The organism is Streptomyces pilosus (assembly GCF_014649835.1).
Classification (GTDB): Bacteria; Actinomycetota; Actinomycetes; order Streptomycetales; family Streptomycetaceae; genus Streptomyces; species Streptomyces pilosus.
In genome coordinates this window covers 57672-113035 of the sequence record NZ_BMTU01000019.1, presented here as the reverse complement: position 1 = coordinate 113035, position 55364 = coordinate 57672, and the positions used below count along the sequence as shown (strand labels likewise).

Annotated in this window: 55 protein-coding genes and 3 pseudogenes (2 of these 58 cut by a window edge); 33 read left to right on the top strand and 25 right to left on the bottom strand. The window is 72.6% G+C overall.

All coding sequences use genetic code 11. The features are described 5' to 3' along the window. The 3 genes from IE118_RS31500 to IE118_RS31490 form a co-directional block, all read right to left on the bottom strand. Positions 1-576: the beginning of a DUF5667 domain-containing protein gene (locus IE118_RS31500; RefSeq protein WP_189561513.1), read on the bottom strand. Its footprint begins 666 nt before the window's first position; only the first 576 of its 1242 coding nucleotides appear in the window; the start codon lies at positions 574-576; the stop codon falls past the left edge of the window. Between the two features lie 253 nt (positions 577-829). Continuing rightward, positions 830-1603, bottom strand: a complete 774-nt coding sequence (locus tag IE118_RS31495) for an ECF subfamily RNA polymerase sigma factor, BldN family (RefSeq protein ID WP_189561512.1) — start codon at positions 1601-1603, stop codon at positions 830-832. 441 nt (positions 1604-2044) lie between these two features. Beyond that, positions 2045-2956: an HAD family hydrolase gene (locus IE118_RS31490; RefSeq protein ID WP_189561511.1), complete on the bottom strand. Its 912-nt coding sequence runs from the start codon at positions 2954-2956 to the stop codon at positions 2045-2047. Positions 2957-3060: 104 nt separating this feature from the next. On the opposite strand from IE118_RS31490, the gene IE118_RS31485 reads away from it, so the two are divergent. The 5 genes from IE118_RS31485 (at position 3061) to IE118_RS31465 (ending at position 8787) form a co-directional block, all read left to right on the top strand. Beyond that, on the top strand, positions 3061-3339 hold the full coding sequence (locus tag IE118_RS31485) for a glutaredoxin family protein (RefSeq protein WP_189561510.1): 279 nt from the start codon (positions 3061-3063) through the stop codon (positions 3337-3339). Positions 3340-3639: 300 nt separating this feature from the next. Further along, complete coding sequence (locus IE118_RS31480; protein WP_189561509.1) at positions 3640-4407, top strand: redox-sensing transcriptional repressor Rex; 768 nt, start codon at positions 3640-3642, stop codon at positions 4405-4407. Further along, positions 4404-6137 carry a glutamyl-tRNA reductase gene (locus IE118_RS31475; RefSeq protein WP_189561508.1) on the top strand — a complete coding sequence of 578 codons (1734 nt, stop codon included), beginning with the start codon at positions 4404-4406 and terminating at the stop codon, positions 6135-6137. Before IE118_RS31480 ends, IE118_RS31475 begins: the two co-directional genes overlap by 4 nt. After that, entirely contained in the window at positions 6134-7093 is a 960-nt protein-coding gene (gene hemC / locus IE118_RS31470; protein WP_189561507.1) for a hydroxymethylbilane synthase, read from the top strand. The genes IE118_RS31475 and hemC overlap by 4 nt, the downstream gene beginning before the upstream one ends. Then, positions 7090-8787 carry a bifunctional uroporphyrinogen-III C-methyltransferase/uroporphyrinogen-III synthase gene (locus IE118_RS31465; protein WP_189561506.1) on the top strand — a complete coding sequence of 566 codons (1698 nt, stop codon included), beginning with the start codon at positions 7090-7092 and terminating at the stop codon, positions 8785-8787. The genes hemC and IE118_RS31465 overlap by 4 nt, the downstream gene beginning before the upstream one ends. 269 nt (positions 8788-9056) lie before the next feature. Here IE118_RS31465 and IE118_RS31460 read toward each other — a convergent pair whose 3' ends face one another. Genes IE118_RS31460 through IE118_RS31445 form a run of 4 tightly spaced genes read right to left on the bottom strand, consistent with a single transcriptional unit; the run spans position 9057 to position 12469 of the window. Continuing rightward, the gene (locus IE118_RS31460) at positions 9057-9584 is read right to left on the bottom strand and encodes an SMI1/KNR4 family protein (RefSeq protein WP_189561505.1); all 528 of its coding nucleotides are present in this window, start codon (positions 9582-9584) and stop codon (positions 9057-9059) included. A 35-nt stretch (positions 9585-9619) separates the two neighbouring features. After that, entirely contained in the window at positions 9620-11119 is a 1500-nt protein-coding gene (gene pdxR / locus IE118_RS31455) for a MocR-like pyridoxine biosynthesis transcription factor PdxR (RefSeq protein WP_189561504.1), read from the bottom strand. A gap of 11 nt (positions 11120-11130) precedes the next feature. Continuing rightward, positions 11131-11862: a B3/B4 domain-containing protein gene (locus IE118_RS31450; RefSeq protein WP_189561503.1), complete on the bottom strand. Its 732-nt coding sequence runs from the start codon at positions 11860-11862 to the stop codon at positions 11131-11133. A 1-nt stretch (position 11863) separates the two neighbouring features. Next, on the bottom strand, positions 11864-12469 hold the full coding sequence (locus tag IE118_RS31445) for a LysE family translocator (RefSeq protein WP_189561502.1): 606 nt from the start codon (positions 12467-12469) through the stop codon (positions 11864-11866). Between the two features lie 116 nt (positions 12470-12585). Between IE118_RS31445 and IE118_RS31440 the strand changes: the two genes are divergently transcribed. Further along, entirely contained in the window at positions 12586-13080 is a 495-nt protein-coding gene (locus IE118_RS31440) for a hypothetical protein (RefSeq protein ID WP_189561501.1), read from the top strand. Between the two features lie 16 nt (positions 13081-13096). Here the strand turns inward: IE118_RS31440 and IE118_RS31435 are convergent, their stop codons facing one another. Continuing rightward, positions 13097-13861, bottom strand: coding sequence for an alpha/beta fold hydrolase (locus IE118_RS31435; protein WP_189561500.1), 765 nt, complete (start codon positions 13859-13861; stop codon positions 13097-13099). A gap of 117 nt (positions 13862-13978) precedes the next feature. Between IE118_RS31435 and hemB the strand changes: the two genes are divergently transcribed. Next, on the top strand, positions 13979-14980 hold the full coding sequence (gene hemB / locus IE118_RS31430; RefSeq protein WP_189561499.1) for a porphobilinogen synthase: 1002 nt from the start codon (positions 13979-13981) through the stop codon (positions 14978-14980). On the opposite strand, the gene IE118_RS31425 is transcribed toward hemB, so the two are convergent. Beyond that, complete coding sequence (locus IE118_RS31425; RefSeq protein WP_189561498.1) at positions 14974-15720, bottom strand: DUF4232 domain-containing protein; 747 nt, start codon at positions 15718-15720, stop codon at positions 14974-14976. The genes hemB and IE118_RS31425 overlap by 7 nt on opposite strands. Positions 15721-15932: 212 nt before the next feature. On the opposite strand from IE118_RS31425, the gene IE118_RS31420 reads away from it, so the two are divergent. Beyond that, complete coding sequence (locus IE118_RS31420; protein WP_189561497.1) at positions 15933-17591, top strand: helix-turn-helix domain-containing protein; 1659 nt, start codon at positions 15933-15935, stop codon at positions 17589-17591. A gap of 184 nt (positions 17592-17775) precedes the next feature. Then, a complete protein-coding gene (locus IE118_RS31415; protein ID WP_189561496.1) occupies positions 17776-18720 on the top strand; it encodes a hypothetical protein in 945 nt (314 codons plus the stop codon). Positions 18721-18791: 71 nt separating this feature from the next. On the opposite strand, the gene argS is transcribed toward IE118_RS31415, so the two are convergent. Then, positions 18792-20540 (bottom strand): arginine--tRNA ligase, encoded by a 1749-nt coding sequence (argS, locus tag IE118_RS31410; protein ID WP_189561495.1) that lies wholly within the window; start codon positions 20538-20540, stop codon positions 18792-18794. A 245-nt stretch (positions 20541-20785) separates the two neighbouring features. Between argS and lysS the strand changes: the two genes are divergently transcribed. Continuing rightward, positions 20786-22528: a lysine--tRNA ligase gene (gene lysS / locus IE118_RS31405; RefSeq protein WP_189561494.1), complete on the top strand. Its 1743-nt coding sequence runs from the start codon at positions 20786-20788 to the stop codon at positions 22526-22528. Positions 22529-22597: 69 nt separating this feature from the next. Here the strand turns inward: lysS and IE118_RS31400 are convergent, their stop codons facing one another. The 3 genes from IE118_RS31400 to IE118_RS31390 all read right to left on the bottom strand — a co-directional run bounded on the left by IE118_RS31400 (position 22598) and on the right by IE118_RS31390 (position 25851). After that, positions 22598-23968 (bottom strand): DUF2637 domain-containing protein, encoded by a 1371-nt coding sequence (locus IE118_RS31400; RefSeq protein ID WP_189561493.1) that lies wholly within the window; start codon positions 23966-23968, stop codon positions 22598-22600. Positions 23969-24056: 88 nt separating this feature from the next. Continuing rightward, entirely contained in the window at positions 24057-24899 is an 843-nt protein-coding gene (locus tag IE118_RS31395; RefSeq protein ID WP_189561492.1) for a DUF3558 family protein, read from the bottom strand. 118 nt (positions 24900-25017) lie between these two features. Then, on the bottom strand, positions 25018-25851 hold the full coding sequence (locus tag IE118_RS31390; protein ID WP_189561491.1) for a DUF3558 domain-containing protein: 834 nt from the start codon (positions 25849-25851) through the stop codon (positions 25018-25020). A 216-nt stretch (positions 25852-26067) separates the two neighbouring features. On the opposite strand from IE118_RS31390, the gene IE118_RS31385 reads away from it, so the two are divergent. Then, positions 26068-27261: an RtcB family protein gene (locus IE118_RS31385; protein WP_189561490.1), complete on the top strand. Its 1194-nt coding sequence runs from the start codon at positions 26068-26070 to the stop codon at positions 27259-27261. A 72-nt stretch (positions 27262-27333) separates the two neighbouring features. Here the strand turns inward: IE118_RS31385 and IE118_RS31380 are convergent, their stop codons facing one another. Both IE118_RS31380 and IE118_RS31375 read right to left on the bottom strand, forming a co-directional pair. Continuing rightward, complete coding sequence (locus tag IE118_RS31380) at positions 27334-28110, bottom strand: SDR family NAD(P)-dependent oxidoreductase (RefSeq protein WP_189561489.1); 777 nt, start codon at positions 28108-28110, stop codon at positions 27334-27336. Positions 28111-28176: 66 nt separating this feature from the next. Further along, positions 28177-28512, bottom strand: coding sequence for a YnfA family protein (locus tag IE118_RS31375; RefSeq protein ID WP_189561488.1), 336 nt, complete (start codon positions 28510-28512; stop codon positions 28177-28179). 105 nt (positions 28513-28617) lie between these two features. Here IE118_RS31375 and IE118_RS31370 point away from each other — a divergent pair, with 105 nt between their 5' ends. Further along, positions 28618-29094 (top strand): MarR family winged helix-turn-helix transcriptional regulator, encoded by a 477-nt coding sequence (locus IE118_RS31370; protein WP_189561487.1) that lies wholly within the window; start codon positions 28618-28620, stop codon positions 29092-29094. Between the two features lie 14 nt (positions 29095-29108). On the opposite strand, the gene IE118_RS31365 is transcribed toward IE118_RS31370, so the two are convergent. Beyond that, positions 29109-29510, bottom strand: a complete 402-nt coding sequence (locus tag IE118_RS31365; protein ID WP_189561486.1) for a winged helix-turn-helix transcriptional regulator — start codon at positions 29508-29510, stop codon at positions 29109-29111. A gap of 125 nt (positions 29511-29635) precedes the next feature. Here IE118_RS31365 and IE118_RS31360 point away from each other — a divergent pair, with 125 nt between their 5' ends. The 8 genes from IE118_RS31360 to IE118_RS31325 all read left to right on the top strand — a co-directional run bounded on the left by IE118_RS31360 (position 29636) and on the right by IE118_RS31325 (position 38892). Continuing rightward, positions 29636-30526, top strand: a complete 891-nt coding sequence (locus IE118_RS31360; RefSeq protein ID WP_189561485.1) for an NADP-dependent oxidoreductase — start codon at positions 29636-29638, stop codon at positions 30524-30526. Between the two features lie 146 nt (positions 30527-30672). After that, positions 30673-31767, top strand: a complete 1095-nt coding sequence (locus IE118_RS31355; protein WP_189561484.1) for an LLM class flavin-dependent oxidoreductase — start codon at positions 30673-30675, stop codon at positions 31765-31767. After that, complete coding sequence (locus IE118_RS31350) at positions 31764-32375, top strand: FMN reductase (RefSeq protein WP_189561483.1); 612 nt, start codon at positions 31764-31766, stop codon at positions 32373-32375. The genes IE118_RS31355 and IE118_RS31350 overlap by 4 nt, the downstream gene beginning before the upstream one ends. A 73-nt stretch (positions 32376-32448) precedes the next feature. Next, positions 32449-33174: a response regulator transcription factor gene (locus tag IE118_RS31345; RefSeq protein WP_189561482.1), complete on the top strand. Its 726-nt coding sequence runs from the start codon at positions 32449-32451 to the stop codon at positions 33172-33174. A 73-nt stretch (positions 33175-33247) separates the two neighbouring features. After that, a complete protein-coding gene (locus IE118_RS31340) occupies positions 33248-34669 on the top strand; it encodes a HAMP domain-containing sensor histidine kinase (RefSeq protein ID WP_189561526.1) in 1422 nt (473 codons plus the stop codon). A gap of 175 nt (positions 34670-34844) precedes the next feature. After that, positions 34845-36113, top strand: a complete 1269-nt coding sequence (locus tag IE118_RS31335; protein ID WP_189561481.1) for an ArgE/DapE family deacylase — start codon at positions 34845-34847, stop codon at positions 36111-36113. A gap of 71 nt (positions 36114-36184) precedes the next feature. Further along, complete coding sequence (locus IE118_RS31330; RefSeq protein WP_189561480.1) at positions 36185-36892, top strand: AAA family ATPase; 708 nt, start codon at positions 36185-36187, stop codon at positions 36890-36892. 113 nt (positions 36893-37005) lie between these two features. Further along, positions 37006-38892, top strand: a complete 1887-nt coding sequence (locus tag IE118_RS31325; RefSeq protein WP_434100250.1) for a sigma-70 family RNA polymerase sigma factor — start codon at positions 37006-37008, stop codon at positions 38890-38892. Between the two features lie 57 nt (positions 38893-38949). Here the strand turns inward: IE118_RS31325 and IE118_RS31320 are convergent, their stop codons facing one another. Both IE118_RS31320 and IE118_RS31315 read right to left on the bottom strand, forming a co-directional pair. After that, positions 38950-39567, bottom strand: a complete 618-nt coding sequence (locus IE118_RS31320) for a VOC family protein (protein WP_189561479.1) — start codon at positions 39565-39567, stop codon at positions 38950-38952. A 53-nt stretch (positions 39568-39620) separates the two neighbouring features. Beyond that, entirely contained in the window at positions 39621-41129 is a 1509-nt protein-coding gene (locus IE118_RS31315; RefSeq protein ID WP_229847034.1) for a SulP family inorganic anion transporter, read from the bottom strand. Between the two features lie 394 nt (positions 41130-41523). Between IE118_RS31315 and IE118_RS31310 the strand changes: the two genes are divergently transcribed. After that, positions 41524-41934 carry a MerR family transcriptional regulator gene (locus IE118_RS31310; RefSeq protein ID WP_229847033.1) on the top strand — a complete coding sequence of 137 codons (411 nt, stop codon included), beginning with the start codon at positions 41524-41526 and terminating at the stop codon, positions 41932-41934. A gap of 91 nt (positions 41935-42025) precedes the next feature. Here IE118_RS31310 and IE118_RS31305 read toward each other — a convergent pair whose 3' ends face one another. Further along, positions 42026-42907, bottom strand: coding sequence for an NAD(P)-dependent oxidoreductase (locus tag IE118_RS31305; RefSeq protein WP_189561478.1), 882 nt, complete (start codon positions 42905-42907; stop codon positions 42026-42028). A 96-nt stretch (positions 42908-43003) separates the two neighbouring features. On the opposite strand from IE118_RS31305, the gene IE118_RS31300 reads away from it, so the two are divergent. The 3 genes from IE118_RS31300 (at position 43004) to IE118_RS31290 (ending at position 45040) form a co-directional block, all read left to right on the top strand. Then, complete coding sequence (locus IE118_RS31300) at positions 43004-43363, top strand: winged helix-turn-helix transcriptional regulator (protein ID WP_189561477.1); 360 nt, start codon at positions 43004-43006, stop codon at positions 43361-43363. Between the two features lie 164 nt (positions 43364-43527). Beyond that, positions 43528-44208, top strand: a complete 681-nt coding sequence (locus IE118_RS31295) for a hypothetical protein (RefSeq protein WP_189561476.1) — start codon at positions 43528-43530, stop codon at positions 44206-44208. Between the two features lie 190 nt (positions 44209-44398). After that, positions 44399-45040: a sigma-70 family RNA polymerase sigma factor gene (locus tag IE118_RS31290; protein WP_189561475.1), complete on the top strand. Its 642-nt coding sequence runs from the start codon at positions 44399-44401 to the stop codon at positions 45038-45040. A gap of 143 nt (positions 45041-45183) precedes the next feature. Here the strand turns inward: IE118_RS31290 and IE118_RS31285 are convergent, their stop codons facing one another. Then, positions 45184-45933, bottom strand: coding sequence for a DUF1775 domain-containing protein (locus IE118_RS31285; RefSeq protein WP_189561474.1), 750 nt, complete (start codon positions 45931-45933; stop codon positions 45184-45186). A 179-nt stretch (positions 45934-46112) separates the two neighbouring features. Further along, positions 46113-46637, bottom strand: coding sequence for a DUF4396 domain-containing protein (locus tag IE118_RS31280; protein ID WP_189561473.1), 525 nt, complete (start codon positions 46635-46637; stop codon positions 46113-46115). 201 nt (positions 46638-46838) lie between these two features. Between IE118_RS31280 and IE118_RS31275 the strand changes: the two genes are divergently transcribed. After that, positions 46839-47522: a hemerythrin domain-containing protein gene (locus IE118_RS31275; protein ID WP_308431861.1), complete on the top strand. Its 684-nt coding sequence runs from the start codon at positions 46839-46841 to the stop codon at positions 47520-47522. Between the two features lie 61 nt (positions 47523-47583). Here the strand turns inward: IE118_RS31275 and IE118_RS31270 are convergent, their stop codons facing one another. The 3 genes from IE118_RS31270 to IE118_RS31260 are packed head-to-tail and all read right to left on the bottom strand — an operon-like array spanning position 47584 to position 49924. Continuing rightward, complete coding sequence (locus IE118_RS31270; RefSeq protein ID WP_189561471.1) at positions 47584-48279, bottom strand: catalase family protein; 696 nt, start codon at positions 48277-48279, stop codon at positions 47584-47586. Next, complete coding sequence (locus tag IE118_RS31265) at positions 48276-49463, bottom strand: zinc-dependent alcohol dehydrogenase (protein ID WP_189561470.1); 1188 nt, start codon at positions 49461-49463, stop codon at positions 48276-48278. The genes IE118_RS31270 and IE118_RS31265 overlap by 4 nt, the downstream gene beginning before the upstream one ends. Further along, a complete protein-coding gene (locus tag IE118_RS31260; RefSeq protein ID WP_189561469.1) occupies positions 49460-49924 on the bottom strand; it encodes a hypothetical protein in 465 nt (154 codons plus the stop codon). The genes IE118_RS31265 and IE118_RS31260 overlap by 4 nt, the downstream gene beginning before the upstream one ends. A gap of 471 nt (positions 49925-50395) precedes the next feature. Between IE118_RS31260 and IE118_RS31255 the strand changes: the two genes are divergently transcribed. From IE118_RS31255 to IE118_RS31225, 8 genes and pseudogenes are all read left to right on the top strand, one after another. Beyond that, on the top strand, positions 50396-50665 hold the full coding sequence (locus IE118_RS31255; protein ID WP_189561468.1) for a type II toxin-antitoxin system Phd/YefM family antitoxin: 270 nt from the start codon (positions 50396-50398) through the stop codon (positions 50663-50665). A gap of 149 nt (positions 50666-50814) precedes the next feature. Then, entirely contained in the window at positions 50815-51417 is a 603-nt protein-coding gene (locus IE118_RS31250; RefSeq protein WP_189561467.1) for a hypothetical protein, read from the top strand. 436 nt (positions 51418-51853) lie between these two features. Next, positions 51854-52223, top strand: a pseudogene (locus tag IE118_RS31245) (type II toxin-antitoxin system RelE/ParE family toxin). Then, a complete protein-coding gene (locus IE118_RS31240) occupies positions 52223-52546 on the top strand; it encodes a helix-turn-helix domain-containing protein (protein WP_189561466.1) in 324 nt (107 codons plus the stop codon). The pseudogene IE118_RS31245 and the gene IE118_RS31240 overlap by 1 nt, the downstream one beginning before the upstream one ends. Positions 52547-52957: 411 nt before the next feature. Further along, positions 52958-53230 carry a hypothetical protein gene (locus tag IE118_RS31235; protein ID WP_189561465.1) on the top strand — a complete coding sequence of 91 codons (273 nt, stop codon included), beginning with the start codon at positions 52958-52960 and terminating at the stop codon, positions 53228-53230. Beyond that, a complete protein-coding gene (locus IE118_RS34270; RefSeq protein WP_229847032.1) occupies positions 53227-53490 on the top strand; it encodes a PIN domain-containing protein in 264 nt (87 codons plus the stop codon). The genes IE118_RS31235 and IE118_RS34270 overlap by 4 nt, the downstream gene beginning before the upstream one ends. Continuing rightward, a pseudogene (locus tag IE118_RS34265) lies at positions 53439-53552 on the top strand (type II toxin-antitoxin system VapC family toxin); the annotation flags it as partial. The gene IE118_RS34270 and the pseudogene IE118_RS34265, both read left to right, overlap by 52 nt. A 265-nt stretch (positions 53553-53817) precedes the next feature. Further along, positions 53818-54578, top strand: a pseudogene (locus IE118_RS31225) (IS5 family transposase). Positions 54579-54734: 156 nt separating this feature from the next. Here IE118_RS31225 and IE118_RS31220 read toward each other — a convergent pair. Next, positions 54735-55364: the 3' portion of a hypothetical protein gene (locus IE118_RS31220; RefSeq protein WP_189561464.1), read on the bottom strand. Its footprint extends 75 nt past the window's final position; the window shows 630 of its 705 coding nt (coding positions 76-705); its start codon lies beyond the right edge, outside the window; the stop codon is at positions 54735-54737.

Genomic DNA, 55364 nt, shown 5'->3' with positions numbered 1-55364 from the left:
CTCGCCGAGCCGGGTGGAGGCGTGGTCGAGGTGGACCCGGCCGCGCTCGTCGCTGCCGTCGGCGAGAGTGAGCTTCACGTCCTCGATGCCGCGCTTGAGCCCGTAGAGGGAGTCGCCGGGCAGGGCGTCGGAGCTGGCGACGGCTACTCCGCCGAGGGCCCCGGCGGCGACGCCGACGGTGAGTCCGCCCGCGGTGAGTCCTTTGGCCAGCCGCGACCGTGGTCGCAGTGTGCCCAGGGGGGTCGCCCGGTGTGCGCCCCGGGCCCGGCGCGAACGCTGTTCGGGGACGGCCTGATCCGTCGCCTCGCCCGCCGCGGTGCCCTCCTGGAGCATGGCCTCGAACGCGGCCACCAGCTGGGCCCGCTGGACGACCTTGACCTCGGGGTCCAGCTCCGGTTTGGGCAGTGCGCCGAGGCCCGAGGTCAGCGCGAGCAGTCGTGCCTGCTCACCCTCCGCGGCGGCCGCTGCCGGTGCCGGTCCCTCGGACTGCTCGGCCGCCGCGCCCCGGTCGGACTGCTCCTCCAGGGCCTGGGCGAAGGCGTTCGCCCGCCGGTGCGCCGATACGTTCGCGATCACTGGCGGCACCTCCTCTCGTCATGACGGTCGACTCCCCAGGGGGTCCTGAGGGTTCCCCGCCCCGACCAGGGCCACTCGATCGGGTGATCGCAGTCGGTCGGCGGGTGACCACAGGGAGCCTGTATCCCGCACAACGAGCGGCACGGCACCTGGGTTACGGAGGTGGCGCGGCCTGATGGAGAAGTCAACCGACTTTCACTTTCCGTGAGTTGGGTATCGCGGATAGTGTCCGGCCTGGTGGGGGTCGGTCCGGTCAGCGGGCGTCGTCCGGGAGGAGTCGGGCGAGGGTGCGGACGGCACGGTACTGGAGGGTCTTGATGGCGCCCTCGTTCTTGCCCATCACCCGCGCGGTCTCGGCGACGGACAGGCCCTGGAGGAACCGGAGCGTGACGCACTCCCGCTGTTGGGGGTTGAGTCGTCGTACGGCATCGAGGAGGGCGGCGTTGGACAGGGACTCGAGAACGGAATCCTCGGGGGAGCGCTCGACCTCGTTGGCGTCGAGCATCTCCCCGGTGGTGACCTCGAGGCGGAAGCGGCTGGACTTGAAGTGGTCGGCGACGAGGTTGCGGGCGATGGTCACCAGCCAGGCACCGAAGTCGCGGCCCTGCCAGGTGAAGGTGCCGATGCGGCGCAGTGCCCGCAGAAAGGTCTCGCTGGTGAGGTCCTCGGCGGTCGCCTTCCCGCCGACGCGGTAGTAGATGTACCGGTACACGGTGTCGCTGTACTGGTCGTAGAGCCGCCCGAAGGCCTCGGCCTCACCGGCCTGGGCGCGCTCCACGAGGTCCATCATCCGGGCGCTGTCGCTGTCGGCGGCGGGGCGGCGGGTGGTGGTCGCACGCCCCCGTCTGCCGACGGCGGCGGCGCCCATGCCCTCGGCGAGGGCGTAGCACGGGCCGGCGGGGGCGGCGGCGAATGCCGGGACGGTGTGCGCGGTGGGGACGGCGGCGCGCAGCATGTCTCGGGCTGTCGCGACGGTCGCGCGCAGCGTAGCCAGGCCCGAGGCGTCAACCCCGACGTGTGGGTACACGGGACTCCCAGAGGCAGAGCTTTCGATCACGTGCAGTACATGCAGTGCGGGGCCGTTCACCCGTCGTAGCGACGGGTTGGTCCCGGATTGCGTCTGAGGAGAATAACGCTTCGTGCAGGCTCTGCTACACCGAGTTGCTCAAATCACCGATTACGTCGCTTCCGTAACCGGTTGACGTTCGTTCAGGCCCTGCGGGGTGACCGGTTGCTGACCGGAAGCTTTCGTATTGGGGCCACGAGCAGGGCGAGTTGTGGCCGTGTGCAGCCAACGTGACTGAACAGGGGGGTTGCGGGGTAAGGGAGTTGGATTCGGGGTGTTTGGGGGCGGAGCGGGAGATCTGGTCGGGGTCGGTCATGGGGGACCGTCAACCGAGCGTGTCGTCCCGGTGGGATTGCCCGCGGTGCCGTACGCGGTGCGCCCCGGGGCCGCGGGGTGAGGAGGTCAGCGGCGCTTGCGGTGGAGGGCGATGGCCGCCGCGGTGCCGCCGGCGACCGCGCCGACGCCCGCCGCCGCGGGGATGCCGACCTTGGCGGCCTTGCGTCCGGTGCGGTAGTCGCGCAGTCGCCAGTCCATGCGGCGGGCGTGCTTGCGGAGCTTGGAGTCGGGGTTGATCGCGTAGGGGTGGCCCACCAGCGACAGCATCGGGATGTCGTTGTGCGAGTCGCTGTACGCGGCGCAGCGGCCCAGGTCCAGCTCCTCGGCGAGCGCCAGGGCGCGCACCGCCTCCGCCTTGGCCGGGCCGTGCAGCGGTTCGCCCACCAGTTTGCCCGTGTACACGCCGTCGACCGATTCGGCGACCGTGCCCAGCGCGCCGGTCAGTCCCAGCCGGCGGGCGATCACCGTGGCGATCTCCACCGGTGCAGCCGTGACCAGCCACACCCGCTGGCCCGCGTCGAGGTGCGCCTGGGCCAGCGCCCGGGTGCCGGGCCAGATCCGCTCGGCCATGTACTCGTCGTAGATCTCCTCGCCGATGGACTGCAGCTCGGAGACGCGGTGGCCCTGGACGATGGAGAGCGCCGAGTCGCGGGCCTCCTGCATGTGCTCGGGGTCCTCGACGCCGGCGAGCCGGAACCACGCCTGCTGCCAGGCGAACCGGGCGAGCTCGCGGGTCTCGAAGAACTTCCGCTTGTACAGGCCGCGCCCGAAGTGGAACAGGGCCGCGCCCTGCATCACCGTGTTGTCCAGGTCGAAGAACGCGGCGGCCCGTTCGTCACCCGGCACGGGGAATTCGGGTTCGCGTTCGGAAATCTCCTGGGTGGACTTCCGTGCGGCCTCCGCCGAGGCCTCGCCTGCCAACACGCTCCGCGCCGTGGCGGAGCGCCTACGGGGGGTGAGCCATCCGAGAGCGGCCATGGCGTGAGCATAGCCAGTCGGCGGGCGTGTTCCGGAGCCGAGAGGTGGGAGCGTCGTGAACTCTCCGGGTCCGTGTCGTTAAGGAGGGCGCGACAATGGCCCGTATGAGCTCTCTCTTCCGCCGCACCCCCCCGGCCGCTCCGCGGGACCGGCTCGTCACCCTCGTCCGCAAGCCCGGCTGCCATCTCTGCGACGACGCGCAGGTGGTGGTCGAGAAGGTGTGCGAGGAGCTCGGTGTGCCGTGGGAGCGGAAGGACATCACCGAGGACCGGGAGCTGTACGACAGGTACTGGGAGCAGATCCCGGTCGTCCTCGTCGACGGCGAGCAGCACACCTTCTGGCGGGTGGACGAGAGGCGCCTGCGCAAGGCGCTCGGTGACTGACCGGCCAGTCCAAACTGGCGGAAAGTCGCTTAGGATCGATGGTGGCTTGGTCTCGGGGGCGGGATTCACAGAGGAGAGTGTGAGGTTTTGCCCCCGAAAGAAAAGGAACGGCGGTGCTCGTGTGCCGGTTCCGTACGAGTGTGCCGGGGTTGCGTGACCCCGGTCACGTTGGCCGGGCAAATCGGACACAATCTTTGTGCACGCGTTCACAAAGACATAGCCTGCATGCGACGGGGCGGTCCGGGGACGTATGACCTGACGTATGACCGCCTGAAGCCCCGCTCTACCCGCAGGAGCACCGTGGCAACTGGCCGAACTCACCGACCGGCGACCCGTAGCCGAGGGATTCCCGAGGCCACCGTCGCCAGGCTTCCGCTGTACCTCCGAGCCCTCACCGCGCTCTCCGAGCGTTCGGTGCCCACGGTCTCCTCGGAGGAGCTGGCGGCCGCCGCGGGCGTCAACTCCGCGAAGCTGCGCAAGGACTTCTCCTACCTGGGCTCGTACGGGACCAGGGGTGTCGGCTACGACGTCGAGTATCTCGTCTACCAGATCTCCCGTGAACTCGGCCTGACCCAGGACTGGCCGGTCGTGATCGTCGGTATCGGTAACCTCGGCGCCGCGCTCGCCAACTACGGCGGGTTCGCCTCCCGTGGTTTCCGGGTCGCCGCGCTGATCGACGCCGACCCGGCGATGGCCGGGAAGCCCGTCGCCGGCATCCCGGTGCAGCACACCGACGAACTCGAGTCGATCATCACCGACAACGGCGTGTCGATCGGCGTGATCGCGACCCCCGCCGGCGCAGCCCAGCAGGTCTGCGACCGGCTCGTGGCCGCCGGTGTCACCTCCATCCTGAACTTCGCGCCGACCGTGCTGTCCGTGCCGGACGGTGTCGACGTGCGCAAGGTCGACCTCTCCATCGAGCTGCAGATCCTCGCCTTCCACGAGCAGCGCAAGGCCGGTGAGGAGGCCGCGGCCGAGTCCGCCGCCGCCCCCGTCGCCGCCACCCGCAAGAACTCCGCCACCGACCAGGGGCCCGACGGGGACGTGCCCGCCGTGATGCCGGCATGAGTCTCCTCGTCGTCGGTCTGAGCCACCGCAGCGCGCCGGTCAGCGTGCTGGAGCGGGCCTCGCTGGGCGTGGACGCGCAGACCAAGCTGCTGCAGGACACCGTCGCCACGGAGCCCGCCACCGAGGGCGCGGTCCTGGCCACCTGCAACCGCATCGAGCTGTACGCCGACGTGGACAAGTTCCACGCCGGTGTCGCCGAGCTGTCCACGCTGCTCGCCCAGCACAGCGGGGTCGGCCTGGAGGAGCTCACTCCTTATCTTTATGTGCACTACGAGGACCGGGCCGTCCACCACCTGTTCTCGGTGGCCTGCGGGCTGGACTCGATGGTCGTGGGCGAGGGGCAGATCCTCGGGCAGATCAAGGACTCGCTCGCCCGCGCACAGGAGCTGCACACCGCCGGACGGCTGCTGAACGACCTGTTCCAGCAGGCGCTGCGGGTCGGCAAGCGGGCCCACTCCGAGACCGGGATCGACCGCGCCGGCCAGTCCCTGGTGACCTTCGGCCTGGAGCAGCTCGCCCTCGGGGCGCCCGTGGAGACCTGGGCGGACGGCAAGAAGGCCCTGGTCATCGGTGCCGGTTCGATGTCCTCGCTGGCCGCGGCGACGCTCGCGCGGGCCGGTGTGGCCGAGGTCGTCGTCGCCAACCGCACGCAGGACCGCGCCGAGCGGCTGGCACAGATCCTCACCGAGGGCGACGACACGAACGTGCTGGCCCGCGCGGTACCGATGACGTCGGTGCCGGCCGAGCTGACACGTGCAGACGTCGTCGTCTCCTGCACCGGCGCGACCGGGCTGGTCCTCACGGCCGACGCGGTCGCGGCGGGTGTCGAGGGCCGCACCGGTGAGCAGCGGATCGTCGTCGACCTCGACGAGGAGGCGGAGCGGGCCCCGGCAGCGCACCCGCCCGCGGCGCAGTCCCCGCTGCCGCCCGCCGCCGTCGCCACCGACGAGAACTGCCCGCTCGACCTGTCCCCCGTACCGCCCGGCTTCTCCGTGATGGGCGAGGCCGCCGTCGCCGGCATGGACGCGGCGACGCTGGAGCAGCACGCGGCGTGGGCCGCGGGCACGGCCGTCGACCGCCGCCCGGCGGGTCGCGGCGGCCCGGAGGCCGACGCCGACCTGATCGGCGCGCTCGCCGCGACCGCGTCCGTGGTCGGCCGGATCCCCGAGCGCCGCCGCCCGGAGCCGGCGGCCGAGCCGCCGCGCCCGGAACCGGTGCTGTTCCTGCTGGACCTGGCGATGCCGCGGGACATCGACGCGGCCGCGCACCGGCTGGCCGGAGTGCGGCTGGTCGACATCGAATCGCTCGCCGAGGCGTCCGCGGACGCTCCGATGGCTGCCGATGTGGACCAGGTGCGGCGTATCGTCTCCGACGAGGTCGCCGCGTTCGGGGCGGCACAGCGGGCGGCGCACATCACGCCGACCGTCGTGGCCCTGCGCACCATGGCGGCCGACGTGGTGGCCGGAGAGATCGCCCGCCTGGAGGGGCGGCTGCCCGGCCTGGACGACAAGCACCGCGCGGAGATCACCCAGACCGTGCGGCGGGTGGTCGACAAGCTGCTGCACGCACCGACGGTACGGGTCAAGCAACTCGCGGCCGAGCCCGGCGGAGCCGGGTACGCCGACGCGCTGCGCACCCTGTTCGACCTCGACCCCGAGACGGTGGCCTCCGTCTCCCGCGCCGAGGAAAGCACCGAGAAGCGAGACGCAAGGAACCGAGGGCCGGGATGACTGAGAAGGCACTGAGGCTGGGGACGCGGCGGAGCAAGCTCGCCATGGCCCAGTCCGGGCAGGTGGCGGATGCCGTGAGCCAGGTGACCGGACGGCCCGTCGAGCTCGTCGAGATCACCACGTACGGCGACGTCTCGCGCGAGCACCTCGCGCAGATCGGCGGCACGGGTGTGTTCGTGGCCGCGCTGCGGGAGGCGCTGGCGCGCGGCGAGGTGGACTTCGCGGTGCACTCGCTGAAGGACCTGCCGACCACGCAGCCCGACGAACTGGTCGTCGCGGCCATCCCGGTGCGCGAGGACCCGCGCGACGTGATGGTCACGCGCGACGCCCTGAAGCTCAACGACCTGCCGCGCGGCGCCCGCATCGGCACGGGTTCGCCGCGCCGCATGGCGCAGCTGAACGCGTACGCGCGCAGCCACGGCCTGGACTTCGAGACCGTCCCGATCCGGGGCAACGTCGACACCCGCATCGGGTACGTCCACCAGGGCGAACTGGATGCCGTGGTGCTGGCCGCCGCCGGGCTGAACCGGGTCGGCCGCAGCGACGAGGTGACCGACTTCCTGTCGGTCGACACGATTCTGCCCGCTCCCGGCCAGGGGGCACTGGCGGTCGAGACCACCGCGGACAACGCGGAGCTCATCGCCGCGCTCGCCGAGCTCGACGACCCGTTCACCCGGGTCGCCGTGACGGCCGAGCGGTCACTGCTCGCCGCCCTGGAGGCCGGCTGCAGCGCACCCGTGGGGGCGCTGGCCGATCTCCTGACCGACGGGCAGTCTGTCAAGGAAATGCGCCTGCGGGGCGTCGTCGGCTCGACCGACGGCGCGACGCTGGTGCAGCTGTCCACCACCGGTCCCGTGCCCGAGACGCACGAGGCGGCGATGGCGCTCGGTCGCGAACTCGCCACCGAGATGCTCGCGCAGGGCGCGGCCGGTCTTATGGGGGAGCGAGCACATTGAGCCCCACCACTCTTCCCGCCCCTCCCGAACACGGGCACGTCACCTTCCTCGGTGCCGGACCCGGGGATCCGGGACTGCTGACCCTGCGCGCCGTGGAGGCCCTGGCGAACGCGGACGTCCTCGTCGCCGAGCACGAGGTCCTCGACGTCGTGCGCCGGCACGCCAGGCAGGGCGTCGCCGAGGTGCACACGGAGGCCGATCCGTCGGTCCCGGGCACAGGCACGCCCCAACTGACGGTCGTTGACGGCGCGTCAACACCCGCCAGTGTCCCCGCGATGAGGGATGCCGCACATCTTGTCATGGAGGCCGCGCGGGGCGGCAGGCGGGTCGTGCGTGCGGTGTCCGGTGACCCCGGGCTCGACGCCTACGCCGCCGAGGAGATGCTGGCGTGCGCCTCGGCGGGGGTGCCGTTCGAGGTCGTGCCCGGTATCGCGACCGCGGTCGGCGTGCCCGCGTACGCCGGTGTGCCGCTGCGCGACGCCGAGGGCGCGGACGTGCGGTTCGTCGACGCGCGCACGGCGTCCGACCGGTGCTGGACGGAGGTCGGCGCGTCGGACGGCACGGTGGTCGTCTCCACCACGCTGGACTCCGTGGCGGCCACGGCGGGCGAACTGGTGTCCGCCGGACGCAAGCCCGATACGCCGATGACGGTGACGGTCGCCGGTACGACGACCCGGCAGCGCTCCTGGACGGCGACGCTCGGCACGATCGCGCAGACGCTGAAGCAGGCGAAGGTGCTGCCCTCCCCGGAGGGCGGCCGGCTGGTGATAGCCGTGGTCGGTGAGCGTTCCGCCCCCGCCCAGCGCGACCGGCTGGCGTGGTTCGAGTCCAAGCCGCTGTTCGGCTGGAAGGTGCTCGTGCCGCGCACGAAGGAGCAGGCGGCGTCGCTCTCCGACCAGCTGCGGTCCTACGGTGCCGTGCCGCACGAGGTGCCGACGATCGCCGTCGAGCCGCCGCGTACGCCCCAGCAGATGGAGCGCGCGGTCAAGGGCCTGGTGACGGGCCGCTACGAGTGGATCGCCTTCACCTCCGTCAACGCCGTGAAGGCGGTGCGCGAGAAGTTCGAGGAGTACGGGCTCGACGCGCGTGCCTTCGCGGGCATCAAGGTCGCCGCGGTGGGCGACCAGACCGCCCAGGCGCTGATCGACTTCGGTGTCCGTCCCGACCTGGTGCCGAGCGGTGAGCAGTCGGCCCGCGGTCTCGTCGAGGACTGGCCGCCCTACGACCCGGTCTTCGACCCGATCGACCGGGTGTTCCTGCCGCGCGCCGACATCGCCACGGAGACGCTGGTCGCCGGGCTGATCGAGCTCGGCTGGGAGGTGGACGACGTGACCGCCTACCGCACGGTCCGCGCGTCGCCGCCCCCGGCGGAGACCCGTGAGGCGATCAAGGGCGGTGGCTTCGACGCGGTGCTGTTCACGTCGTCGTCGACGGTCCGGAACCTGGTGGGCATCGCGGGCAAGCCGCACAACGTCACGGTGATCGCCTGCATCGGCCCGGCCACGGCGAAGACCGCCGAGGAGCACGGCCTGCGGGTGGACGTGATGGCTCCCGAGCCGTCGGTCCACAAGCTGGCGGAGGCCCTGGCCGACTTCGGCGCGCGGCGCCGGCTGGCGGCGATCGAGGCGGGCGACCCGGTGACGCGGCCGAGCGAGCGGCGGCCGGGGGCGCGGAGACGCCGGTCGACGACGTGACGGTCGTACGGTCGTAGGCGTGAGGTGGTGGCGGGGTGCGCCGTGAGGCGCACCCCGCCACCGCGCGTTGTGCCCCCGGGCGGTGCCGGCGGGCCGCCGTCGCCCCCTGGACGGCGATCGGCCCCGAGGACCGGATCGGGGGCGCACGGGCCGGAACACGGCGGACAGCCCGTGCGGCGCGCAGCGCGCCACCGGCGCCGGTCTCCAGCCGCCCACCCGCGCACCGCCTCCCACGACAGGTCGCGGTCGTCGAAGGGGAGAGATGTGGGTCAGCGGCAGAGGGCCTCGATGTCCTCGGCGAAGGTCGGGAACTCGGCGCGGGCCTCGGCGACGACGGTGCGGGCCGGGCGGCGGGGCGTGGTGGCGTGGCGTTCCGCCAGGGCGGTGAGGACCGCGTCGGGGCGCGGCTCCCGGTCCTCGTGGAACAGGGCCTCCCAGGGGCCGCAGCCGTCGGCCAGCATCCACAGGAAGTCGGAGAGGTTCCCGGCCACGACGCCGCGCTCACCCTCCGAACCCAGGAAGACCACGGGCTGCTCGGTGAGGGGACGGCCCGGCCGCACGGACCAGAGGGCCGCGAGGCCGCCGGTCCCGTCCTGCCCGAACACCCGGTACGCGTCACCGTCGACTCCGGCGTTCCCCGTCCACTGGCGCAGCCAGTCGGTGGTCTCCTCGGCCGGGTCGAAGGCGTCGTAGGGCTCGAAGTCGATCCCCTCGCCGTCGGCGTAGTCGATCTCCGTACGGGCCAGCTCGGCCAGGGCGGGAGGCAGGGTGCGGTCGTCATCGGTCGTCCGGTTCATCCGGGCACCGTAACGGGCGGTGCCGACAACGGCCGTCAGGTCAGGTCGTGGAGGGACTGGGCGAGGAGGGTGATGCCCTCGGTGAGGGTGCCGGGTGGGTCCGCCGCGTAGCCGAGGACGAGGCCGGGGGGGCCGGGGAGTTGGCGGTGCCAGGACAGGGGGTGGCACTTCACGCCGTGGGTGAGGGCCGCGGCGGCGAGTGCGGTGTCGGGGACGTCCGCGGTGTAGGTGACCGTCAGGTGCAGGCCGGCCGCCGCACCGTGGACGACCGCGCCCGGGAGGTGGTGCCCGATGGCGTCGATCATGGCGTCGCGGCGGCGGACGTGGCGGGAGCGGAGCAGCCGCAGGTGGCGTTCCAGCTGGCCCGATTCCATCAGCCGGGCCAGGACGAGCTGGGGGAGGACGGCGTTGCCCAGGTCGGCGAAGCGTTTGGCGTCGGTGAGGGCGCGGAGGTGGCGGGGTGGGGGGAGGAGCCAGCCGATGCGCAGGGCGGGGGCGAGCAGCTTGGAGACGCTGCCCATGTAGCAGAGCCGGCCGGCGAGGAGGGAGCGCAGGGCGGGCACGGGCGGGCGGTCGTAGCGGTGCTCGGCGTCGTAGTCGTCCTCCAGGATCAGCCCGCCGTCCGCCGCCCAGCCCAGCAGCTCGCGGCGGCGCTCGCCGCTGGTCACGACGCCGGTGGGGAACTGGTGGGCGGGGGTGAGGAGGACGGCGCCGGCTCCGGTGGCGCGCAGCGCGTCCACGCGTATGCCGTGGGTGTCGACCGGCACCGGCGGGGTGGTCAGGCCGCCGGTGCGCAGGTGCTGGCGGGTGCCGAGGGAGCCGGGGTCCTCCACCGCGACATCCGTGATGCCGTCCGCCAGCAGGAGGGGATTGAGGAGCGTGAGGGCCTGGGCGGTGCCGGCGACGATCAGGATGCCGTCCGGCTCGACCCGGATGCCGCGGCTGCGGGCCAGCCAGTCGGCGACGGCGCGGCGCAGCCGTGGGGCGCCGCGGGGGTCGCCGTAGCCGAGGTCCGTGGCGGACAGCTCGGCGAGGACGGCCCGTTCGGCCCGCAGCCAGGCCGTGCGGGGGAACGCGGAGAGGTCCGGGCGGCCGGGGGTGAGGTCGATGCGGGCGTCGGTGGCGCGCAGGGCGTCGAAGACGTCGGCGTCCGGTTCGCCGGTGAAGGGGGAGGGCGGCGGTGGCGCGTGACCGGCCGGGGGTACGCGGGTCGCCGGGGGCACGGGGGTGGGGGGTGCCGCGACGACGACGGTGCCGCCGCGGCGCCGCCCCTCGACGTGGCCGTCCTCGGCGAGCCGCCGGTACGCCTCGGTGACCACGCCCCGGGAGACGCGCAGTTCGGCGGCGAGCACCCGGGTGGCCGGCAGCCTGCTGCCCACGGCCAGCCGGCGGTCGGTGATGGCCTGCCGCAGCCGCTGGGCCAGCCAGTCCGCCTTGCCGCCCGAGGGGGCGTCGTCGGGGCGCAGTTGGAGGAAGTCGGAGCCGGGCGCCGCCGGACCGCTCGTCGGTGCGTTCCGCTCGCTCACCGCACCCATGGTGCCACGCGTCACCAGGGCGCCCGGCGGCCGGACAGCGGTGTGTCGGTGAGGGTGAACTCCGGTGCGGAGGAGGTGAGAAGGGCCGTCGTGGGGGCGGTGTGCCAGTGTGCGGCGATGTCCCGGGCGATCGTCTCCAGCGCCCGCGCGACGGTGTCCGCGGCGCCGTCGTGCAGGGCCTCCGTCACCACGAGGATTCGCTCGGTGCCGTCACCCACCGCCGAGTGGCCGCTCTGCCGGTTGGTCCAGCGGCGGGCGTGCGCGCGCCCGGCGGAGTCGGCGTACGTCACCTCGCCGGGCGCGGGGTGTTCGAGGTCGCCGCCGAAGGTCGTGTACTCCTCGTCGCCGCGGGCGTACCGCACTTCGAGCAGCGGGCCGGTGAGGCGGTCGGCGTCGAGGACGGCGACCGGCACCGCGTACGCGACGGAGATCGCGTTGCACAGGTCGACGACCGGGTGGATGCGCGGCAGCGAACCCTCCTTGCGGAGCCGGCGCAGGAGCGACTCCGAGGCGCAGCGGTACTGCGTCGGCTTCAACCCCATCCGGGTGAACGCCCGTCGCCAGGCCAGCACTTCGGGGAACTGGCCTTCCGGTGCGCCGGCCAGCCGGGCCCGGGCGCGGGCGGTGTACTCGGCGACGCTCGGGCCGACGTCGGCCCTCCGGTCGACACCGGTGGTGTGCAGCGCGCCCGCGGCGAGGCGGGGATGGTCGGACCGGAGGGCGTCGGAGTGCCGGAAACGCATGTCAGGCCACCGCCATCCGTGCGCTCAGGCCCACGAAGCAGACGGCGAAGACCCGGCGGACGCCCGTCATGATCCGGGGCCGCACCGCCAGACGGTCGCGCACGGCCGCGGCGAACATGCCGTAGGCGGCGAAGACGACGAAGGTCAAGGCCATGAAGACGGCTCCGAGTTGGAGCATGAGGGTGGTGGAGCCAGGGGTGCCGGCGGGCACGAACTGGGGGAGGAACGCGACGAAGAACATCGTCAGCTTCGGGTTGAGGACGTTGAGGAGCACTCCGGAGGTGATCACGCGGAGCGCCGGCTGCGGCTCGGCGTCCGCCGTGACGGTCAGCGCGTCCTTGTCGCGCAGCGTCGCCCACGCCATGTAGAGCAGGTAGGCGACGCCGAGGTACTTCACCACCGCGTAGGCGAGCGCGCTGGTGTGCAGCAGCGCGGCGAGGCCGGTGACCGTGGCCAGCAGGTGCGGCACGACACCGAGGGTGCAGCCGAGCGCGGCCACCACGCTCGCCCGGCGGCCGTGCGACAGCCCGGCGGCGAGGGTGTACACCACGCCGGTGCCCGGTGTGACGACCACGACCAGGGTGGTCAGCAGGAAAGCGAGACTCAAGAGAACCCTCCGGGGGTCGATGGTCCTCTCAGCCTGATGCGGCGATGGTCCGGAGGGCAGATCCAAAAGGGGCCGGCTTGAGAGGTCCAAAGAGCGCCATGCATACGATGCTTCACATGACCCATGACGTACACCGGGTCATGTGCGTACGAAGGGGAGAGAACATGCGCAGGGTCATGACCGTGACGGCGCTCATCGCGGCGGCCGGGCTGATGACGGCCTGCGGCGGCAGCAGCGGAGACGGCGACGACAAGGGGAGCGCCGGCAGCAGCACGGCCGCCTCGTCCTCCGAGGCATCCTCCGAGGGTGAGGACAAGACGTACGAGGTCACCCTCGAAGTCGGTGGTGAGGGCAAGTCCAGCGTCTACTACACCCTCGGCACGAACGGCACCGAGCAGGTCACGCTGCCGTGGAAGAAGTCGGGCGAGATGACCTTGAACCCCACCGAGCGCAAGGTCGGGATCATCGTGTCCGTCGTCCCGGGACCGGTGAAGCTGTCCAACGGCCAGTTGGGGGCGGCCCCCTGCTCGATCACCGTCGACGGCAAGAAGGTCGTCGAGGACCAGGGCGGTGTCGAGGGCGCGCACAAGTGCGAGTACACCCTGAACTGACGGCACACGGCCGGCGTCAGACGAGTGCTTCCGCCACCGCCCGGGCGAACGCTTCGGGGTTGTCCAGCATGAGGTTGTGGCCGCAGTCGGGGATCGCGGTCAACGTGACGCCGGAGGTGGTGAGTTCGGCCGCGCCGGGGAAGGGGCCGTCGGCCTCGGGGTACAGGAACGCCCGGCGGACGGGGAGTGTCAGCAGGAGTTCGCGCATCGTCGGGGTCGTGCCGCGGACCAGGTGCGTGGCGCTGCGGTGCAGGGCCTCCAGGCCCGCCAGGCGCATCGTCGACCACCAGTGCGCGCCCGCGCGGTCACGGACCTCGCGCCAGCCGCCGGAGACGAACTCCCGCTCCGTGTACGCCGCGATGCCGCTGCTGCCGGACGCGCCGGGGGTGCGGGGCAGCGGGTCGAGGTTGGCGTCGGCCAGGACGAGCCGGGACACCAGGTCGGGATGGCGGGCGGCGAGCACGACGGCGACGGAGCCGCCCATGCTGTGCGCGACGACCTCGGCGCCCGTGACGCCCGCGGCGCGCAGGGCGGTGGCGAGCGCGTCGGCGTGGTCCTCCAGGGTGTAGGCGAACGAGGTGGGGCGGTCGCTGTGGCCGTGGCCGAGGAGGTCGACCAGGAGCGAGCGGTGCCCGGCCAGGAGGGGGTGGACCGCGGTCGCCGTGAAATAGGCGGGAGAGGTGGCGCCCAGGCCGTGGACGTAGACGCGGGCGGGGTCCCGGCCGGGCAGTTCCACCCAGCGGATGCGGTCGCCTTCGGCCGTCACGGCGGCGCTGTGCACGGTGTGGTCCCCCTCGGTGGCGTGGTCACGACGGAGACAAACGGTACTCACACCGGGTGGCGGCCGCCGACTGCCCGTCGGTAAAGGCACGGGCGGGGCGGGCGTAGCGTAGGTGGTATGACGACGTACGGATCCTTCCCCGGCGCGCGGCCGCGGCGTCTGCGTACCACTCCCGCCATGCGGCGCATGGTCGCCGAGACCAGGCTGCACCCCGCCGACTTCATCCTCCCCGCCTTCGTGCGCGAGGGCGCGGACGAACCGGTGCCGATCGCGGCGATGCCGGGAGTCGTGCAGCACACCCGGGACAGTCTGAAGAAGGCCGCCGCGGAGGCGGTGGCGGCCGGAGTCTCCGGGATCATGCTGTTCGGTGTGCCGGAGGAGTCGAAGAAGGACGCCCTCGGGACGCCGGGGACCGACCCGGACGGGATCCTCCAGGTCGCCCTGCGGGACGTGCGGGCCGAGGTGGGGGACGACCTGCTCGTCATGTCCGACCTGTGCCTCGACGAGACGACGGACCACGGGCACTGCGGGGTGCTGGACGAGCGGGGGCGCGTCGACAACGACGCCACGCTCGAGCGGTACGCCGAGATGGCACAGGTCCAGGCCGACGCGGGCGCCCACGTGGTCGGCCCGAGCGGGATGATGGACGGGCAGATCGGTGTCATCCGCGACGCCCTCGACCAGATCGGGCGGGAGGACGTGGCGATCCTGGCGTACACCGCCAAGTACGCGTCCGCCTTCTACGGGCCGTTCCGCGAGGCCGTCGCCTCCTCGCTGCAGGGCGACCGCAAGACCTACCAGCAGGACCCGGCGAACGTCCGCGAGTCGATGCGCGAGCTGGCGCTCGACCTGGAGGAGGGCGCCGACATGGTGATGGTGAAGCCGGCGGGCCCCTATCTGGACATTCTCGCGCGGGTCGCGGACACGGTGGACGTGCCGGTGGCGGCGTACCAGATCTCCGGTGAGTACTCGATGATCGAGGCCGCCGCCGAGAAGGGCTGGATCGACCGGGACCGGGCGATCCTCGAGACGCTCACCGGCATCAAGCGGGCCGGCGCGCGCAACATCCTCACCTACTGGGCCACCGAAGCGGCCCAGAAGCTGAGCGCCGCTCAGTAGGTGAGGGCGTCGTCCATCGACCGCTGCCAGTACGTCACCGCCAGCGTGCTGTCGTAGTACACGCCCTTGGCCGGCAGCGACGGGATCGCGGACGGGCCGCCGTCGCTGTTCGGGGTGCGGCCCTGGAAGCCGACGGCGAGCCTGTGGCCGGTGGTGCCGCCGTCGCCGCTGCCGTCGGCGGCCGACAGCAGGACACCCGCGTAGGCGGACTCACCCGGGTTGAGACTCACCACGGCCTGCGGCTTGCTCTCCTCGACCGGCTGCGGCACCCACTGCATCTCGTCGAAGCGGAGCACCGGGTAGTAGGTGAGGTCGCAGAGCTTGGATCCGGTGTTCTTGACCGTGATCAGCATGTGGTTGACGGGGCGGGGGACCGGCTGGACGGTGACGGTGGTGTTGGAGCCGTTGCAGGCGGCGAAGGGCCGGGGGCCGTCGTCGGAGCCCTTCCCCTGGCCTGCGCCCTTCTCCTTGCCGGAGCCGGAGCCGGAGCCGGAACCCGAGCCGTTGCCCGAGCCCTTGTCGCCGCCCGTGCCTCCGCCGGCCTGGGAGGGGCCGTTGGACGGGGCGCCGTCCGTGGCGGGCTTCGAGGACGGGGCCGTGGGCGTGTCCGCGGTCGCCGTCGCGTTCGGCGCGGACGCGCCCTCGTCCCCGGTGCCGGTGCCGTCCTGGCAGGCCGTCAGGGACAGGGTGGCGAGGGTGATTCCGGCGGCGGCGAGCAGACGGAGGCGGGAGCTGCGCATGGCGAATTCCTTGTCTTCGGTGAGGGGTTGGCGGTACCGCTCGACCGGATGCCGGGAGCGGCGTGCTTGGATGACCAGAGTTTGCGGGGAGATCCGTCCCGGCCGCCACATCCGGCGGGGGATCCGGGACGCTGGAACGCCCACACCGCTGTGACCTGGGGAAACGACCGTCCCCTGGAACGGTGGAATGGGACGCGGGGGAAGGAGAGACGGTGTCGGAGGACATGCCTGCGGCGGAGTTCGCGGCGCTGCTGCGGCAGTTGAAGGAGCGGTCGGGGCTCAGCTACGGAGTGCTCGCCAAACGGCTCCACATGAGTACGTCGACGCTGCACCGGTACTGCAACGGAGACGCGGTGCCGACGGACTACGCGCCGGTGGAACGGCTGGCCCGGCTGTGCAAGGCGGGCCCCGGGGAACTGGTCGAGCTGCACCGGCGGTGGGTGCTCGCGGACGCGGTGCGGGGGAAGAAGGGGACACCGGTCACCGGGGGAGCGGCGCCCGTGACCCCGTCGGCACCCGTCGGGGAGCCGGCGAGCCCCGGCGAGCCGGCGACGGACACGATGCGCCGGGCGCAGGACCCCGACAGCCGGCCGGCGGCTGGACGGCCGACGGCGGCCCGGCCCACGAGCGGGTTCGCAGACCGGCCCACGAGCGGGCCCGCAGACCGGCCCACGGGCCTGGAGGCGGACACCCGGGAGGCGGGAGCGGAGGCCCGGGAGGCAGAGACTCCGGCCGAGCGGATCCCGGGGGCGGAGGCCCCGGCGGCGGAGCCCTCGACGGTGCGGGTCCCGGCGGCGGAGACTCCGACGCCGGAGCTCCCGGCGGCGCGGACCCCGGCGCGGACCCCGGCGGCGGGAACCCCAGCGGCGCGGGCCCCGCAGCCCGAGGCCCCCGACGTCACCCGTCCCGGTGAGGTCCGTACCCGCCCCCGCCGTACCCGCACCCGCACCGCCGTCCTCGCGGGGATCGCCGTGGCCGCCGTGGTGGGCGGGGTCGCCCTCGCCCTGGGTCTGCCGGGCGGTGACGACGGGAGCGGTGGCGACCGGAAGGGCCCGGCGGCAGCCACGGTCCCCGGCGCCGCCGGGGCGGGCAGGACCGGGGGCGCGGCCGCGTCACCCTCCGCCTCCGCCTCCGTCTCCGCTTCCGCGTCCTCCTCGGCGTCCCCCTCCGCCAAGGCCGAGGAGTCGCCCCGCACCCCGGCCACGGCCTCCACCGCCCCGGCGGGTGAGGGCGCCGGGGCCGCCGTGCCGCTGACCGTGCGGACCGAGCCGTACGCCTGGCAGGACCCCTGCTCGCAGCGGTATCTGATCAACAGGCCGGCGAGCGAGGTGAGACCGCCGCCGGAGGAGTCGGACGCGACGGCGTGGGTCAGTTCGTTCGGGGCGGTCTCCTCGGAGGAGCAGTTCCTGCGGCTCACGGTCCAGGGGACCGGTGACGAGACGGTGGTCGTCGAGGGGCTCAGCGTGCGGGTGGCGGGCAAGCGGTCGCCGCTCGCCTGGAACGACTTCGCGATGGGCTACCCCGGCGTGGGCTGCGGCGGCGCCGTGCCCACGCGGTCCTTCACCGTCGCCCTCGACGCCGCACGCCCGGTGGTGACCCCGGAGTCCGGGCAGCGGGACTTCCCGTTCTCGGTGAGCGAGTCGGACCCCGAGGTCTACTACGTCACCGCCGACGCCTCCGCCTACGACGTGAGCTGGTACCTGGAGCTGAAGTGGTCCAGCGGCTCCCGCAGCGGCACCCTCACCGTGGACGACAAGGGCCGGCCCTTCCGCACCAGCGGCAACAACGGGCGCCCGGCGTACGAGTTCCCGCTCGGCGGCGAGGAGTGGGTGCCGGAGGGCACGACCGCGGCCGGCGACCAGGCCGGGTAGCCGGCCGGGTAGCCGGGTGGCGGCCGTCGCCGGATCGACCCCGCGGGAGGACCCGCCGTCGACACGTTGAGGAATGTGCGATTCCAGCGGTTTGTGTGAAGGCGCGTGGGACAGGTGTGGCCTGTCACAGGTGACACCCGTCCGGGCGTCGGTCGGACGCCCGGCCTATCAAGGGGAGGCATCCGTGCGTACCCGCACCGGATGGCGACGCGGCCTGCTCGGCGCCCTGACGAGCCTGACCGTCGCACTCGGACTCACCACGGGCCTGGTCCAGCCCGCCACCGCCGCCGACGGCACGCCCAGAGCCGTCACCAGCTACCGCCACACCAGCGAGGCGGGTGACTGGATCGGCCAGGGCGGCAGCGTCGCCCACACACCGTCGACGGCACGCATCACCGTCGACGGCGCCCTCGAAGGGGTGCGCCTACGGGCGGAGAGCGACACCGAATGGTGGGAGGTCGAACTCGCCGCCCCCGCCGGTGAGAAGCTGCACCCCGGCGTCTACCGCGACGCCGAGCGGGCGTCGTCCCGGACCGGCCGCGCCCCCGGGCTCGACGTCAGCGGACAGTCCCGCGGCTGCAACATCGTCCACGGCCGGTTCACGATCCACCAGATCGAGGCGGACGCCTCCGGTGCCGTCACCGTGCTCGACGCCACCTACACCCAGCGCTGCGACACCGCGGACGCCCCCGCCCTCACGGGCGTCGTCAAGTACCGCGCGTACCCGCTGTCTTACACCTACCGCAGCGAGCCGGGGGACTACGCCGGACAGGGGCGCACCCTGACCCACACCGGCGCGAGCAGCCTGTTCTCGCTGGACGGCTGGGGCGTGGGCGGAGTGTCCTTCCGCGCCGAGGGCAAGCGGGAGCGCTGGTCGGTCCTGCTGGCGCCGCCCACCGGGGAACGGCTGGAGGCCGGCCGCACCTACCGGGCGGCGGAGAGCACGGGACCCGGTGTCGGACTCCTCAGCGCCTCCGGCTTCGGCTGCAACACCGTCACGGGCAGCTTCACGATCACCAAGCTCGCCCGGGACGACGACGACACCGTCACGGCACTCGCCGCCACGTTCGTCCAGCACTGCGAGGGCGCCGAGCCCGCCCTGCGCGGCACGATCCACTACTACGCCTGACCCCCGGACGGCGCGGCCCGCACTCCCCCGGGGGGAGCGCGGGCCGCGCGCCGTGTTCCGGTGAGCGGGTCTCAGAGCCGCTCGGGCGTGCGGATGCCCAGCAGCGCCATGCCCCGGTGCAGCGTGCGGGCCGTCAGGTCGCACAGGAAGAGGCGGTTCTCCACCTGCTCCGGCGAATCGGCCTTCAGCACCGGGCACTTGTCGTAGAACGACGTGTACAGCGACGCCAACTGGTACAGGTAGGCGGCCAGCTTGTGCGGCGCGTACTCCGCGGACGCCTCGAAGACCGTGTCCCCGAACGCGTCCAGGTGCAGGCCCAGCGCGCGCTCCGCCCCGTGCAGCTCCAGCTCCGGGTGGGCGGCGGGGCGGACCTCGCCGGCCTTGCGGAGGATGGACTGGATACGGGCGTAGGCGTACTGGAGGTACACGCTGGTGTCGCCGTTGAGCGAGACCATCTGGTCCAGGTCGAACTTGTAGTCGCGGTTCGGCGAGGTCGACAGGTCCGCGTACTTCACGGCTCCGATGCCGACCTGCTCGGCCCGCTCCCGGATCTCGTCCTCGGTGAGGTCCCGGGCCTTCTCCCGCACGACCTCCGCGGCCCGCTGCACCGCCTCGTCCAGCAGGTCCTCCAGGCGCACGGTCTCGCCCTCACGCGTCTTGAACGGCTTGCCGTCCGCGCCGAGCACCGTGCCGTAGCCCATGTTGTGCGCGGTGACGTCGTCGTTCAGCCAGCCCGCCCGGCGGGCCGTCTCGAAGACCATCCGGAAGTGCAGCGACTGGCGCACGTCGACGACGTACAGCAGCGTCGTCGCGTGCAGGTCGACGACGCGGTTGCGGATCGCCGTCAGGTCGGAGGCCGCGTAGCCGAAGCCGCCGTCGGCCTTCTGCACGATCAGCGGGACCGGCTGGTCGTCCTTGCCGCGGATCTCGTCGAAGAAGACCACCAGCGCGCCCTCGGAACGCACCGCGACACCCGACTCCTCCAGAAGCCGGGCCGTCTCGGGCATGCCCTCGTTGTACGCGGACTCCCCGACGATCTCCTCGTCGCGGATCTCCATGTCGAGCTTCTCGAAGACCGAGTAGAAGTACACCTTCGACTCGTCCACGAACTGCTGCCACAGTTCGAGCGTCTCCTTGTCGCCGGACTGCAGGGCGACCACCCGCTTCCGGGCCCGCTCCTTGAACTCCTCGTCCGCGTCGAAGAGCGCCCGCGAGGCCTTGTAGACGCGGTTCAGGTTGCTCATGGCCTGCTCGCCGTCGACCTCGGCCGCCGGGGCCAGCTCGCCCGGGTGCTCGAACAGGTACTGGATGAGCATGCCGAACTGGGTGCCCCAGTCGCCGATGTGGTGCCGGCCGATCGTCTTCTCGCCGGTGAAGTCGAGCATGGCGCGCAGCGCGTCGCCGATGACCGCCGACCGCAGGTGGCCGACGTGCATCTCCTTCGCCACGTTCGGCTGGGCGTAGTCGACGACCGTGACGCCCGCGTCCGCCTTCAGCGGCACGCCGAGGCGCTCGCCGTCCGCGTGCCGCGCGGCGAGGTTCCCGGTGATCGCCCGGTCGGCGACGGTGATGTTGAGGAAGCCGGGGCCGGAGACCTCGACGTCCTTGATCAGGTCACCGGTCGTGATGCGTGCCACGACCTCGGCGGCCAGCTCCCGCGGGTTCGCCTTCGCCTGCTTGGCCAGTGCGAGGATGCCGTTGGCCTGGAAGTCCGCCCGGTCGCTTCGTCGCAGCAGCGGGTCCGCCTCCGGCTGGGTGACCGAGAGGGCGGATGCGAGCTGCTGGTTGACGAGATCGGTGAGCGGTGTGACCGAGGCCATAGGAGTGGGTGCCGTTCTCCTCGTGGGTGCAGATAGACACGGTCAGTATCCCATGCGGGGTAAAGCGGTTTTCTCGGCCGCGGAGCGCCGGGCGCCGCCGGTCAAGGAGCGGTGGGGCACGCACCGGCACGGCCCGCACCCCCGCGCGAGCCGGTGAAAAGGCGTTTTCGCCGTCGCCGCCGATGCTGGGAGAATGGAGCGGTCAGCCGTGCGACCGTACCGGCTGCTCCAGCAGAAAGAAGGACGTGCCGATCGTGGCTCAGAGCACCGAGACCACCGACTGGGTCTCCCGTTTCGCGGATGAGGTCATCGAGGAGTCGGAGCGTCGGGCCCCGGGCAAACCTGTTGTCGTCGCGTCCGGACTCTCCCCCTCCGGCCCGATCCACCTGGGCAACCTCCGCGAGGTCATGACCCCCCACCTCGTCGCCGACGAGATCCGCCGCCGCGGCCACCAGGTCCGGCACCTGATCTCCTGGGACGACTACGACCGGTACCGCAAGGTCCCCGCCGGTGTCCCCGGGGTCGACGAGTCGTGGTCCGAGCACATCGGCAAGCCGCTGACCTCCGTCCCCGCCCCCGCCGGCTCCGCCCACCCGAACTGGGCCGAGCACTTCCGGGCCGCCATGGTCGAGTCGCTGGCCGCGATGGGCGTGGAGTTCGACGGCATCAGCCAGACGGAGCAGTACACCTCCGGCGTCTACCGCGAGCAGGTCCTGCACGCGATGAGGCACCGCGGTGACATCGACGCGATCCTCGCCCAGTACCGCACCAAGAAGACCCCGGCGAAGAAGCAGCAGCAGAAGCCCGTCGACGAGGCCGAGCTGGAGGCCGCCGAGGGCTCCGGCGCCGCCGCCGAGGACGACGGCAGCTCGGGCACGGCCGGGTACTTCCCGTACAAGCCGTACTGCGGCAACTGCGAGAAGGACTTCACCACCGTCACCTCCTACGACGACGACTCCACCGAGCTGACCTACGCCTGCACGGTGTGCGGCTTCTCGGAGACCGTCCGGCTCAACGAGTTCAACCGCGGCAAGCTGGTCTGGAAGGTCGACTGGCCCATGCGGTGGGCGTACGAGGGCGTGATCTTCGAGCCCAGCGGCGTCGACCACTCGTCCCCCGGCTCCTCGTTCCAGGTCGGCGGGCAGATCGTCGGCATCTTCGGCGGCGAGCAGCCCATCGGGCCGATGTACGCCTTCGTCGGCATCAGCGGCATGGCGAAGATGTCCTCCTCGAAGGGCGGGGTCCCCACCCCGGGCGACGCCCTGAAGATCATGGAGCCGCAGCTGCTGCGCTGGCTGTACGCCCGCCGCCGGCCCAACCAGTCCTTCAAGATCGCCTTCGACCAGGAGATCCAGCGGCTCTACGACGAGTGGGACCGCCTCGACGCCAAGGTCGCCGACGGCAGCGCCCTGCCCGCCGACGCCGCCGCGCACTCCCGCGCGGTGCGCACCGCGAGCGGTGAACTGCCGAGGACCCCCCGGCCGCTGCCGTACCGCACGCTCGCCTCGGTGGCCGACATCACCGCCGGCCACGAGGACCAGGCGCTGCGCATCCTCAGCGACCTCGACCCGTCGAACCCGCTCGGCTCGCTGGACGAGGCCCGGCCGCGCTACGACAGGGCCGAGGCGTGGATCAACCACCACGTCCCCGCCGACCAGCGCACCATCGTCCGTGCCGAGCCCGACGCGGAACTGCTGAAGTCGCTCGACGAGCAGGGACAGCAGTCGCTGCGGCTGCTGCTCGACGGACTCGCCGACAACTGGTCGCTGGACGGGCTCACCCACCTCGTCTACGGCGTGCCCAAGGTCCAGGCGGGCTTCTCCGCCGACGCCACGCCCAAGGAACTGCCGCCGGAGATCAAGACCGCCCAGCGGTCGTTCTTCGCGCTGCTGTACCACCTGCTGGTCGGGCGGGACACCGGGCCCCGGCTGCCCACGCTGCTGCTCGCGGTGGGGCAGGACCGGGTGCGGGCCCTGCTCGGGGAGTAGCCGAGGACCACGGAGGGGGCGTCCGGTGCCGACGGCACCGGACGCCCCCTCCGCGCGTCGTGACCGCCGCTAGGCGATGTGGTCCTCTTCCATCTCCGCCGTGTGACGCGCCTGGAAACGCTCGGCGAGCGTCTTCAGGGCGCTCGGGCTCAGCGTCGTGCCGTAGGTCGCCTCGATGTTGTCGCCCAGGACCCGGGGCGTCGGGTAGCTGCCGTCTATCGACTGGCGGAACACCTGGTAGTACGCCTCCTCGTCCGGGTCGGCGGCGGGGGTGCCGCCGCCCTCCCCGAGCTCGCGGGTGCGGCCGCCGGGCACGACGGGGATGGGGAAGCTGCCGGTCTCCTCCGGAGAGGGCTCCTGCAGCGGCGGCTCCTCCTGGTACTGGTCCCGGTACTGCTCGGCGTGCTGCTGCTCCGCGTACCAGCGGGCGTACTCCTCGTCCGGGTCGTACGTCGGGTCGTAGCCGCCCTGGTACTCGACGGTGCGGGGGTCGCGGGCGTGCAGCCACAGGTTCTGGTCCTGGGCGGTCCCGTCCGGCACCCCGGCGCCGTGACGGCCCTGGACCTCCGCGCCCTGCCCGCCGGACGGCGCCCCCTCCAGCGCCTGCACGGCCCGGCCGGCACCCCCGTCGCCCACCTGCGCCGTCCCCGCGGCACGACCGCCCGCGGCCGGGGCGTCGACGGGACCGCCGGCGGTGACCTCCGCACGGGAAACGGCGGACACCTCCGGGGCCGGCGGGATCAGCGCGGGCTCGATGCCCGCCGCCGCCAGACCCGCCGGGGCCGTCTCGGCCAGGGGCACGCCGTACTTGGCGAGCCGCAGCGGCATCAGGGACTCGACCGGGGCTTTGCGGCGCCAGGAACGCCCGAAGCGGGAACGCAGCCGGGCCTGGTAGACCAGCCGCTCCTGCTCCAGCTTGATCACCTGCTCGTAGGAGCGCAGCTCCCACAGCTTCATCCGCCGCCACAGCAGGAACGTCGGCACCGGCGACAGCATCCAGCGGGTCAGCCGGACGCCCTCCATGTGCTTGTCGGCGGTGATGTCGGCGATCCGGCCGATCGCGTGCCGCGCCGCCTCCACCGAGACGACGAACAGGATGGGGATCACCCCGTGCATGCCCACACCGAGCGGATCCGGCCACGCCGCGGCGCCGTTGAACGCGATCGTCGCCGCCGTCAGCAGCCACGCCGTCTGCCGCAGCAGCGGGAAGGGGATGCGGATCCAGGTCAGCAGCAGGTCCAGCGCCAGCAGGACGCAGATACCGGCGTCGATGCCGATCGGGAAGACGTAGCTGAAGTTCCCGAAGCCCTTCTGCAGGGCCAGTTCACGGACCGCCGCGTACGAACCGGCGAAGCCGATCCCGGCGATGATCACGGCACCGAAGACGACCACGCCGATGAGAACCCGGTGCGTCCGTGTCAGCTGAATGGGCGCGGCCACCCGTACTCCCCTCCCAGTGCGTGTTGTTGCGCGCAACAGAGTGGCACATGTGTGCGGGAGACGGGTGGCCGGTTCTGCTTCAGCGGGCTCAGCCCTGGTCGGAAGCGGGCTTCGTGGCCGAGGCGGACGGCGCCCGGGAGGCGGACTTCGACGGCGAACCCGCGCTCCCGCCGGGCCCGTTGGCCTTGGTGACCGACGTCACGGCCTCCTTGGCCGCCTTCTGGGCGTCCTTCATCAGGTCCGCGGCGTCCGGCGCCTTGTCCCCGGCCAGACCGGCACCGTTGTAGTCGAGGGTGACGACCACGTTCTCCACGCGGACCACCACCGTCTGCTGCTTGAAGGTGCCTTCCTTCTTCTTCAGCTCGTAACGCACCGCCGTGGCCTCGTCACCGGTCCCGCTGACCGGCTCCGCCTTCGCGCCCTGCGCGCCCTCGGTCGCCTGGGCGTCCCGCACCTGCTTGTCGTAGTACTGCTGGGCCAGCTTGTCGCCCGCACCACGGGTGGTGTCGGAGTCGAAACGCAGCAGCGACACGTTCAGCCAGCGGAACTGCGAGCCCTTCACCCCGTTGTTGTCCAGGCTGTTCCAGGAGCAGCTGGCGCGGGTCGACACGTCGTCCGAGCCGCCCTCCTTGCCCGACTTCGCCTTCGGGGCCAGGTCCTCCAGGGTCTTCTTCGACAGCACCCCGCACGCCTCGGGAAGCCTCTGGTACGCCGCGGCCTGCACGGTGGGCGACGGGGCGGCGGACGTCGGGGCGGCGGCGCCGGAGGCCTTGTCCTTGCCGTCGTCGGAGCCGGAGTCCGAGGAGCAGCCGGCGGCGCCCAGCATCACCGGGACGGCAGCCGCGCAGACAAGGACGCGGCGAAGACGCTTCACTCTCTGACCGGACTGCTGCTCACGCTGTGCTCGTCGCTGCATGGTTCCTTCACTCATGACGCTCGTGTTCCCTGCCGTCGGATCGGGTCCGAGGGGTCACGGTACGCGTTGAGTCACCCGTGCGGTCCCTCTTCGCCTGCTTCGCGCACGGGGCCTCAGAGGGCGGGAAAGAGACTCAGCCGCCCAGTGAATCGGCCAGCTCGGCAGCCAGTTTCCTGGCCCTGTCCTGCATTTCCTTGCTGTCCGGGACCGTGCCGACGGTCATCGGCTGCTCCGCGTACTCGACGGTCACCATCACGTTGGACGTGCGGAACGCCACAGTCACCGTGCGCTGCCGGGCGGTCGAACCGGCGCTGTCGAGCGCGTCGTCGAGGAACGCCTCGTCGCCCAGGTCCTCCAGCACTCGGGGCTGCAGATCGGCCGGGGACACGGAGGGCGAGGCGGAGGAGGACGGGGACGAACCCGCGGCCCCGGACGGCCCGGTGGAGGAGGAAGGGGAGGAAGGGGAGGAGGACGTGGACGAGGAGGGCGAGGGGGAGCCCGTCGACGTCACCACCGGCTCGGGCAGTTCGGCCGCCGACTGCTTCGTCGCGAACAGCTCCTCGGCCTGGGCGTCGTCGCTGACCGCGTTGTCGTAGGAGACGACCCGTTCGAAGTCGACCAGCAGGTGGTTGGTGGCCTCGGCCGACTCCACCTTCCAACGGCAGCCCACCTTGCGGTCGGTGTCGTAGGTGAGCGTCGCCTCGCCCCCGTACGCCTTCTCGCGCCTGGCCTCGTCGGTCATCTCGCCGATGCCGGGCAGGAGTTCGTCGAGCGTCCGGCCGTCGACCACGCCGCACGGCTCGGGCAGCGTGGCGTACCGGCCGGGCTGGGCCGCCGGGGACGCCGTACCGGCGCTGCCCGGGTTGGAGTTGTCCGACGGTCCGCCGTCGTCCGAGCTGCCGGTGCAGCCGGCCAGTACGGCCGCCAGGAGCGCGGCGACGCCGGGTACGTACGCCCTCCGCAGCACGGTCGGGCTCCTCTCGACGGTGGGTGCGGGCCGGTGCCCGCCGGGCCTTCCCAGTGTCCCCGCTGGTTAATCGCTTGCCGCAGGGGGGCGCCCTTCGCAGACAATGTGTATCGCACGCACTGCCGTGGACGCCGGTCCGTCATCCCTTTTCCGTGACCTTGGCGCCGGTTTTGCTCTTTACGGACTTCTGTTTTTCTTTCGGGGGAATGAGGCGTTATGTCGTACGTGGAAATGCCGGGCGCGAAGGTACCGATCCGGATGTGGGCCGATCCCGCGACGGTGGAGGAGGGCGCGCTCCAGCAACTGCGGAACGTCGCCACCCTGCCGTGGATCAAGGGGCTGGCCGTGATGCCGGACGTGCACTACGGCAAGGGCGCGACGGTCGGTTCGGTCATCGCGATGCGCGGTGCGGTCTGCCCGGCGGCGGTGGGCGTCGACATCGGCTGCGGCATGTCGGCCGTGCGGACCTCCCTGACGGCGAACGACCTCCCGGGCGACCTCTCCCGGCTGCGGTCGAAGATCGAGCAGGCGATCCCGGTGGGCCGGGGCATGCACGACGACCCGGTCGAGCCCGGCCGCTTCCACGGACTGGCGACGGCCGGCTGGGACGACTTCTGGGGGCGCTTCGGCGGAGTGGCGGAGGCGGTCAGGTTCCGTCAGGAGCGGGCGACGAAGCAGATGGGAACCCTGGGTGGCGGGAACCATTTCGTAGAGGTGTGCACCGATACGGACGGGTCCGTCTGGCTGATGCTGCACTCCGGCTCCCGGAACATCGGCAAGGAACTCGCCGAGCACCACATCGGCATCGCCCAGAAGCTCCCGCACAACCAGAACCTGGTCGACCGCGACCTCGCCGTCTTCGTCGCGGACACCCCGCAGATGGCCGCATACCGCAACGACCTGTTCTGGGCCCAGGAGTACGCGAAGTACAACCGCTCGATCATGATGGCGCTCCTGAAGGACGTGGTCCGCAAGGAGTTCAAGAAGGCCGGGCCGTCCTTCGAGCCGGAGATCAGCGCGCACCACAACTACGTGGCCGAGGAGCGTTACGACGGCATGGACCTGCTGGTGACCCGCAAGGGCGCGATCCGCGCGGGTTCCGGCGAGTACGGGATCATCCCGGGCTCGATGGGCACGGGCTCCTACATCGTCAAGGGCCTCGGGAACACCAAGTCCTTCAACTCGGCGTCGCACGGCGCCGGTCGGCGGATGAGCCGCAACGCGGCGAAGCGGCGCTTCTCCACCAGGGACCTGGAGGAGCAGACGCGGGGCGTGGAGTGCCGCAAGGACTCCGGTGTCGTGGACGAGATCCCGGCCGCGTACAAGCCGATCGAGCAGGTCATCGACCAGCAGCGGGACCTCGTGGAGGTCGTCGCGAAGCTGAAGCAGGTCGTCTGCGTCAAGGGCTGACCCGGCGGAGGCGACGAGGAGGGCGGGCCCCCGGCCGGGGACCCGCCCTTCGCGTGCGTCGCCGCGCCGGCCTCACGCCTCGCGGTGCACCTTGGTGTTGGAGGCCTGGGCGCGGGGGCGGACGACCAGGAGGTCGATGTTGACGTGGGGCGGGCGGGTCACCGCCCAGGTGATGGTGTCGGCGACGTCGTCCGCCGTGAGGGGGTTCGCCACACCCTGGTAGACCTTCTCGGCCCGCTCCGTGTCGCCGCCGAAGCGGGTGAGGGCGAACTCCTCGGTCCTGACCATGCCGGGCGCGATCTCGATGACGCGGACCGGGCGGCCGACGATCTCCAGGCGGAGGGTCTCGGCGAGGACGTGGGCGCCGTGTTTGGCGGCGACGTAGCCCGCGCCGCCCTCGTAGGTGGCGTGGGCGGCGGTGGAGGAGACGACCACGACCGTGCCGTCGCCGCTCGCGTCGAGCTTGGGGAGCAGGGCCTGGGTGAGGTGGAGGGTGCCGAGGACGTTCGTCTCGTACATGGTGCGCCACTGCTCCGGGTCGCCGGTGGCGACCGGGTCGGCGCCGAGTGCGCCGCCGGCGTTGTTGACGAGGACGCCGACGGTCTTGAAGGCGGTGGCGAACTCGTCGACGGCCGCGCGGTCGGTGACGTCGAGGGGGTAGGCCGTGGCCGCGTGGCCGGCGGCGGTGATCTCCTCGGCGAGGGCCTCGATGCGGTCCTTGCGGCGGGCGGTGAGGACGACGCGGTAGCCGGCCCCGGCGAGCCGGCGTGCCGTGGCGGCGCCGATTCCGCTGCTCGCGCCCGTGACGACGGCGATACGGGACGCGGCGGGCGGTGCGGCGGTGGCCATGGGGCTGCTCCTCGGGCGGTGGGGTGGCGTGCCCGGTCAGCATAGGCGGGGGTGCCGGGCGGGGGGTCAGCCGTTGCGCGGGGCCCACATGATCACGGCCATGCCCGCGAGGCAGACCAGGGCGCCGGTGATGTCCCAGCGGTCCGGGCGGTAGCCGTCGGCGACCGCGCCCCACAGCAGGGAGCCGGCGACGAAGATGCCCCCGTACGCGGCGAGGACGCGGCCGAAGTGGGCGTCCGGCTGGAAGGTGGCGACGAAGCCGTAGGCGCCGAGGGCGAGGACGCCGCCGGCCGCCCACATCCAGCCGCGGTTGTCCCGTACGCCCTGCCAGACCAGCCACGCGCCGCCGATCTCGAGCAGCGCGGCGAGGACGAACAGGGCGGCGGAGCGGAGGATGAGCATGTCCGCAGCTTCGCATGCGGGCCGTGCGTCACCTGTTGGAGGGCGCCTGGTGGGGGCCGGGGCGGGGATACATGCGGTACATCCGACGGACAGGGAGGTACGGGCATGCCGGTGAGCGCGCGGCCGCGGCTGATGGCGGAGCTGGCGGCGGTGTCCCGGCGGTACATGGCGTCGTACGCGCTGTTCAACCAGGCGCTCGCCGACCACCTGGGGCTGCATCCCACGGACCTGCAGTGCCTGAACCTGCTGACGCTGGAGGGCGGCCCGGTGACGACCGGGCGGATCGCGGAGCTGACGGGGCTGACGACCGGGTCGGCGACGCGGCTGGTGGACCGTCTCGAGCGGGCGGGCTACGTGGTGCGGGAGCGGGACGCGGCGGACCGGCGGCTGGTGCTGGTGGCGCCGGTGCCGGAGAAGGCCGCGGAGTTCGAGCGGGTGTGGGAGCGCATCGGGGGCGGCTGGGTGGCGTTCTTCGACGACCTGGACGACTCCGAGCTCGCTCTGTTCACCGATCATCTGCGGCGCACGACGGACTTCGGGGCGGAGCAGGCGGCGCGGCTGCGGGCCGGGGAGGTCGGGTAGGGCGGGTGGTGCGGTCAGCCGGTTTCGGTGTCGTAGTGCTCGCGGGCGCGGTGGACCTCGTCGAAGTGGGTCTCCGCCCAGTCCTTCACGGCGGTCAGGAGCAGGCTGAGGCTCGTGCCGAGCGGGGTGAGCGCGTAGTCGACGCGGACGGGGACGGACGGGGTGACGGTGCGGGTGAGGAGGCCGTCGCGTTCCAGTGTGCGCAGGGTCTGGGTGAGCATCTTGGGGCTGACGCCGGCGATCCTGCGGCCGAGGTCGCTGTAGCGCATGGGCCCGGGGGCGAGGGCGCTGACGACCAGGGCGACCCACTTGTCGCTGATGCGGTCCAGGAGCTGGTTGGTGGGGCAGCCCTTGAGGAACGCGTCGTACTCGGCGCGTGCCTGTTCCCGCCGCTGGGCCGCCGTCGTGGTCGCCATGGCTCACCTTCCGGAGACAAACGCACTCTGAGGTAACTACTTACTTCTGGATAGTAACTCTTCCTAGGGTTGTGGTCAGCCGCGGAGGAACCGTGGTGAACAGCCACCATCAGGGAGTTTTCGTCATGCGTGCAGCAGTGGTGACGTCGTTCGGCGGGCCCGAGGCCGTGCGGGTCGTGGACGTGGAGGTGCCGGAGCCGGAGGCCGGGCAGGTGCGGATCGAGGTCGCGGCGGCGGCCCTGAACCCGGTGGACGCGGGGATCAGGGCCGGCGTCTTCGGCGGGACGGGCGGGGTGGTCGGGCTCGGATGGGACGTCGCGGGGACCGTCGACGCGGTCGGGGCGGGGGCGGGGTGGAGCGCCGGTGACGAGGTGGTCGCGCTCGCCCACGGCTTGGCGAAGCCGCTGGGGACGCACGCCGAGTACGTCGTCGTGCCGGCGGACGCGGTGGCGCGGGCGCCCCGGACGGTCGACGCGGCGCACGCGGCCGCGCTGCCGCTGAACGCGCTGACGGCCGCGCAGGGCCTGGACCTGCTGGCGGTGCCCGAGGGCGGTTCGCTGCTGGTGACGGGCGCGGCGGGCGCGGTCGGCGGCTACGCCGTCCAGCTCGCCGCCCACCGGGGGGTCGCCGTCACCGCCCTGGCGCGGGAGGACGACGAGGAGCTCGTGCGCTCCTTCGGTGCCGCGCGCTTCACGGATGGCGAGGTGCGGGCGGGGAGCTTCGACGCCGTGCTGGACGCGGCGGTGCTCGGCGAGCGGGCGCTGGCGTGGGTGCGGGACGGGGGCGCGTACACCGGTTTGATCCCGCGGGCGGAGCCGGCGGGGGAGCGCGGGGTGCGGGTGGCCGCCGTCGAGGTGGTCGCGGACGGGGTGCGGCTGGCGGAGCTGGTGCGGCTGGTGGACGAGGGGGTGCTGACGCCGCGGGTCGCGGACACGTACGCGCTGGCCGACGCGGTGAAGGCGCACGCGCGGCTGGCGGAGGGCGGGGTGCGGGGACGGCTGGTGCTGGTGCCGTAGGCGCGCCGACGGGGGTACCCGGCGCCGGGGACGTCGGGGGGTGCTCGACGTCGGGTGCGTCGGGGTGCTCGTCGGGGAATAGCGCGGGACGGGGTGTCGTTCCAGGGGTATAGTTGAACCGTCAACAACCTGGAGGGTGAGCGGCCATGCAGTTCGGGATCTTCACGGTCGGGGATGTCACGCCCGACCCGACCACGGGGCGCACGCCGACCGAGCGCGAGCGCATCAAGGCCATGGTCGCCATCGCGCTGAAGGCCGAGGAGGTGGGCCTGGACGTCTTCGCCACCGGTGAGCACCACAACCCGCCGTTCGTGCCGTCCTCGCCGACCACCATGCTCGGCTACATCGCGGCCCGCACGGAGAAGCTCGTCCTCTCCACCTCGACCACGCTGATCACCACCAACGACCCGGTGAAGATCGCCGAGGACTTCGCGATGCTCCAGCACCTGGCCGACGGCCGGATGGACCTGATGATGGGCCGCGGCAACACCGGCCCGGTCTACCCCTGGTTCGGCAAGGACATCCGCCAGGGCATCAACCTCGCCGTCGAGAACTACGCCCTGCTGCACCGGCTGTGGCGCGAGGACGTCGTCGACTGGGAGGGCACGTTCCGCACTCCCCTCCAGGGCTTCACCTCCACGCCCCGCCCGCTGGACGACGTGCCGCCGTTCGTCTGGCACGGCTCCATCCGCTCGCCGGAGATCGCCGAGCAGGCCGCGTACTACGGCGACGGCTTCTTCCACAACAACATCTTCTGGCCGGCCGACCACACCAAGCGCATGGTCGAGCTGTATCGCAACCGGTACGCCCACTACGGGCACGGCACGCCCGAGCAGGCGATCGTCGGCCTGGGCGGCCAGGTGTTCATGCGGAAGAACTCGCAGGACGCGGTGCGCGAGTTCCGCCCCTACTTCGACGTGGCGCCGGTCTACGGCCACGGGCCCTCGCTGGAGGAGTTCACCGCGCAGACGCCGCTGACCGTGGGCTCCCCGCAGCAGGTCATCGAGAAGACGCTGGCCTTCCGCGACTACGCCGGTGACTACCAGCGCCAGCTCTTCCTGATGGACCACGCCGGACTGCCGCTGAAGACCGTGCTGGAACAGCTCGACCTGCTCGGCGAGGAGGTCGTGCCGGTGCTGCGCGAGGAGTTCGCCAAGAACCGTCCGGCGGACGTGCCGGACGCGCCGACCCACAGTTCGCTGCTGGCCACCGCCCGGCGGAAGGAAGGAGCACGGGCATGAGGCTCGTCGTCGTATCGGCCGGACTGAGCGTGCCGTCGTCCACCCGGCTGCTCGCGGACCGGCTGGCCGCCGTCGCCGCCCCCGCGGCCGGGGACGCGGAGGTCCGGGTGATCGAGCTGCGCGACCTCGCCGTGGAGATCGCGCACACCTTCACCAACGGGTTCCCCGGCGGGGCGCTGGCGGACGCGTTCGACGTCGTGACGGGGGCCGACGGGCTGATCGTGGTCACCCCGGTGTTCTCGGCGTCGTACAGCGGGCTGTTCAAGTCGTTCTTCGACGCGCTGAGCGTCACCGACCCCGACGCGCTCGCCGGGAAGCCGGTGCTGATCGCCGCGACCGGCGGCAGCGCCCGGCACTCGCTGGTGCTGGACCACGCGCTGCGTCCGCTCTTCTCCTACCTGCGGGCCGTCGTCGTGCCGACCGGCGTGTACGCGGCCTCCGAGGACTGGGGTGCCGAGGGGCTGGACGGGCGCATCGAGCGGGCGGCCGGTGAGCTGGCCGCGCTGACGGCGGGCCTCGCCGCCGCCCGTCCGGAGCCCCGGCGGGACTCCTTCGAGGAGGTCACCCCCTTCGCGGAGCGGCTGGCGGCGCTGCGGCCCGCCGGGTGAGATACGGGTAAGAAGCGGGCCCCGGCGCCGTCCGCCGGGGCCGGGGCATGTCCGTGGTTGGCACACTGGGCGCGTGCCGCACACCGTTCTGCTCGCCGAAGACGACCGCGCCATCCGCAACGCCCTGGAGCGCGCCCTGACCCTGGAGGGCTACCGGGTCACGGCCGTCGCCGACGGTGTCGAGGCCCTCGCGCAGGTCCACCGGAGCCGGCCCGACGTCCTGGTGCTGGACGTGATGATGCCCGGCATCGACGGGCTCCAGGTGTGCCGGGTGCTGCGTGCCGAGGGCGACCGCACGCCCGTGCTGATACTGACCGCGCTGGTGGAGACCGCCGACCGGATCGCGGGACTGGACGCGGGCGCCGACGACTACGTCGTCAAGCCGTTCGACGTCGAGGAGGTCTTCGCCCGGCTGCGTGCCCTGCTGCGCCGCGCGGCCCCCGTCGCCCCCGTACCGGCCCCCGAGCCCGTGCCGGAGCCGCGGCCGGGGCCCTCCGGCCGGTACGTCGAGGCGGCCGGACTGCGCATGGACCCGCAGGCGCGCCGGGCCTGGCGGGGCGGGCGGGAGCTGGAACTGACCCGCACCGAGTTCGAACTGCTGGAACTGCTGATCCGGCACGCCGGCGTCGTCCTCGAACACGCCACGATCTACGACCGCATCTGGGGCTACGACTTCGGCCCCGGCTCCAAGAACCTCGCCGTCTACGTCGGCTACCTGCGCCGCAAGCTCGACGAGCCCGGATCGCCCCAGCTCATCCACACGGTGCGCGGGGTGGGTTACGTGCTGCGGGAGGGCTGAGGTGTCCGCGCGCGGGACGACGGGCGGCGCGGACGGACCGCCCGGGACCACGGGGCCGGTCCCGCGCCGGCGGCTGCGGCTGCTGTCACTGGGGACGACGTTCGCCGTGGCGTTCGCGGCGGTCACCGCCTCCGTCACCGTGCTGGTCGGCATCCTGTCGTACAACGCGGCCGCCCGGCTGGTGCGGGTGGACCAGCAGTCCGTGTTCGACGAGGTCGTGCAGGACCTGCAGAGCGAGGTCAGGGACAACCGGATGGAGCCGCTCGACTTCTCCTCCGCCGCGCCCGGCCACGACCTGGTGCGGCCCGCGCGGACCGACGTCCAGGTGCTGGGGCCCGACGGCAGCGTCTTCGACCCGGGCGACCCGGGGCTGCCGGTCGTCGACGCCGACCGCCGGATCGCCGGGGCCGCCACGGCGGGGCGGGTGGTCGTGCACGCGGGCGTCGACGTCGGCGACGACGTCTACCGGGTGGCGACCGTCTCGCTGGGCGGTGAGCGGGGCGCGGTGCAGGTGGCGCAGGAGTTCAGCGACACCGAGGACCTGCTGCGCGCCCTCCAGCGGCGCACCCTCGTCCTGATGGCGGCGGTCGTGCTCGCCGCCGGACTGTTCGGCTGGTGGCTGGCCCGCCGCATCACCCGCCGCCTCGTCGTCCTCACCAACGCCGCCGAGGTGGTCGCCCGCACCCGGCGCCTCGGCATCCAGGTGCCCGTCGCCGGCTACGACGAGGTGGGGCGCCTCGGCCGCGCCTTCGACCGGATGCTGGGCCGGCTCGCCCAGTCCGAGGAGGACCAGCGCCGGCTGGTGCAGGACGCCGGGCACGAACTGCGCACCCCGCTCACCTCGCTGCGCACCAACATCTCGCTGCTGCGCCGCATCGACGAGCTGCCGCCCGGCACCCGTGAGGAACTCGTCGCCGACCTCACCCAGGAGGCCCGCGAACTGACCGACCTCGTCAACGAGCTGGTCGAGCTGGCGGCCGGGCAGTCCGACACCGAGCCGCCGCAGCGGGTCGACCTCGCGGACGTCGCCGAGGACGTGGCGGGACTGGCCCGGCGGCGCACCGGACGGGAGATCGTGGTCGGCGCGAGCGGCGACACCACGACCCACGGGCGGCCGGTGATGCTCACGCGGGCGCTGTCCAACCTGGTCGAGAACGCCGTGAAGTTCGACCGGGACGGCCGCGCGCCGGTCGAGATCCGCGTCTCGGGCCCGGCCCGTCCGGGCACGGTGCGCGTCGAGGTACGCGACCGGGGGCCGGGCATCGCCGAGGACGACCTGACCCGCGTGTTCGACCGCTTCTACCGGGCCGCCGACGCCCGGTCCCTGCCGGGTTCGGGGCTCGGCCTGTCCATCGTCCGCGAGGTCGCCCTCGCCCACGGCGGCGCGCCGTACGCCCACCGCCGCGAGGGCGGCGGGACGGTCACCGGCTTCACGGTGGGCGGCGTCGCGGGGGAGGGCCCGGGGGAGGGCTCGGGGGAGGCGCGGGGGCGGTGACCGCGCCGCGGGGCGGCCGCCCCGCGGCCGGGCCCGCGTCGGCGTCCGTACCGGTGCCCGCATCGGCGTCCGCGTCGGCGGGCAGGCGTGCCGCAGGCGTAGCGGGCGTTCGCGCTGCGCAGGTATGCATGCGGGGGCGGTCGGACGTCGTCCCCGTGCGAGGGGAGGGCGACAGATGCTGACGGATGCCGAGGCGGCCGCGCTGGCGGCGGTCGACGAGGAGGCGCTGGGGCGGACGCTGCTGGAGCTGATCGCGGTGCCGAGCGTGACCGGGAGCGCCGCCGAGTCGGAACTCCAGCACCAGCTGGCCGGGCGGCTGGAATGGCTCGGCCTCGACGTCGACCTGTGGCCGCTGGACCTGCCCGCGCTCCGTGCCGACCCGGACTTCCCGGGCACCGAGGCGCCCCGGGACGAGGCGTGGGGCCTGGTCGGCACCACGCCCGACGGCGGCGACGGGCCCACGCTGATCCTCCAGGGCCACGTCGACGTCGTACCGCCGGGCGACCTCGGGGCGTGGGAGGGGGATCCGTTCGCGCCCCGGGTGACCGGGGACCTGGTGCACGGGCGCGGGGCGTGCGACATGAAGGCGGGGCTCGCGGCGCAGCTCGCCGCGCTGGCGGCGATACGGACGTCCGGGACCCGGCTGCGCGGCCGGGTCGCCGCGCACTTCGTGGTCGGTGAGGAGGACGGCGGACTCGGCGCCTTCGGCACCCTGCGGCGCGGTCACGGCGGGGACGCGTGCGTCATAGCGGAGCCCACCGCGGGCACCCTGATCACCGCCAACGCGGGCGCGCTGACCTTCCGCGTCTCCGTGCCGGGCAGGGCGGCGCACGGCAGCACGCGGGAGCGGGGGGTGAGCGCGGTGGACGCGTACCTGCCGCTGCACCGGGCGCTGGCCGAGCTGGAGACCGAGCGGAACCGGGACCCGGACCCGCTGCTCGCCGAGTACCCGATCCCGTACGGCCTGTCCGTGGGCACGCTGCGGGCCGGGGACTGGGCGAGCAGCGTGCCCGATCTGCTGGTCGCCGAGGGCCGGCTGGGGGTGCGGCTCGGGGAGGACCCGGCGCGGGCGCGGGCCGCGCTGGAGCGGTGCGTGGCCGAGGCGTGCGCCGCGGACCCCTGGCTGCGGGACCGTCCGGCGACGGTGAGCTGGCCCGGCGGACAGTTCGCGAGCGGCCGGCTGCCCGAGGGACACGCCCTCGCGGACACGGTCGGGGCGGCCCACGCCGACGTTACGGGCGGCGGCTCCCGGCCGAGGCGGCGCGGGGCCACCTACGGCAGCGACCTGCGGCTTTACACCGGAGCCGGCATCCCGACGCTGCAGTACGGGCCCGGGGACATCGCGGTCGCCCACAGCGCCCGCGAGCACGTCTCGCTGCGCGAGACGGCGCGGGTGGCGCGGGCGCTGGTGCTGACGGTGCTGCGGACCGTGGGCACCAAGTGAGGGGCGGGACACCGGCGCCGTTCCGCGTGGGCGCCTGACCCCGGACCCCGCCGCGTGGGACACTCGGGCCCGTGATCATCGAACGTGCGTACGCACACGGGGGGCCGGGGGACGAGGGGGAGTGGCCCTGGTCGGTCCCCTGTGTGCGCGAACTCCTGGACGGCGGACTGCGCTTCACCGCCCCGGTGACCTTCGTCGTCGGGGAGAACGGGTCCGGGAAGTCCACCCTCGTCGAGGCCCTCGCCGAGGGCTTCGGCCTGGACCCCTGGGGCGGCTCCCACGAGTGGCGCTACGCGAGCCACCGCACCAAGTCCGTCCTCGGTGAACGCGTCCGCTTCGACGCCGCCCCGGGGGGCCGCCGGATGCTGGCCTCCTGGTCCGCCCGCCAGGGCTTCTTCCTGCGCGCCGAGACGGCCCTGGACGCCCTCGGCCGGGAAGGGCTCGACCCCGACGCCCGCAGTCACGGCGAGGGCTTCCTCGCCGCGTTCCGGGGCAAGTTCCTGCGCCCCGGACTGTATGTGCTGGACGAGCCGGAGGCGGCCCTGTCCTTCTCCTCCTGCCTCGAACTGATCGGTCACCTCGACCAGTTGACGAGGGCGGGCGCCCAGGTGATCTGCGCCACCCACTCGCCGCTGCTGACCGCGCTCCCCGGCGCGGACATCGTCGAGGTCGGCGACCACGGCGTGCGCCGCACCACCTGGCAGGATCTCGCCCTGGTCGACCACTGGCGCCGCTACCTCGCGGACCCGGGCGCGTATCTGCGGCACGTACTGGGATGAGGCCCGCGCGGGCGGGTTCCCCGCTTTCCGTTATCCGGCCCGGGGCCGCGGCTCTCCTGTGACGACAGGGCCAGGACAGTACGGTCCAGGACCGAGAAGGAGTGTGGACGAGCGTGGCAGCGAGCAGCGGACCCGGCAGGGAGACGGTCGAGGCGGCACGGCGCGGTGACATGCGCGCCCAGGACGAACTCGTCGCCGCCTACCTCCCGTTGGTCTACAACATCGTGGGCCGGGCCCTGAACGGGCACCCCGACGTCGACGACGTGGTGCAGGAGACCATGCTGCGCGCCCTGGCCGCGCTGGGCTCGCTGAGGGACCCCGACGGTTTCCGGTCCTGGCTGGTCGCCATCACCATGAACCAGCTCCGTCACCACTGGCGCGATCACCGTACGGCTCCTGCCAGTTCGGCACTGCACGACGCCTACGACGTCGCCGACCCGGGTGCCGACTTCGTGGACCTGACGATCGTGCGGCTCGGCCTGGAGGGCCAGCGGCGGGAGGCCGCGGAGGCCACCCGCTGGCTGGACCCCGACGACCAGGCGCTGCTGTCGCTGTGGTGGCTGGAGGCGGCGGGCGAGCTGACGCGGGGCGAGGTGGCGGCCGCGATGGAGCTGTCCCCGCAGCACACGGCGGTGCGGGTGCAGCGGATGAAGGCGCAGCTGGAGACGGCCCGGCTGGTGGTACGGGCGCTGGCCGCCCACCCGCGCTGCGTCCTCCTCGACGACGTAATCGCCTCCTGGGACGGCGTCCCCTCGGCCCTGTGGCGCAAGCGCGTCGCCCGGCACGTCCGGGACTGCACCGTCTGCGCGGGCTTCGCATCGGGTCTGGTCCCGGCGGAGGGCCTGCTGGTCGGCCTGGGCCTGGTCCCGGTGGGCGCGAGCCTGCTCGCCGCGTCCGCCCTGTTCACCGTCTTCGGCGCCGGCACGGCGGACGCGACGCCGGTGTCCCACGCCGGGGAGGCGATGGGGTCGGGGGCGGGGCCCGACGGGTGGGGCGCGGCGCCGGGGGGCCCGGGGGCGGGGGGCCCGGGGCCCGACGGGTGGGGCACCGTGCCCGGCCCGGGCGACATCGGGGTGTGGTCCACGCAGCCGTCGGGCTCCGGCGGGCCGGGGGCGGACCGGGAGGGTGCGCACACGGTCCCCGCGGGCGCACCGGACGACCGGGTGGCCGCCACTCACGGGGACGGTGCGGGCCCCGCGCAGCCGTCCGACGGCCGTGAACCGGCCACGGTGGTGGGCCACCGCACGCACCTGCGCGCCCGCAGCCGACGCAAGCGGCGCGGCAGGACCGTCGCGGCGGTGGCCGCGGCGCTGCTGGTCACCGGCGGCACGATATCCGGGATAGCCATCCTCACCCCGGACGGTGACGCGGACCGGGTACGGGCGGCGGCCGAGAGCGCGACCGACTCGTCCCGCCCCACCCCGGAATCCGCCACCCCGTCCGCCGGGGCCCCCTCCGCCTCCTCGTCCCCCTCGTCCTCCCCCTCGGCCAGTGCCTCCGCCGCGAAGCCGAAGCCCAGCGCCACGCCCGCCCCGGCCACGTCCGAGGCGAAGGCCGCCCCCGCACGCACCCCGGCGCCCGCGAAGCCGCCCGCGCGGCCGAAGCCCGAGGCCCCGGCCGCGCCCCCGGCCGGGGGCCCCGCCGCGCAGGTCCTGAGCCTCACCAACACCGAGCGCGCCAAGGCGGGCTGCGGTCCCGTGAAGCTCGACGACCGGCTCGCCAGGGCGGCCCAGCTGCACAGCGAGGACATGTCCGCCAACGACTACTTCTCCCACACCGGCCAGAACGGCAGCAGCTTCGTCGACCGCGCCAAGGCCCAGGGCCATCCGAGCCCCGGCGCCGAGAACATCGCCCGGGGTCAGAGCTCCGCCGCGAGCGTCATGGACGCCTGGATGAACTCCGAGGGACACCGCGCGAACATCCTCAACTGCTCCCTCAACTCCCTCGGCGTCGGCGTGACACAGAACGACTGGACCTGGACCCAGGTGTTCGGCTTCTGACCCGGCGCGACCCGACCCGACCCACCGCGACCCGGCCCGGCGTGCGGGACGGCCGGGTCACCGGCCGGCGGGTTCCCAGGTGAAGCCGTCCGGGTCGGTGAAGGGGCCGGTGGGGCTGGTGATCGTGAGGCGGTGGGATCCCGTGCCGTCGGGGGAGACGCCCGCCACCTTGCCCAGGGCGCGGCGCTTGTAGAGCGACAGCTTGACGGTGTCGGGGGCGGTGGTGAACTCGACGTACTTGCCGCCGAAGCTCTTGCCCACGGTCAGGCCCCGCTCGACGTAGAACTGCTTGCTCGCCTTGACGTCCTCGACGCCCAGCAGGAGCACGATCTCGTCGATGTCCCGGGTGGCGGGGCCGGTGTCCTTCTTCGAGGAGGTCGCGAGCTGCCAGACCGTGCCGTCGGGGGCCTGGACGACGCCGCCGTAGCCCCACAGCGACTTCGCGGCGGGCTTGAGGGAGGTGGCGCCGGCGCCGAGCGCGGCGGCCTGCAGGGCGTCCACGTCGCCCGGCTGGGACACCACGAGGGAGAGGGTGAACCCGCGGAAGCCGGTCGAGGGGGCGTCCGAGCCGCGCACGCGCACCCGCGCCGGGTCCAGGGCGAAGGCGTCGGCGTAGAAGCGCGCGGCGGCGTCGGGGTCGGCCACCTCGAGGGTGACGGAGTCGATGGAGTTCATGCCTTCGACGGTAGGGGGGACCCGGTCCCGTCCGCTTCTCGAAAACTGACCGGTCAGTGACCGCCGGTCAGCTCGCCGCTCAGGGTCCGGTGGATCCGCGCGCTGGGCTCGTTCAGCCCGATGATCTCGACGCTCTTGCCTCGCTGGGCGTACTTGGTCTCGATGGCGTCCAGCGCGGCCACCGACGAGGCGTCCCAGATGTGGGCGGCCGACAGGTCGACGACCACCCTGTCGGGGTCGGTGGCGTACGCGAACTGTCCGACCAGGTCGTTGGAGGACGCGAAGAACAGCTCGCCCGTGACCCGGTAGACCACCGTGCCGCCGTCGGGGTCGGTGACGGCGGTGACCTCGGCGAGGTGGGCGACCCGCCTGGCGAAGACGACCATCGCGGTGACCGATCCGACGACCACGCCGACGGCGAGGTTGTGGGTGGCGACCACGCACCCGACGGTGATCACCATGACGGTGATCTCCCCGGCCGGCATCCGCCGCAGTGTCCTCGGCGCGACGGAGTGCCAGTCGAACGTCGCGAACGACACCATGACCATCACCGCGACCAGCGCCGCCATCGGGATGTCGGAGACGATCGGCCCGAAGGCGACGCACAGCACCATCAGGAAGGCGCCCGACAGGAACGTCGACAGCCGGGTACGGGCCCCGGACACCCGCACGTTGATCATCGTCTGGCCGATCATCGCGCAGCCACCCATGCCGCCGAAGAAGCCGGTGACGATGTTGGCGATGCCCTGGCCCACGGACTCGCGGGTCTTGGAGGAGTGCGTGTCGGTGATCTCGTCGACCAGCTTGGCCGTCATCAGCGACTCCATCAGCCCGACCAGGGCCATGGCGAGCGCGTAGGGCGCGATGGTGGTGAGCGTGTCCAGGGTGAACGGCACGTCCGGCAGCCCGGGCACCGGCAGCGAGGACGGCAGCTCGCCCTTGTCGCCCACGGTCGGCACCGCGATCCCGGCGCCGACCGTGAGGACGGTGAGGACCACGATGGACACCAGCGGCGCCGGCACCACGGTGGTGACCTTAGGGAAGAGGACCAGCAGCGCCAGCCCGGCGGCGAACAGCGGATAGACCGGCCAGGGCACGTCCACCAGCTCCGGCACCTGCGCCATGAAGATGAGGATCGCCAGCGAGTTGACGAAGCCGACCATCACGCTGCGCGGCACGAACCGCATCAGCTTCGCCACCCCCAGCGCGCCGAGCACGATCTGCAGGACGCCGGCCAGGATGACGGCCGCGACGAGGTACCCGAAGCCGTGCTCCCGGTTGAGCGGTGCGATGACCAGGGCGACGGCACCGGTGGCCGCGGAGATCATGGCCCGGCGGCCGCCCACGAACGCGATGGTCACCGCCATGGTGAACGAGGCGAACAGGCCGACCGCCGGATCGACGCCGGCGATGATCGAGAACGAGATCGCCTCGGGGATCAGCGCCAGCGCGACCACGAGACCGCCGAGCACCTCGGTGCGCAGCACCTTCGGGTCGGAGAGCCAGGACGGACGCCGGGGGCCGCGCAGCCAGGCGGACGGGGACAGTGCGGTGAGGGACAAGACGAGAGGAACCTGTCGTGCTCGGGCAGGCCCGGCAGCGGTGCGGGCGCGCGGAAGGTCAGGGGTGGCACGTGGAGGGGGCACGGAGGGCCGGAAGGGGCCGTCCGTGAGGTCCGCGGGCGGCGGACCGGCGTCAGGGGGCGGCGACGCGGCGTGGCGTGCGCGGACGTGAGGGCGCCGACGGGCGCAGGGTCACGGCGGGCAGACAGCGGTGCCGGGCATCACGGACATGCGCACGCTCTCTCCTTGGGACAATGGTCTTCCTGGGACCATGCACTTCGCCGGGGGCGTCGTCGGCCCCGGCACGGCCGACCCGCAAACTCTACCCTGACGTTAGGGTAGGGATCGGCTCGGCTGTCCGCAGCCCCGGCGAGAGACGAGGACGGCACATCGCGTGAGCAGCGCCCACATGCAGATCGGCGAGGTCGCCGCACGGACCGAGCTGTCGCTGCGCACCATCCGCCACTATGAGGAGACCGGCCTCGTCATCCCGTCCGCCCGGTCCCAGGGCGGATTCCGCCTCTACACCGAGGCCGACGTCTCCCGGCTGATGGTCATCCGCCGGATGAAGCCCCTCGGCTTCTCCCTCGACGAGATGCGCTCCCTGCTCGAGGCCACCGACCGGCTCGACTCGGGTGACGACCTCTCCCCGGAGCTGCGGGAGGCCCTGCTGGAGCGCATCCGGGACTTCGAGCGGGCCGCCCAGCAGCGGGTCGAGACCCTGCGCACCCAGCTCGCCCGCGCCGAGGAGTTCGCCGCCGACCTCGCCCACCGTCTCGCGCCGGCGGCCACACCCGCGCCCTGAACCACGGGACGCGGCCCGCCATGGGAGCTGGCCCCCCCCCGCCACGGGACCTGGCCCCCCACGGGACACGGGGCCCCCACGGGACCGCCGGTCAGCGCGCCAGCAAGTCGATCACGCCCGTCAGGTCCTCCTCCCCGCTGCCCTCGGCCAGCCGGCGTCGCATCAACGCGAAGTAGGGCGTGAGCAGTTCCGGGCTGACCCCCTGCTCCTCCGCGGTGCGCAGGAAGGTCGGCGTGCCGGCCACCTGCATGGCGAGGTTGGAGACGACGTCCCGGGTGTAGTCGCCGCTGCGCAGCTGGGCGGCGGTCTGGTGCACGGACGGGGCCATCGCGCCGAGCCAGTCCGCCAGATGCGGGGCGAAGGCGGCGGGGTCGACGTCCGACTTCCTGATCAGGGCGAAGGCGTGCGCCGCCCCCGCGAACATGCCGTACATGGCGCTGAGCAGCGCCACGTCGTGCAGGGCCGCGCCGCCCGCGTCCTCGCCGGCCCAGGTGGTGCCGGCGGGGACGGCCAGCGTCTCCCGGTGCCGCTCGAACAGCTCCCGCGAGCCGCTGTAGAAGACGTACCCGCCGCTGCCGGGCGTGCCGATCATCGGCGGGACGGCCATGATCCCGCCGTCCAGGTAGCGGGCGCCGCGCCCGCCGGCCCACGCGGCGCGGGCACGGGCCTCGCCGGGGGTGCCGGTGGTCAGGTTGACCACGTCCTTGCCGGTCAGGTCGGCGCCGGACAGCGTCTCCTCCACCGAGGCGTCGTCCATCAGGCAGACGACGACCAGGGTGTTCGCCGCGACGGCGGCGGCGGCGCTCCCGGCGACCACCGCCCCCTCGGCGGCGAGCGGCGCGGAGCGGGCCGGGGTGCGGTTCCAGACGGTGAGCGGGTGCCCGGCGGCGAGCCAGGTACGGGCCAGCGCGGTGCCCATCGCGCCGAGGCCCAGCAGTGTGACGGACGTTTTCCCAACGGTGTTCTGTGCCATGCCGATTAGGCTGGGAGAAGGCCCGGAGGCGATCAAGTACGTACTTCGGAGTGGGTGGTTTCCCCGGGGTGAGCGAGCACGTCGAAGGGGTGGGGCATGACCACGCTGAACCGGCCCGGCACACCGCCCGGCCACGTCTGCGGCATCGACACCGCGATGGAGGTGATCGGCGGCAAGTGGAAGGTGCTGCTCCTCTGGGCGCTCCACGAGCACCCGCACCGCCGCTTCGGTGAACTGCGCCGCCTGCTCCCCGGGATCACCGAGAAGGTGCTCGCCTCGCACCTGCGCGAGATGGAGGCGGACGGTGTCGTGCACCGCGTCTCCTACGAAGAAGTGCCGCCCCGCGTGGAGTACTCCCTCACCGAGGACGGCAAGCGACTCAACGCCGCGCTCGAACCACTGGCCGCGTGGGGCCGCGAACGGACGACGGGGCCGGACACCGCCCGTCCCGCCTGATCCGTCGCGGCAGGCGCGGCCCCGTCCGGGCGACCGGGCCCAACTCCCCTGGCGGCGGCACTCTTTACTGTGATGCGAATCACCGCCAGAGTGCTGAGTGCCGGACGGGGGAGGTTTCCGTACCCTCCATGACGGCGGGGCCGGGAATGCGAGGATGAGCCGCCATGACTGCTGGGTGGTGCTTCCGCACGACACGGGCCGCGGTGTTCGCGGCCGTCTGCGTGCTGCTCGCCGCCCTGGGGCACGTCCTGATGTCGGGCACCACGGTGCCGTGGTGGGCGCTCGGCGGCGCGACGGCGGTGGTCGGCGGCGCGGTGTGGTGCCTGGCCGGCCGGGAGCGCGGACTCCTCCTCGTCTCCTCCGCCGTACTGGCCGCCCAGACCGCGCTGCACACGTGGTTCTCGTACGCGCAGGAGCTCGCGGCCGGATCCGGATCGCCGGGCGCAGGCCCGCATCCCGTGACCCCCGTGACCTCGGCGGCGCACGCGCACCACCTCGACCACACGACGCACGGCGCTCACACGGACCACGCCGCGCACGCGGTGACCGGGGCGGGCCACACCCTTGAGGGGATGTCCTCCGCGGGCATGCTCGCCGCCCATCTGCTGGCCGCGCTCCTGTGCGGCCTGTGGCTCGCGCACGGCGAACGCGCCGCCTTCCGGATCCTGCGGGCCGTCGCCGGATGGCTGGCCGCCCCGCTGCGGCTGCCCCTCGCCCTTCCCGCGCCTCCGCACCGCCCGCGCGTCGCCGCACGCCGCGGCCGGGACGCCCGTACGCCGCGCGGGCTGCTCCTCGTGCACACGATCACCTCGCGGGGGCCGCCCACGGGAACCGCTGTCGCCTGAGACAGCCGGCTTCCCGACCCGCCCCGGGCGCCATGCCGCGCCGGGGCGGCTCGGGCACCGGGCGCACGCCGTCCTGCGCGCGCGCCCGCCACCCCCCGCCCCCACCGGATCCGTCGCGTGCTCCGCACGCCCCGGTCCGGATACCGGATGTCCGCATGCCGGAGGTCCGGATCTCCGAGAAGGACACCAGGTGATCAGTCCTGCCCTGTCTGTCGCACCCGACACCGCGCGACTCGCCGCGAGAACGGGTGACGAGAACCCCACCGCCGACGATTCGACGACCGCCTGGGCGCTGGCCGCCCGCGGCGGCGATCCGGCGGCCGTGGAGCACTTCGTCCGTGCCCTGCACAGAGACGTCCGCCACTACGTCACCTATCTGAGCGCCGACCCCCAGGCCGCCGAGGACCTGGCCCAGGACACCTTCCTGCGGGCCCTCGGCAGCCTGCACCGCTTCGAGGGGCGCTCCTCCGCCCGGACCTGGCTGCTGTCCATCGCCCGGCGCGCGGTGATCGACAGCTACCGGCACGCCTCCGCCCGTCCCCGCCCGGCCGACACCGACGACTGGCAGGCGGCGGCCGAGGGCGCCCAGCCGCGCGGACTGCCGGGTTTCGACGACGGCGTCGCCCTCGCCGAACTGCTGGACGCACTGCCCGAGGAACGCCGTGAGGCGTTCGTCCTCACCCAGCTCCTCGGCCTGCCCTACGCGGAAGCGGCAGAGCTGAGCGACTGCCCGGTCGGTACGGTCCGCTCCCGGGTGGCCCGCGCCCGCTCCTCACTCATCCGGTCGCTGCACGACGCCGAGCGGGACGAACCGGCGGGCGCGGCGGCCTGACGGGACGCCCGCGCGCGGTGGGCCACGACGGCCCGCCGCGCGGGGCAGCCACGGCGGCAGCCACGGGGCTCCGGACCGAACCGTGTCCCGGAGCCCCCGTGGCGCCGCTTGCCTCCGCGCACCACGCGCGGACGACCCGCGGACTACGCGGACGGTGTGCCGCGGCGCCTGGACCACCACACGCCGCCTGCCGCGAGCAGGGCGACGGCGGCGCCGCCACCGATCCACACGGCGGGGGACACCCCGTCGTCCTCGCTCGCGTCCTCCCCCGCCGCCCGCGACGTGGACGGCGTGCCCGTCGGATCCGGCCGCCCGCTCGGGGAGGCGTCGGCCGGCGCGGCCGTCGTGGCCGGTGCGGTGGGACTCGGGGCGACCGGCGTCGCCCCCGGTTCGGCGGGCCCGAGCTTCAGCTTCGGGGCGGGGTGGCCGTGGCCGTGCCCGTCGTCCGCCGAGTCCTCGAGCTCGACCCAGCGGTCGACGCGGCCGTCGCCGTAGGACTGGAGCGTCTTGAAGACCAGCTCACGGACGTCCGGCAACTGCCGCACGGTCACGGAGAAGTCGGCGTCCTCGCCCACGGTGAGCTCGGGACCCGAGACGGTCCAGCCGCGGCCGGTGGTGTCGAACTTCCAGCCCTTCGGGCCCTGTTCGTAGGTGATGTCGGTGGGGACGATCCCCGCCGGGAGGACCACCTCCAGCTTGGTGATTCCGGCGGCGGACGACTCGGACGCGGCGTGGAAGTCCAGGGTGACGTTCTGCGCGAGGGCACGCGCGTTCTTCCCCTTGACTTCCGTATGGGCGTTCGCCGGGCCGGCGCCGGCGACGACCGCCGCGACCAGGACCGCGCTGACGGTGGCGAGACGGCGAGCGGTGCGCGCCTTGCTGGGACGGGACACAACGGACTCCGGATGTTCGGCCCGGTGACACCGGATGGGGCGCGGGTGCCGTGCCGGGCGACAACTGAGGATCGTTCAGGCAGTCGGACGGCGCGCCCGCCGGGTTCCGGCCGGAGGATGTGGTGTGCATCACGTGGGGGTGCGGCGGCGGGTCGTGCGGCCCGGTGCGATCCGGTGGCTCAGTGGTAGGCGTGGACGACGGCGTGGCCCTTGCCGCGGCCGATCATCCACTTGTTGACCGGCGTGGTGATCACGAACGCCACGGCGAAGCCGCCGAGCAGCGCGTACCAGAACAGCCCGTCCGACAGGTGTGCGTCCATCGCTCCCGGGGTCAGCGCGATGATGCCGTTGTCGACCAGCTCCATCACCGCGATGGAGACGGTGTCGGCGGCCAGCGCGACCTTGATCGCGGCCTTCAGGGACACCCCGGCGCGCACCACCGCGAAGAGGGTGAAGGAGTAGCCGAAGACGAAGGCGAGGGCGATGGCCAGGGCCATGGTCGGCACGTTGCCCCACATCAGGGCGGTGCCGATCACCATGCCGAGGATCTCGCCGATGGCGCACCCGGTGAGGCAGTGCAGCGTCGCCTTCATCGCCGTCGCCCAGGTGGTGCCGTGGCCGTCGGGGCCGTGCCCGTGACCGTGACCGCCCCCGTGGGCGGCGTGGTCGTGCGCGGTGCCGGAGTGGTGCGTGCCGCGGTCCATGGCCCTCATCCCCATTCGACGTCCCGCAGGGCCCTGATGACCCCGATGACCCGAAGCCTATACCCCTAGGGGGTATGTTGCCAGGTGGCGGTGGCGGTGGCGGTGGCGGTGTGAGGGAAACACGCCTTGATGGGAACCCGGGCCCCAGAGTCCGCCGGGTTCACCGAGTCCACCGGAGTCCACCGTGAGGCAGGAGCGACCGTGACCGTTTCGATCAGCCGCCTGGATGCCGCAGAGCTGGGAGGCGACGGCAGCATCCTGATGCGCCAGCGCCGGGACCACGCCCGGCTCGACACGATGATGAACCGCTGGCCGGCCTGTGGTTCGGACGAGGAGCGCGACGCCCTGTGGCAGGACATCGTCCAGTTGGTGTTCAGCCACGCCTTCGCGGAGGAGACCGTCCTGTGGCCCCTCCTGCGCCGCGTGGCCTCCCACGGCGAGGAGCTCACCGGCCGCGTGGAGGAGGAGCACCAGGCGATCAACGAGCTGGTGGCCCGCGTGGAGAAGTCGCCCGGCGACCCACGGCGCTCCGAGTGGATCGAGGAGGCGTTCACCCTCGTCCGGCAGGACATCCGGGACGAGGAGGACGAGCTGCTGCCCCGTCTGCGGGACGCGTTCGGTGATCGCCGGCTCCGGCGGATCGGCGCCGCGTGGGAGGCGGTGCGGGCGACCGCGCCCACCCGCCCGCACCCCGGCGTTCCGCGGCGCCCGCCGGGCAACGCGCTGCGGGGCGTCCCCCTCAGCGTGTTCGACCGGCTGCGCGACCTCGCGCCGGTCGGCGGTCCCGCCGCCCGCCGCACCGCCCTGGTGGCCTGCGGCGCGGCAGGAGCCGCGGGCGTTCTCTTCGCCGCGGTCCATGCCGCCCGTCGTCGCGAGCACCACTGACCTCCCCCGTCGGCCCCGGCGGCCCCGTGCCGTGCCCGTCGCCCGCTGCCGCCCCCGCCGGTCAGGCGTCGCGCCCGTCGCCCGTCCGTCCGGCGCGGGAACCGGCGTAGGCGGCGTCGCGCAGCCGGCGCAGTCGCCCGGTGGGATGCAGGCCGGGCAGGGCGTGGGCGTAGGGATCGTAGGACACGGTGCCGGTGGCCGGGACCGGACGGACGGCCTCCAGGGACAGCGTGGCGAACGTGCGCCACGGCTCGCCGGAGGCGGCGGCGCGCAGGTCGAAGCGGACGGGGCCGCGGGCGAGCTGCTGCCACAGGGTCGGCAGGGCGTCCTCCGGGCCGGGGACGGGGAAGGCCGCCAGGACCCGTTCGCGGTCACCCGCCCGGTAGGACAGCAGGGTGGAGTACGGCCCGCTCAGGGGGTCGGGCCGCAGCAGCGGCAGGTGACGGCCGAGGCGGCCGGAACGGCTGGACGTGAACAGCAGGTCGAGCGGGTGGCCGGGGCCGCCCGCGTCCTCGACCCGGACGGCCAGACCCAGGCCGTCCGGCAGCGGCCGGGGCAGGCCGAGGGCCCGGGACCAGCGCACCGTCGCCGGGTAGGAGCCGGGCCGGTCCGGCCAGGACGCGCCCCAGCCGCCGTCCGCCCGGCCGGTGACGCTCAGCGTCCCCGAGCACAGCACCCCGTGGGGGTGCAGGGCCGGTGCCGAGCGCCACCGGGCCAGGCGCCCGGCGACCCGGTGAGCGGCCCACGGAACGCTCACGCGGCGCCTCGGTGGTCGGGACGGATGACGGCGCGTACGCAGCCGTCGGTCTTCTCCTTGAACATGTCGTACGCCGTGGGTGCCTCGTCCAGCGAGAGGCTGTGGGTCGCCAGGTGGGCCGTCTCGATCTCACCCGCGGCGAGCCGGTCGAGCAGCATCGGGATGTAGCGCTGGCCGTGCATCTGCGCGCCGCGCACGGTGAGCCCTTTGTTGATCACGGCACCGAGGGGGAACTTGTCGACGGCGCCCGCGAAGACCCCCAGGACGAAGACCGTGCCGCCCTTGCGGCAGGCGTGGATGGCCTGGCGTACGGCGGTGGACCGGTCGGTCTGGAGCCGCAGCTGCTGCTTGGCCTGGTCGTACAGGTGCATGGGCCCGTCGCTGTGGGCCTCCATGCCGACGGCCTCGATGCACACGTCGGGGCCGCGACCACCGGTCCGTTCGCGCAGCTCGGCGGCGACGTCGGTGGCGGTGTAGTCGAGCGTCTCGGACCCCACGTACCGCTCGGTCATGGCGAGCCGCTCGGGGATCCGGTCGATCGAGACGACCCGCTCGGCGCCCTTGAGGATCGCGGCCCTGGCGGCCATCTGCCCGACCGCGCCGCAGCCCCAGACGGCGACGACGTCACCGGGCTTCACACCGGCGAGGTCGGCGCCCATCCAGCCGGTGGGCACCGAGTCGGAGACGAACAGGGCGCTGGTGTCGTCGATGCCCTCGGGCACCTTGAACGCGCCGTAGTCGGCGAACGGGACGCGGACGTACTCGGCATGGCTGCCGCGCAGGCCGCCCATGGCGTGCGAGTAGCCGAAGATGCCGGCGGTCTCGTAGCCGAACAGGGCCTGGCCGATGCCCGGGTTGGTGTTGGTGTTGTCGCACAGGGACCACAGGTCGTTGGCGCAGTACCAGCAGCGTCCGCAGCCGACGAACGAGCAGACGACGACCCGGTCGCCGACCCGGTGCCGGCGCACGGCGGAGCCGGTCTCCACGACCTCGCCGACGAACTCGTGGCCGATGACGTCACCGGCCCGCATGCCCGGGATGTAGCCGCCGATGAGATGCAGGTCCGAACCGCAGGTGGTGCCCGCGATCAGCCGCACGACGACGTCCTGGTCGTTGCGCAGCTCCGGATCGGGGACCTGCTCGACGGACAGCTTGTTCACGCCTTCCCAGCACAGCGCCTTCACAGCACTCCCTCCCCACCGGAGCGACGGGTGAACAACTCCACCAGCTTGCCGCCGGGCGTGGGGCGGGTGGTGGGCGGCGCGTCGGGGCGCAGCACCTCGCCGGCCTCCAGCAGCGACTTGGCGTCCCGCAGCGCGCGCCGCAGCTCCTGCCGCGGGTCCCGCCCGGCCAGCCGCGCGGGCACCGAGGTGGACTCCGCGGGCACGGGTTCCCTGAACCGGGCGCCCAGTTCCGTACCGCGGTCGCCCGGTGCCGGCCGGATCCGTACGTCGATCCGGTCCGCCAGCTCGTCCAGGGGCGCCGGCGGTTTCCCTTCCGAGCCCACGTCCGCGGGAGCCCGGTTGACCGTCACGGTCAGCCAGCGATCACCCGCCCGCTCCCCGCCCTCGTGCGCCGGCCGGGCCCGCCGCACGGCCGCCGCCCCGGCGACCGCGACAGGAACGACCCACCACACCTTCCTCATCCCATACCCTCCGCTCCTCCGACCCGGAGTCGTGCCACCGTCCGGCGCCGGGTTTCCGCGGTCCGGCGGGCGAAACGGGTGACCACGACGGGGCGCTGGGGAACAGGTGGCGGGGAGTGGGAACGGACTTGAGCCCCGATACCTGGCCAGGCCACCGAGAACCCGGCCGCGGGTCAGCCCCGTCGGGCGTGGCTGACCCTTGTATCTGAGCGCCCTCGGCGGAGGTGTTCGGTCCGGGTCGGTCCGACTGCTGTCGTCGACAGGCGCGACGGCAGGTGGGAGTCGCTGGTGTCCGTCCCGTCCGTCATCGTGGACGTCAGGTGTTGATGGTGGATGTTGGACGCCTTCTCATCCAAAGCTCCAGCCGGATCGATCAGCGGAGGCCCTACCCGGCCGCCACGGCCGAAGGTGCGTCGGCGCAAGCCTTCAGCCGTCATGCCACCTGGTAGCACCTGGCGCTACCTTGGTTTTATGAGCGTTCAGCCCGAAATCACCCAACGGGATCTACGCAGCCGGTCCCGAGCAATCATGGATGCCGTACAGGGCGGCCAGTCGTTCACCGTCACCCGCGACGGACATCCGATCGGCCAGCTCGTCCCTCTGCGTCGGCGCCGTCGGTTCGTCTCCCGCCAGGAGTTCGCCGCGATGTCCAGGACCGCCCCCGGCACCGACCTCGACAGGTTCCACGCCGATCAGGACGTCACGGCCGACACCTATCCGGACGACCCGTATGACCGCTGACCGCTTGACGCATTAGCAGGGCCTCCTCGATACCAACATCATGATCTGTGCCGCTGGATGGCCCCCGAGGAGCTACCGGACGAAATGGCGATCACCCCGCACGCATAACCCGGGTGACGGTTGGATGTGGTCGGCGTTAGCGTGCGTCGGTGATCAGCAATGAGGGAGTACGCCTGGGTGCCGAGGCCGCACAGCGCCTCGCGCAGATGGACCTCTATGAGTTCGAGGCGGGGCTGACGGCAGCCGAGTTCACGCGCATTGAGCGCGAGTACGGCTTCGAGTTCGCGGACGATCACCGAGCATTCCTTGCGGCCGGACTCCCGATCAGCGTCCCTCCTGAGGACGGGCAGACCTGGTCCAGGCCCTGGCCGGAGTGGCGTGGCGGCGATGTGGACAGCTTGCGTCGACAGCTCGAGTGGCCTGTCGAGGGAGTTCTGCTCGACGTTGAGCACAACGCGTTCTGGTACGAGGGCTGGGGTGAGCGTCCAGCTGACGGAACGGCGGCACTGGAAACGGCGCGACGCCATCTGGCGGAGGCGCCGGTGGCGGTGCCCGTGTACGCCCACCGATACCTGCCCGCCGGCCGGGGAAGCTTTGGGCATCCGGTGCTCTCGATGTGGCAGACCGACGTCACCTACTACGGCGTGGACCTGGCCGACTACATGTACCTGGAATTCGACGAGGTGCGGGGCGAGGTCGACGACAGCTGGAACCCGCGAACGACGGCTCCCTTCTGGCAGGACCTTCTCTGACTCGCCGGTGATCCCGGGCAGGCGGCGGACACTTCCAACTTGGGACCGGGCCATCGCCGACCGGCTTGGGGCCGTGATCCGCGACGGCGGTGGAGAGCCTCCGGCTAGAAGACGTGGCATTCGCGTGGCATGAGTGGCACGTGTGTGGCACGGCCCCGGACACGACGAAGGGCCAGCCCGGGAGGAACACCCTCCTGAGCTGGCCCTTCTCTCTGTGCCCCCGGCAGGAGTTTCCTCTGGGCGGGGCTGTGGTCTGTGGAAAAGTCGGTGAAGGGGTCCTGAACGGTTTCCCGTCTTCCGTGGGCTGAATCCGTTCCGGGCGCCTGCAGGGAAGACCCCTTGTCGCAGGTCACGGGCGCGCAGCCAGAGAGAGACATGGACCGCGGAGGGCGTGGAGGCTTGCGCTATGCATTTGGAGGTATAAACCGTTGATTGCATGACGGAGCGCTGGGAGATCGAGATCGAACCGGAGGTTCGGGATTGGCTGGAGCTGCTTCCGTTTCGCCTCTACCGGCGGGTGGAGGACAAGGACGGACCGTCTACTGGACGAGCCGACGACGCTCGGTGAGCCGTACTCGCGGCACCTGGGTGGCAAGCTGCGTGAGCTGCGCTTCGAGTTGGACGGCGAGGCCGTGCGCATTCCGTACTGGCTCGCTCCCGGGCAGCGGATCGTTTTGCTGACGGTGTTCCGTAAGACGCGGATGCGTGAAGCGGCGGAAGTCGAGCGTGCGCATCAGGCCCAGAAGGTCTGCGAGGCCGAGCATGGTCATGCCCAGTACACCTACGAGCGGCGCAAGGAGAGCTGATGAGTCACAGCACGTGGAGGACGCGCCGGGCCCGGCAGCTTGCGGGTGAGGCGGTGGAGTACGACCAGGAGTACGTCGACGCGCGGCTGGCCGGCGATCTCGGGCAGGCGGTCTACGACCGTCGGATCGAGCTCGGCCTGTCCCAGAACGAACTGGCCGAGCGAGCCGGGATGACGCAGCCTCAGGTGTCTCGGATGGAGGGCGGCGACACTGTGCCGACGCTTCCACTGCTGCGCCGCCTGGCCAAGGCCCTGGACGGCACCTTGAACCTAACCATCGACGAGGGTAACTCCCGAGTCACCTTCACCCCGCACGCCGCCTGAAACCGAATCGCCGAAGGCCCCGGACCAAGATCGGTCCGGGGCTTTCCGCTGGTGCCCCCGGCAGGATTCGAACCTGCGACACCCGCTTCAGGAGATCCCTCTCCCCGGGCGGGGCTGCGACCTGGGAAAACGGTCACCGATACATATTTGACCTGTGGCAATGCGCCTCGCCGGTTCTCAGTCGTTCGCAGTACTTCCCGGCCTCTGTGTGCTGTAGGTGTGCCGCGGATGGTCGTCATACTGGGGCGTCGCGGGTGGGTCCGACCCGGTCGGCCGCCGTTGGGTCCCCGACGGGCCGGTGCCTGGCTGAGGCGGGTGGCGTGGCTCCCGAAGGGCTGAGCAGACGGGTCCGGACGCCGTTAACCTGGGACCAGCAGTAGCACGCGGCCCGATTCAGCGGAGGGGATGCCGATGACCACCGCCCCGAGCGAGGTTCCTCACCCGCCGCACTCGACGGCGCACCCGTTGCGGACCATCCGTGACATCCGGGAATCCCTGCCCGACGACCAGCGCAAGCACTTCGATGCGGAGCTCGCCGACACGGAGATCGAGGCTCTGCCCGAGATGGTGAACCGCTGGGTGGCCTTGAGTAACGACGGCTTCGAGGAATTCCTGCTGTCCCGGCCCTTCGAGGGCATGGAGTTCGGAGCCCGCTCCTACGACGATCAGCCGGACGCCGAGTGATCTACCTGCTCGACACGAACGTCGTCGCCGAGCTCACTGCGCGGCCCAAGCCCGACCAGCGCGTATTGACCTGGTTCCGGTCCACGGCCCGGCCCAACCGCTTCCTCAGCGTGATCACCGTGGCCGAGATCGAGGCAGGCGTGGACGCCACGGCGGACCCCGTGCGCAAGGCCCGCTACGCGCAGGCGCTCGCCGCCGTGCGGCACGAATACGCGGACGCATCGCACCGATCGGTGAACCGGAAGCAGCCGCGTACCTGAGCATCCACAAGGCGCTGAGATCAGCCGGCGCCGGCATCGACCCACCGGACGCGCTGATCGCCGCCACTGCCTTGGCCAACGGCTGGACGGTGGCCACCCGCAACATCAAGCACCTGGCCCGGACCGGCGCCCTGGTGATCAACCCATGGGAACAGTTGGTCTGACCAGGGCGTGAGGGACCGTCGGTGTGTTGTCGGAGGCCGCCCAGGGAAGTTCCTGCGCGGCCTCTGCGTCGGTGCCCCGGCAGGATTCGAACCTGCGACACCCGCTTTAGGACTTGTCCGGCCGATCATGTGACTACTCCGTGCCCGAGTCGTTCCTGTGGACATGGGGCGGGGTGATCTGAGCGATGCCGAGTGGGAAAGGCTGCGGCCTTCCTGCCGGTCTCTAACGGGCGTTGTGGCAGGTGGCGGAATCACCGGCAGGTGATCAACGGGACATCGCGGTCGACTCCACCATCGTCCGCGCCCACCAGCACGCGGCCGGCGCCCGCACCGACCCGCCGCCGGCCCCGGGAAAAAGGGGGCCGCAGGGATGGAACACCAGGACGAGACGCCGTGGCAGAGCCTGGTCACCCACCTGGTGGAGGTGGTGCTGAAGGTGAAGGACTGGGCCGCTCGCGAGGGGGCTTCACCAGCAAGCTCCACCTGAGCGCAGACGGCCGCTGCCGCCCGCTGTCCCTGATCGTCACGCCAGGACAGCGAGCCGACTGCACCCAGTTCCTGCCCGTCCTGGAGAAGATCCGCGTCCCCCGCGCCGGGCCGGGAAGACCCCGCAGGAAGCTAGACAGCCTGGCGGCTGACAAGGCATACAGCAACAGGCCATGCCGCGATTACCTGCGACGGCGGGGCATCCGGCACACCATCCCGGAGAAGTCCGACAGCCAGGGCGCCCGCCTGCGCAAAGGCTCACGCGGCGGACGGCCACCAGCCTTCGACGAGGACCGCTACAAGAGGCGCAACACCGTCGAGCGAGCGATCAACCGGCTAAAGCAGTTCCGGGCGGTCGCCGCCCGTTACGACAAGGGCAGGTACGTCTTCCTCGGCACGGCCACAGCAGCAGCCCTCGTCATCTGGCTCCGTGTCTGAGCCGGAGGATCCTCAGGACCTCGCATTGGCGGGACGCTGGTGCCCACACGGAGCCGGGTTGCCACCAGATCCGGGCAAATCAACGCGAACTTGCGGTATCGCCTCGGCAATCAGCGCGGCTGGATGTACTTCAAGCTCTTCTGACTGTAAAGAAGCTCAGCCCGTGCCCGCTGTCTCCGTCAGCTTCTCAAGTTGGGTGGTGATCACCTCGTCCGGGGCCTCACCCGCGATCTTGTGCGTGACCAGGCCCTGCCAGTTGAAGACGGCTACATTGGAGCCGCTACGTACCACCCGGTACCAGTGCGCTGTTCCCGACGACTCCCGCTTGAAGGCAAACGCCTCATCGGCCGGACCCGGGTCGGGGACAGGGAGGGCCGTGACAGTCGGGGTGAGGCCCATGTCGTCCTCGTACCCGGTGCAGCTCTTCGCCGCGTCACGGACGCGGGTGAGGAGTTTCTCTGCGTCGGCCGCCTTGGCGTAGGCGTACAGCGTGATGTCGGTGGCCTTCGTGTCCGTCTTCAGGTGGACGGAGCGGGCTGCCGCGGCGGTCGGTGCCGGTTCGGGGGAGCGCAGCCGGATGTCTTCCATGGGCTGGCAGGCCGCCGGTTTGGCCGGCTTTCCCTTGCTGCCGAGGACGGTGCCCTGCTTGAAGACGGTGAACGTGTATTCGGGCAGGTCCGCTTCGGTGACCGCCGCGTTCTCGAGGTCAGCAGCGTTCAGCGGGCCGTCGTTCGATCTTCCCGACGCCGTCCCCTTTGCCGAGTCCTCAGTCACGGCGCCGCTTCC

What these genes read in the sequence shown, in the direction of transcription:
- IE118_RS31240 (WP_189561466.1), top strand. Translation starts at nt 52,223, where the DNA reads ATGAGTCACAGCACGTGGAGGACGCGCCGGGCCCGGCAGCTTGCGGGT.
- IE118_RS31450 (WP_189561503.1), bottom strand. Translation starts at nt 11,862, where the DNA reads ATGCGTTTCCGGCACTCCGACGCCCTCCGGTCCGACCATCCCCGCCTC.
- IE118_RS31490 (WP_189561511.1), bottom strand. Translation starts at nt 2,956, where the DNA reads ATGGCCGCTCTCGGATGGCTCACCCCCCGTAGGCGCTCCGCCACGGCG.
- argS (WP_189561495.1), bottom strand. Translation starts at nt 20,540, where the DNA reads ATGGCCTCGGTCACACCGCTCACCGATCTCGTCAACCAGCAGCTCGCA.
- IE118_RS31425 (WP_189561498.1), bottom strand. Translation starts at nt 15,720, where the DNA reads ATGCGCAGCTCCCGCCTCCGTCTGCTCGCCGCCGCCGGAATCACCCTC.
- IE118_RS31460 (WP_189561505.1), bottom strand. Translation starts at nt 9,584, where the DNA reads ATGAACCGGACGACCGATGACGACCGCACCCTGCCTCCCGCCCTGGCC.
- IE118_RS31365 (WP_189561486.1), bottom strand. Translation starts at nt 29,510, where the DNA reads ATGGCGACCACGACGGCGGCCCAGCGGCGGGAACAGGCACGCGCCGAG.
- IE118_RS31350 (WP_189561483.1), top strand. Translation starts at nt 31,764, where the DNA reads ATGAGGCTCGTCGTCGTATCGGCCGGACTGAGCGTGCCGTCGTCCACC.
- IE118_RS31335 (WP_189561481.1), top strand. Translation starts at nt 34,845, where the DNA reads ATGCTGACGGATGCCGAGGCGGCCGCGCTGGCGGCGGTCGACGAGGAG.
- IE118_RS31385 (WP_189561490.1), top strand. Translation starts at nt 26,068, where the DNA reads ATGTCGTACGTGGAAATGCCGGGCGCGAAGGTACCGATCCGGATGTGG.
- IE118_RS31485 (WP_189561510.1), top strand. Translation starts at nt 3,061, where the DNA reads ATGAGCTCTCTCTTCCGCCGCACCCCCCCGGCCGCTCCGCGGGACCGG.
- hemB (WP_189561499.1), top strand. Translation starts at nt 13,979, where the DNA reads ATGACGACGTACGGATCCTTCCCCGGCGCGCGGCCGCGGCGTCTGCGT.
- IE118_RS31305 (WP_189561478.1), bottom strand. Translation starts at nt 42,907, where the DNA reads ATGGCACAGAACACCGTTGGGAAAACGTCCGTCACACTGCTGGGCCTC.
- IE118_RS31235 (WP_189561465.1), top strand. Translation starts at nt 52,958, where the DNA reads ATGACCACCGCCCCGAGCGAGGTTCCTCACCCGCCGCACTCGACGGCG.
- IE118_RS31255 (WP_189561468.1), top strand. Translation starts at nt 50,396, where the DNA reads ATGAGCGTTCAGCCCGAAATCACCCAACGGGATCTACGCAGCCGGTCC.
- IE118_RS31355 (WP_189561484.1), top strand. Translation starts at nt 30,673, where the DNA reads ATGCAGTTCGGGATCTTCACGGTCGGGGATGTCACGCCCGACCCGACC.
- pdxR (WP_189561504.1), bottom strand. Translation starts at nt 11,119, where the DNA reads ATGGGTGCGGTGAGCGAGCGGAACGCACCGACGAGCGGTCCGGCGGCG.
- IE118_RS31300 (WP_189561477.1), top strand. Translation starts at nt 43,004, where the DNA reads ATGACCACGCTGAACCGGCCCGGCACACCGCCCGGCCACGTCTGCGGC.
- IE118_RS31260 (WP_189561469.1), bottom strand. Translation starts at nt 49,924, where the DNA reads ATGAGGAAGGTGTGGTGGGTCGTTCCTGTCGCGGTCGCCGGGGCGGCG.
- IE118_RS31360 (WP_189561485.1), top strand. Translation starts at nt 29,636, where the DNA reads ATGCGTGCAGCAGTGGTGACGTCGTTCGGCGGGCCCGAGGCCGTGCGG.
- IE118_RS31280 (WP_189561473.1), bottom strand. Translation starts at nt 46,637, where the DNA reads ATGGACCGCGGCACGCACCACTCCGGCACCGCGCACGACCACGCCGCC.
- IE118_RS31395 (WP_189561492.1), bottom strand. Translation starts at nt 24,899, where the DNA reads ATGAGTGAAGGAACCATGCAGCGACGAGCACAGCGTGAGCAGCAGTCC.
- IE118_RS31375 (WP_189561488.1), bottom strand. Translation starts at nt 28,512, where the DNA reads ATGCTCATCCTCCGCTCCGCCGCCCTGTTCGTCCTCGCCGCGCTGCTC.
- IE118_RS31475 (WP_189561508.1), top strand. Translation starts at nt 4,404, where the DNA reads ATGAGTCTCCTCGTCGTCGGTCTGAGCCACCGCAGCGCGCCGGTCAGC.
- IE118_RS31320 (WP_189561479.1), bottom strand. Translation starts at nt 39,567, where the DNA reads ATGAACTCCATCGACTCCGTCACCCTCGAGGTGGCCGACCCCGACGCC.
- IE118_RS31380 (WP_189561489.1), bottom strand. Translation starts at nt 28,110, where the DNA reads ATGGCCACCGCCGCACCGCCCGCCGCGTCCCGTATCGCCGTCGTCACG.
- IE118_RS31295 (WP_189561476.1), top strand. Translation starts at nt 43,528, where the DNA reads ATGACTGCTGGGTGGTGCTTCCGCACGACACGGGCCGCGGTGTTCGCG.
- IE118_RS31370 (WP_189561487.1), top strand. Translation starts at nt 28,618, where the DNA reads ATGCCGGTGAGCGCGCGGCCGCGGCTGATGGCGGAGCTGGCGGCGGTG.
- IE118_RS31440 (WP_189561501.1), top strand. Translation starts at nt 12,586, where the DNA reads ATGACCCATGACGTACACCGGGTCATGTGCGTACGAAGGGGAGAGAAC.
- hemC (WP_189561507.1), top strand. Translation starts at nt 6,134, where the DNA reads ATGACTGAGAAGGCACTGAGGCTGGGGACGCGGCGGAGCAAGCTCGCC.